Annotated in this window: 57 protein-coding genes, 1 tRNA gene and 1 pseudogene (1 of these 59 cut by a window edge); 12 read left to right on the top strand and 47 right to left on the bottom strand. The window is 59.0% G+C overall.

Annotated features, from left to right (window positions below; all coding sequences use genetic code 11):
- The 3 genes from AC1ROI_RS13595 to AC1ROI_RS13585 form a co-directional block, all read right to left on the bottom strand.
- Positions 1 to 1417 carry the 5' portion of an ABC transporter ATP-binding protein gene (locus tag AC1ROI_RS13595; RefSeq protein ID WP_102595834.1) on the bottom strand. The gene continues 398 nt to the left of window position 1, outside the view, so only the first 1417 of its 1815 coding nucleotides appear in the window; it begins with the start codon at positions 1415 to 1417; its stop codon lies beyond the left edge, outside the window.
- Positions 1418 to 1604: 187 nt separating this feature from the next.
- Positions 1605 to 1964 carry a DUF6124 family protein gene (locus AC1ROI_RS13590; protein ID WP_102595833.1) on the bottom strand — a complete coding sequence of 120 codons (360 nt, stop codon included), beginning with the start codon at positions 1962 to 1964 and terminating at the stop codon, positions 1605 to 1607.
- 403 nt (positions 1965 to 2367) lie between these two features.
- Complete coding sequence (locus tag AC1ROI_RS13585; RefSeq protein ID WP_102595832.1) at positions 2368 to 3381, bottom strand: AraC family transcriptional regulator; 1014 nt, start codon at positions 3379 to 3381, stop codon at positions 2368 to 2370.
- Positions 3382 to 3546: 165 nt separating this feature from the next.
- On the opposite strand from AC1ROI_RS13585, the gene AC1ROI_RS13580 reads away from it, so the two are divergent.
- The 3 genes from AC1ROI_RS13580 (at position 3547) to AC1ROI_RS13570 (ending at position 5546) form a co-directional block, all read left to right on the top strand.
- A complete protein-coding gene (locus tag AC1ROI_RS13580; protein ID WP_010455783.1) occupies positions 3547 to 4398 on the top strand; it encodes a 3-hydroxybutyryl-CoA dehydrogenase in 852 nt (283 codons plus the stop codon).
- A complete protein-coding gene (locus AC1ROI_RS13575; RefSeq protein ID WP_077748131.1) occupies positions 4385 to 4990 on the top strand; it encodes a TetR/AcrR family transcriptional regulator in 606 nt (201 codons plus the stop codon). Before AC1ROI_RS13580 ends, AC1ROI_RS13575 begins: the two co-directional genes overlap by 14 nt.
- A 142-nt stretch (positions 4991 to 5132) precedes the next feature.
- The gene (locus AC1ROI_RS13570; RefSeq protein WP_010455786.1) at positions 5133 to 5546 is read left to right on the top strand and encodes a VOC family protein; all 414 of its coding nucleotides are present in this window, start codon (positions 5133 to 5135) and stop codon (positions 5544 to 5546) included.
- Positions 5547 to 5602: 56 nt separating this feature from the next.
- Here AC1ROI_RS13570 and AC1ROI_RS13565 read toward each other — a convergent pair whose 3' ends face one another.
- On the bottom strand, positions 5603 to 6829 hold the full coding sequence (locus AC1ROI_RS13565; RefSeq protein ID WP_102595836.1) for an RtcB family protein: 1227 nt from the start codon (positions 6827 to 6829) through the stop codon (positions 5603 to 5605).
- Positions 6830 to 7429: 600 nt separating this feature from the next.
- On the opposite strand from AC1ROI_RS13565, the gene AC1ROI_RS13560 reads away from it, so the two are divergent.
- The 3 genes from AC1ROI_RS13560 to AC1ROI_RS13550 all read left to right on the top strand — a co-directional run bounded on the left by AC1ROI_RS13560 (position 7430) and on the right by AC1ROI_RS13550 (position 8844).
- A complete protein-coding gene (locus AC1ROI_RS13560) occupies positions 7430 to 7630 on the top strand; it encodes a hypothetical protein (protein WP_077748130.1) in 201 nt (66 codons plus the stop codon).
- Positions 7631 to 7772: 142 nt separating this feature from the next.
- Positions 7773 to 8480 carry a metallophosphoesterase gene (locus tag AC1ROI_RS13555; RefSeq protein ID WP_102595414.1) on the top strand — a complete coding sequence of 236 codons (708 nt, stop codon included), beginning with the start codon at positions 7773 to 7775 and terminating at the stop codon, positions 8478 to 8480.
- An 88-nt stretch (positions 8481 to 8568) separates the two neighbouring features.
- Positions 8569 to 8844: a hypothetical protein gene (locus AC1ROI_RS13550; RefSeq protein WP_010455793.1), complete on the top strand. Its 276-nt coding sequence runs from the start codon at positions 8569 to 8571 to the stop codon at positions 8842 to 8844.
- Positions 8845 to 9120: 276 nt separating this feature from the next.
- On the opposite strand, the gene AC1ROI_RS13545 is transcribed toward AC1ROI_RS13550, so the two are convergent.
- From AC1ROI_RS13545 to AC1ROI_RS13515, 7 genes are all read right to left on the bottom strand, one after another.
- The gene (locus AC1ROI_RS13545; RefSeq protein ID WP_102595413.1) at positions 9121 to 10764 is read right to left on the bottom strand and encodes a fatty acid--CoA ligase; all 1644 of its coding nucleotides are present in this window, start codon (positions 10762 to 10764) and stop codon (positions 9121 to 9123) included.
- Between the two features lie 31 nt (positions 10765 to 10795).
- Positions 10796 to 12574, bottom strand: coding sequence for an acyl-CoA dehydrogenase C-terminal domain-containing protein (locus tag AC1ROI_RS13540; protein ID WP_083376326.1), 1779 nt, complete (start codon positions 12572 to 12574; stop codon positions 10796 to 10798).
- A gap of 7 nt (positions 12575 to 12581) precedes the next feature.
- On the bottom strand, positions 12582 to 15101 hold the full coding sequence (locus tag AC1ROI_RS13535) for an efflux RND transporter permease subunit (protein WP_083376325.1): 2520 nt from the start codon (positions 15099 to 15101) through the stop codon (positions 12582 to 12584).
- A 31-nt stretch (positions 15102 to 15132) separates the two neighbouring features.
- Positions 15133 to 16206, bottom strand: a complete 1074-nt coding sequence (locus AC1ROI_RS13530) for a WD40/YVTN/BNR-like repeat-containing protein (RefSeq protein ID WP_102595412.1) — start codon at positions 16204 to 16206, stop codon at positions 15133 to 15135.
- Between the two features lie 149 nt (positions 16207 to 16355).
- Entirely contained in the window at positions 16356 to 17714 is a 1359-nt protein-coding gene (locus AC1ROI_RS13525) for a DUF1329 domain-containing protein (RefSeq protein ID WP_010455826.1), read from the bottom strand.
- 41 nt (positions 17715 to 17755) lie between these two features.
- On the bottom strand, positions 17756 to 19759 hold the full coding sequence (locus tag AC1ROI_RS13520) for a DUF1302 domain-containing protein (RefSeq protein ID WP_010455827.1): 2004 nt from the start codon (positions 19757 to 19759) through the stop codon (positions 17756 to 17758).
- Positions 19760 to 19885: 126 nt separating this feature from the next.
- Positions 19886 to 20452: an RBBP9/YdeN family alpha/beta hydrolase gene (locus AC1ROI_RS13515; RefSeq protein WP_010455828.1), complete on the bottom strand. Its 567-nt coding sequence runs from the start codon at positions 20450 to 20452 to the stop codon at positions 19886 to 19888.
- Between the two features lie 355 nt (positions 20453 to 20807).
- Between AC1ROI_RS13515 and AC1ROI_RS13510 the strand changes: the two genes are divergently transcribed.
- Positions 20808 to 21860: an AraC family transcriptional regulator gene (locus tag AC1ROI_RS13510; RefSeq protein ID WP_010455830.1), complete on the top strand. Its 1053-nt coding sequence runs from the start codon at positions 20808 to 20810 to the stop codon at positions 21858 to 21860.
- 242 nt (positions 21861 to 22102) lie between these two features.
- On the opposite strand, the gene AC1ROI_RS13505 is transcribed toward AC1ROI_RS13510, so the two are convergent.
- The 9 genes from AC1ROI_RS13505 to AC1ROI_RS13465 all read right to left on the bottom strand — a co-directional run bounded on the left by AC1ROI_RS13505 (position 22103) and on the right by AC1ROI_RS13465 (position 29538).
- The gene (locus AC1ROI_RS13505) at positions 22103 to 23113 is read right to left on the bottom strand and encodes a YeiH family protein (protein WP_083376323.1); all 1011 of its coding nucleotides are present in this window, start codon (positions 23111 to 23113) and stop codon (positions 22103 to 22105) included.
- A complete protein-coding gene (locus AC1ROI_RS13500) occupies positions 23110 to 23436 on the bottom strand; it encodes a Rieske (2Fe-2S) protein (RefSeq protein WP_102595411.1) in 327 nt (108 codons plus the stop codon). The genes AC1ROI_RS13505 and AC1ROI_RS13500 overlap by 4 nt, the downstream gene beginning before the upstream one ends.
- The gene (locus AC1ROI_RS13495) at positions 23433 to 24098 is read right to left on the bottom strand and encodes a DsbA family oxidoreductase (RefSeq protein WP_077748122.1); all 666 of its coding nucleotides are present in this window, start codon (positions 24096 to 24098) and stop codon (positions 23433 to 23435) included. Before AC1ROI_RS13495 ends, AC1ROI_RS13500 begins: the two co-directional genes overlap by 4 nt.
- The gene (locus AC1ROI_RS13490; RefSeq protein WP_077748121.1) at positions 24095 to 25423 is read right to left on the bottom strand and encodes an MFS transporter; all 1329 of its coding nucleotides are present in this window, start codon (positions 25421 to 25423) and stop codon (positions 24095 to 24097) included. Before AC1ROI_RS13490 ends, AC1ROI_RS13495 begins: the two co-directional genes overlap by 4 nt.
- 90 nt (positions 25424 to 25513) lie before the next feature.
- On the bottom strand, positions 25514 to 26566 hold the full coding sequence (locus tag AC1ROI_RS13485; protein ID WP_077748120.1) for a beta-keto acid cleavage family enzyme: 1053 nt from the start codon (positions 26564 to 26566) through the stop codon (positions 25514 to 25516).
- Between the two features lie 87 nt (positions 26567 to 26653).
- On the bottom strand, positions 26654 to 27502 hold the full coding sequence (locus AC1ROI_RS13480) for a TauD/TfdA dioxygenase family protein (RefSeq protein ID WP_102595410.1): 849 nt from the start codon (positions 27500 to 27502) through the stop codon (positions 26654 to 26656).
- Positions 27503 to 27515: 13 nt separating this feature from the next.
- Positions 27516 to 28496: a quinone oxidoreductase family protein gene (locus AC1ROI_RS13475; protein ID WP_010455841.1), complete on the bottom strand. Its 981-nt coding sequence runs from the start codon at positions 28494 to 28496 to the stop codon at positions 27516 to 27518.
- Positions 28497 to 28757: 261 nt separating this feature from the next.
- Positions 28758 to 29210 (bottom strand): YfjT/YkfB family phage-associated protein, encoded by a 453-nt coding sequence (locus tag AC1ROI_RS13470; RefSeq protein ID WP_077748117.1) that lies wholly within the window; start codon positions 29208 to 29210, stop codon positions 28758 to 28760.
- Positions 29211 to 29340: 130 nt separating this feature from the next.
- On the bottom strand, positions 29341 to 29538 hold the full coding sequence (locus AC1ROI_RS13465) for a hypothetical protein (RefSeq protein WP_010455843.1): 198 nt from the start codon (positions 29536 to 29538) through the stop codon (positions 29341 to 29343).
- A 443-nt stretch (positions 29539 to 29981) separates the two neighbouring features.
- On the opposite strand from AC1ROI_RS13465, the gene AC1ROI_RS13460 reads away from it, so the two are divergent.
- Complete coding sequence (locus tag AC1ROI_RS13460; protein ID WP_042932728.1) at positions 29982 to 31424, top strand: permease; 1443 nt, start codon at positions 29982 to 29984, stop codon at positions 31422 to 31424.
- A gap of 22 nt (positions 31425 to 31446) precedes the next feature.
- On the top strand, positions 31447 to 31689 hold the full coding sequence (locus AC1ROI_RS13455) for a thioredoxin family protein (RefSeq protein WP_010455847.1): 243 nt from the start codon (positions 31447 to 31449) through the stop codon (positions 31687 to 31689).
- Positions 31690 to 31957: 268 nt separating this feature from the next.
- On the opposite strand, the gene arsJ is transcribed toward AC1ROI_RS13455, so the two are convergent.
- The 17 genes and pseudogenes from arsJ to thrS form a co-directional block, all read right to left on the bottom strand.
- Entirely contained in the window at positions 31958 to 33178 is a 1221-nt protein-coding gene (arsJ, locus tag AC1ROI_RS13450) for an organoarsenical effux MFS transporter ArsJ (protein ID WP_077748115.1), read from the bottom strand.
- A gap of 9 nt (positions 33179 to 33187) precedes the next feature.
- Positions 33188 to 34192: an ArsJ-associated glyceraldehyde-3-phosphate dehydrogenase gene (locus AC1ROI_RS13445; RefSeq protein ID WP_102595409.1), complete on the bottom strand. Its 1005-nt coding sequence runs from the start codon at positions 34190 to 34192 to the stop codon at positions 33188 to 33190.
- 23 nt (positions 34193 to 34215) lie between these two features.
- Positions 34216 to 34410 (bottom strand): annotated as a pseudogene (locus tag AC1ROI_RS13440) (protein phosphatase); the annotation flags it as partial.
- A gap of 93 nt (positions 34411 to 34503) precedes the next feature.
- Positions 34504 to 35220: an arsenical resistance protein ArsH gene (gene arsH / locus AC1ROI_RS13435; protein ID WP_010455860.1), complete on the bottom strand. Its 717-nt coding sequence runs from the start codon at positions 35218 to 35220 to the stop codon at positions 34504 to 34506.
- 112 nt (positions 35221 to 35332) lie between these two features.
- Positions 35333 to 35803: an arsenate reductase ArsC gene (locus AC1ROI_RS13430; RefSeq protein ID WP_102595407.1), complete on the bottom strand. Its 471-nt coding sequence runs from the start codon at positions 35801 to 35803 to the stop codon at positions 35333 to 35335.
- Positions 35804 to 35830: 27 nt separating this feature from the next.
- Positions 35831 to 36202 (bottom strand): metalloregulator ArsR/SmtB family transcription factor, encoded by a 372-nt coding sequence (locus AC1ROI_RS13425; RefSeq protein WP_010455862.1) that lies wholly within the window; start codon positions 36200 to 36202, stop codon positions 35831 to 35833.
- A gap of 9 nt (positions 36203 to 36211) precedes the next feature.
- Positions 36212 to 36625, bottom strand: a complete 414-nt coding sequence (locus tag AC1ROI_RS13420; protein ID WP_010455863.1) for an arsenate reductase ArsC — start codon at positions 36623 to 36625, stop codon at positions 36212 to 36214.
- A gap of 276 nt (positions 36626 to 36901) precedes the next feature.
- Entirely contained in the window at positions 36902 to 37414 is a 513-nt protein-coding gene (locus AC1ROI_RS13415; protein ID WP_256580117.1) for an NAD(P)-binding domain-containing protein, read from the bottom strand.
- A gap of 625 nt (positions 37415 to 38039) precedes the next feature.
- Positions 38040 to 38116, bottom strand: a tRNA-Pro gene (locus AC1ROI_RS13410).
- 89 nt (positions 38117 to 38205) lie between these two features.
- Positions 38206 to 38562 (bottom strand): MerR family transcriptional regulator, encoded by a 357-nt coding sequence (locus tag AC1ROI_RS13405; RefSeq protein ID WP_003179985.1) that lies wholly within the window; start codon positions 38560 to 38562, stop codon positions 38206 to 38208.
- Complete coding sequence (ihfA, locus tag AC1ROI_RS13400) at positions 38543 to 38845, bottom strand: integration host factor subunit alpha (protein ID WP_002553164.1); 303 nt, start codon at positions 38843 to 38845, stop codon at positions 38543 to 38545. Before ihfA ends, AC1ROI_RS13405 begins: the two co-directional genes overlap by 20 nt.
- A 3-nt stretch (positions 38846 to 38848) precedes the next feature.
- On the bottom strand, positions 38849 to 41230 hold the full coding sequence (gene pheT / locus AC1ROI_RS13395; protein WP_102595449.1) for a phenylalanine--tRNA ligase subunit beta: 2382 nt from the start codon (positions 41228 to 41230) through the stop codon (positions 38849 to 38851).
- Positions 41231 to 41256: 26 nt separating this feature from the next.
- Positions 41257 to 42273 (bottom strand): phenylalanine--tRNA ligase subunit alpha, encoded by a 1017-nt coding sequence (gene pheS / locus AC1ROI_RS13390; protein WP_007905876.1) that lies wholly within the window; start codon positions 42271 to 42273, stop codon positions 41257 to 41259.
- 109 nt (positions 42274 to 42382) lie between these two features.
- Entirely contained in the window at positions 42383 to 42739 is a 357-nt protein-coding gene (gene rplT, locus AC1ROI_RS13385) for a 50S ribosomal protein L20 (RefSeq protein ID WP_007905879.1), read from the bottom strand.
- A 28-nt stretch (positions 42740 to 42767) separates the two neighbouring features.
- Complete coding sequence (gene rpmI, locus AC1ROI_RS13380) at positions 42768 to 42962, bottom strand: 50S ribosomal protein L35 (RefSeq protein ID WP_002553160.1); 195 nt, start codon at positions 42960 to 42962, stop codon at positions 42768 to 42770.
- Between the two features lie 60 nt (positions 42963 to 43022).
- Positions 43023 to 43574, bottom strand: a complete 552-nt coding sequence (infC, locus tag AC1ROI_RS13375) for a translation initiation factor IF-3 (RefSeq protein WP_169857083.1) — start codon at positions 43572 to 43574, stop codon at positions 43023 to 43025.
- Positions 43574 to 45496, bottom strand: coding sequence for a threonine--tRNA ligase (gene thrS / locus AC1ROI_RS13370; protein ID WP_010455934.1), 1923 nt, complete (start codon positions 45494 to 45496; stop codon positions 43574 to 43576). The genes infC and thrS overlap by 1 nt, the downstream gene beginning before the upstream one ends.
- A gap of 372 nt (positions 45497 to 45868) precedes the next feature.
- On the opposite strand from thrS, the gene AC1ROI_RS13365 reads away from it, so the two are divergent.
- Entirely contained in the window at positions 45869 to 46171 is a 303-nt protein-coding gene (locus tag AC1ROI_RS13365) for a hypothetical protein (RefSeq protein WP_010455935.1), read from the top strand.
- Positions 46172 to 46461: 290 nt separating this feature from the next.
- Entirely contained in the window at positions 46462 to 46674 is a 213-nt protein-coding gene (locus AC1ROI_RS13360; RefSeq protein ID WP_007905882.1) for a cold-shock protein, read from the top strand.
- A 72-nt stretch (positions 46675 to 46746) separates the two neighbouring features.
- Here AC1ROI_RS13360 and AC1ROI_RS13355 read toward each other — a convergent pair whose 3' ends face one another.
- Together AC1ROI_RS13355 and AC1ROI_RS13350 are read right to left on the bottom strand one after the other, a co-directional pair.
- Positions 46747 to 47067 (bottom strand): I78 family peptidase inhibitor, encoded by a 321-nt coding sequence (locus AC1ROI_RS13355; protein ID WP_010455938.1) that lies wholly within the window; start codon positions 47065 to 47067, stop codon positions 46747 to 46749.
- A gap of 167 nt (positions 47068 to 47234) precedes the next feature.
- Positions 47235 to 47540: a hypothetical protein gene (locus tag AC1ROI_RS13350; RefSeq protein WP_102595448.1), complete on the bottom strand. Its 306-nt coding sequence runs from the start codon at positions 47538 to 47540 to the stop codon at positions 47235 to 47237.
- A 132-nt stretch (positions 47541 to 47672) separates the two neighbouring features.
- On the opposite strand from AC1ROI_RS13350, the gene AC1ROI_RS13345 reads away from it, so the two are divergent.
- On the top strand, positions 47673 to 47885 hold the full coding sequence (locus AC1ROI_RS13345; RefSeq protein WP_010455943.1) for a hypothetical protein: 213 nt from the start codon (positions 47673 to 47675) through the stop codon (positions 47883 to 47885).
- Between the two features lie 32 nt (positions 47886 to 47917).
- On the opposite strand, the gene AC1ROI_RS13340 is transcribed toward AC1ROI_RS13345, so the two are convergent.
- The 8 genes from AC1ROI_RS13340 to AC1ROI_RS13305 form a co-directional block, all read right to left on the bottom strand.
- The gene (locus tag AC1ROI_RS13340) at positions 47918 to 48946 is read right to left on the bottom strand and encodes a nucleoside hydrolase (RefSeq protein WP_102595447.1); all 1029 of its coding nucleotides are present in this window, start codon (positions 48944 to 48946) and stop codon (positions 47918 to 47920) included.
- A gap of 43 nt (positions 48947 to 48989) precedes the next feature.
- Positions 48990 to 49394 carry a D-ribose pyranase gene (gene rbsD, locus AC1ROI_RS13335; RefSeq protein WP_102595446.1) on the bottom strand — a complete coding sequence of 135 codons (405 nt, stop codon included), beginning with the start codon at positions 49392 to 49394 and terminating at the stop codon, positions 48990 to 48992.
- Positions 49391 to 50308: a ribokinase gene (gene rbsK, locus AC1ROI_RS13330; RefSeq protein ID WP_010455949.1), complete on the bottom strand. Its 918-nt coding sequence runs from the start codon at positions 50306 to 50308 to the stop codon at positions 49391 to 49393. Before rbsK ends, rbsD begins: the two co-directional genes overlap by 4 nt.
- Before the next feature lie 24 nt (positions 50309 to 50332).
- Positions 50333 to 51352 (bottom strand): LacI family DNA-binding transcriptional regulator, encoded by a 1020-nt coding sequence (locus tag AC1ROI_RS13325; protein ID WP_010455951.1) that lies wholly within the window; start codon positions 51350 to 51352, stop codon positions 50333 to 50335.
- Between the two features lie 3 nt (positions 51353 to 51355).
- Positions 51356 to 52333, bottom strand: coding sequence for an ABC transporter permease (locus AC1ROI_RS13320; protein WP_102595445.1), 978 nt, complete (start codon positions 52331 to 52333; stop codon positions 51356 to 51358).
- Entirely contained in the window at positions 52330 to 53883 is a 1554-nt protein-coding gene (locus tag AC1ROI_RS13315) for a sugar ABC transporter ATP-binding protein (RefSeq protein ID WP_102595444.1), read from the bottom strand. The genes AC1ROI_RS13320 and AC1ROI_RS13315 overlap by 4 nt, the downstream gene beginning before the upstream one ends.
- 55 nt (positions 53884 to 53938) lie before the next feature.
- Positions 53939 to 54895 carry a sugar ABC transporter substrate-binding protein gene (locus AC1ROI_RS13310; protein WP_010455958.1) on the bottom strand — a complete coding sequence of 319 codons (957 nt, stop codon included), beginning with the start codon at positions 54893 to 54895 and terminating at the stop codon, positions 53939 to 53941.
- 188 nt (positions 54896 to 55083) lie between these two features.
- Entirely contained in the window at positions 55084 to 55533 is a 450-nt protein-coding gene (locus tag AC1ROI_RS13305) for a hypothetical protein (protein WP_102595442.1), read from the bottom strand.
- Between the last annotated feature and the right edge of the window lie 98 nt (positions 55534 to 55631).

Raw genomic sequence — 55631 nt, 5'->3', positions numbered from 1 at the left:
CTTCGGTGGCCGCTTCTTTCCAGCGTTGCTCATCGTTGAACGCCAGCGTGTCGCCGACGCCGATGTTCTCGCCGACGGAAAACTGATAGCGGATGTAATCCTGAAAAATCACGCCGATGCGCCGGCGCAGCGCGTCTTCTTCCCAGGCCTGCAAATCGCTGCCGTCGAGCAGAATGCGCCCGTGATTGGGGCGATACAGACGGGTCAGCAACTTGATCAGCGTGGTCTTGCCCGAACCGTTCTCCCCCACCAGCGCCAGGCTGCGCCCCGGCACCAGGTGCAAGTCGATGCCTTCAAGGGCCGCGCGGCTCGCCCCCGGATAACGAAAACCAACGTTCTCGAATCGCAAACCATCGCCGGGCACGGCGCCCACCGTGAGATGCCCGGCATCGGCCACCACCGGCTCGGCGAGGTATTCGTAGAGGCTCGACAGGTAAAGTCCATCCTCGTAGAGGCCGCTGATGGCGCTCAAACTGTTGCTCACCGCCGTTTGCCCCTGCTTGAACAGCACCAGGTACATGGTCATCTGCCCGAGGCTGATCTGGCCGTGGACGGTATCGACCACCACCCACGCATAGGCGAGGTAAAACGCCCCCGTGCCGAGCAACCCCAGCACAAATCCCCAGCCATCGCGGCGCAAGGTCAGCCGCCGGTCTTCGGCATACAGGCGAGCAAACGTCTCGCGATAGCGCTTCAATAGCAGCGGCGCGAAGCCGAACAGTTTGACCTCTTTGATGTAGCCCTCGTGGGAGAGCAGCGTCTCGATGTAGTTCTGCTGCCGACTTTCCGGCGCCCGCCGCGTGAACAGCCGGAACGCATCCCCGGAAAAATGCGCCTCGGCGAAAAACACCGGCAACGCACCCACCACCAGCAACACCAGTGCCCAAGGCGAAAAATGCACCAGCAATACGCCGAAGCTGATCAACACGATCAGGTTCTGGACCAGCCCCAGCGACTTCATCACCAACGCCAAAGGCCGGGTCGACGCCTCGCGCCGCACCCGCACCAACTTGTCGTAAAATTCGGAATTCTCGAACTGCACCAGCGACAACGTCTGGGCCTTCTCCAGAATCATCGTGTTGACCTTCTGCCCCAACTGCACCCGCAACAACGACTGCTGAACCGACAACGCCCGCTGCGTCCCGGACAACAACGCCAGCACGCCCGCCTCGAACAACACGTAACGCACCACCGGCCACAACGGCGCACTGCCCTGTTGCGCGTGCAATTGCATGGCGAAAACCACTGCGTCAACGATGCGCTGGCCCAGCCACGCGGCCAGCGCCGGGAGGACACCGGCGATCAGGGTCGCCAGCACGAGGCCGAGAAACAGCCCGCGAGAAGTGCCCCAGACCAGCAGCAAGGCGCGCCGGGCCTGGTCGAGTAATGAGGTGAAACGGGAAAGTGCCGCAGGCATGGATTGATGAACTCGGCAAAGGAAGTCGCTGAACACTACAAAGACGTCATGGTACTTCAGCCAGAAATCCCACAGGCGAGAAACAACTGTGGCGAGGGAGCTTGCTCCCGCTGGGTGGCGCAGCGGCCCCAAAAAAGGCACCGCTGCATACCAAACATCAGTTACCACTCACCCCGGCAAACCGCACCTACTTGGACAGATCAATCCTATCCAATACCCGGTTCGCCGTGATCTCCGCCGTCATGATGCTGTTGGAAATACCCAGCAGCGCATAACGCGACTCCCCCTCCAGATGATCCACCAACTGATGGACCATCACATCGACCGAGGCCAGCGTCTCGACCAGATACACCGCCAGCGTTTCGGCCGTGGCTTCGGGGTCCACGGAAAACAGGCTGCTGCGTATTCGCGGGGTGGCTTTGATGTCGGCATTCGACGGGAAGTGGAAATCGAGTGCCCGCTCGGCGGCTTCGTTGAGCTTCTTTGAATCAGGTTCGTAGGGAGAGACCGGATCGGTGTCCGGTGGGTTGGGTGTTACCTTGAACATTGGCTCTAACCTCATCTAAGAGTGAGGCTGCAACCCGTTCGCGACTAAACGAAATGGAGGCAGCTGTGCACAGGTTAGTCGACCGATGAGCCAAGAAATCGGCGCGCCCGAAGGCGCCCTGCGCACAGCCACCATCAGGAGCAGGGATGGGGACTCCCGACTGATAGAGACATCGTGCGACTTGACTACAACGGGCGACTAAACCCGACCACTGATGAGCAGTGGCAGGGAAACGATAGAGTCCGGGGTCAAACCGCACAAGCCGGCGGATTCTGGCGCAGCCGTAGGCAACGGCGCAAGGTTTTGTAGCTTTCAGGACGTAACCTTGACGGGTTTTAAACAAGCCCCGTTTCATGGTTAAACAACCGAGTCAGATGGCTCACAAAATGCCCGTTCAAAACGCTCACTGGGAATCCTGAAACCGCGCCCGATACCGTCCAGGACTCTCCCCCGTCCACTTCTTGAACGCCCGATGAAACGCGCTCGGTTCCTGAAACCCCAGCTGCTCAGCAATGTCACTGATACTCGCCCGGCTCTCACGCAGCTGCTCAAACGCCACCCCGCGCCGCACTTCATCCTTGATCTCCTGATACGAACAGCCTTCCCGCTCCAGTTTGCGGCGGAAGGTGCTGGGGCTCAGGTGTTGTTCCAGGGCGAACGCCTGCAAGGTCGGCCATTGGCTGTAATGGCTGTTGCGCAGGCGCTGATGGACTTGTGATGCCAGGCCATGCTGGTTGCGGAAGCGGATCACCAGCCATTGCGGTGCCGTGCGCAGGAACACTTTCAGTGAGGCCAGGTCCTGGACCACCGGCAGGCGCAGGTAGTGGCTGGCGAATTCGATTTCGGTGCGTTCGGCGCCGAAGGTCAGGTTGGGGCCCCAGAGCAATCGGTCGTCGCTGAGGGACACGCGCTCGTGGCGAAAGTCTGCGCGGTCGATGGGGATGCGCCGCCCGCCCAGCCAGCACAGCAGGCTGATCATCAACACCAGGAACGTCTCTTCACCGAAACGGCTGGCATCTTCGTTTTGCGCGTGGCTGTCCAGGCTGATGATCGCGCGTTTGCCGCGCACGGTCAGGGTGCCGCGAAAGTCGCGCAGGAACAGCGCGAAGTTGGCCAGGCACTGGCGCATGGCTTTGTGCAGGTCAGGTTCCTGGATCAAGGCGCGGCAGATCAGCGCGAAGCTGCCGGGTGGCATGCCGTGGGAGTCGAGTCGGAAGAACTCATCGTTCAATTCGCGGATCTGAATCAGCCATAGCGCAGCAAACGCGCTCGCCGGCACGCGGGCGGTCGGCTGCTCGATCAATGCCGGGTCGATGCCCGCCTCTTCCAGCGCAGCTCGCGAACGCTGCGGATTGTCCCCCTGCCCATGGATCATCGCCTGCACGAAGTAGGCCGCCACTGAGTCCTTTTCCCGCATTTGAACGCTTCTCTCCCCATCGCCCGACTGGCAAAAAACACCAGCACCGTTGAACAGTTGCGGCATAGGACAACCGCCCTGCCGGTTCTAGACTCGCGGCCAATAGTACGCCTTCGGCCGTTACGTCGGCCAAGGTATCGCAGGGTTTGATCGGAAGGACGGAACATGAATCTGCAAAACATCGGCGTGATCGGCGCGGGCACCATGGGCAACGGCATTGCGCAAGTCTGCGCAGTGGCCGGCTTCAACGTGACCTTGATCGACATCTCCGAGAGCGCGCTGCAAAAAGCCCTGGCCACCGTTGGCAAAAACCTCGACCGGCAGATTGCCAAGGAAACCCTGACCGAAGCGCAAAAGCTCGACGCCCTCGCCAGGATCCGCACCAGCACCGATTACAGCAGCCTGCACAACGTGCAGCTGGTGATCGAAGCCGCCACCGAAAACCTCGACCTGAAACTGCGCGTGCTGCAACAGATCGCCGCGCAGGTCAGCGCCGAGTGCGTGATTGCCTCCAACACCTCGTCGCTGTCGATTACTCAACTGGCCGCCAGCGTCAGCCAGCCTGAGCGTTTCATCGGCCTGCACTTCTTCAACCCGGTGCCGGTGATGGGCCTGATCGAAGTGATTCGTGGCCTGCAAACCAGCGACGCGACCCACGCCCTGGCGTTGGATATGGCCACCACCCTCGGCAAAACCGCGATCACCGCCGGCAACCGTCCGGGGTTCGTGGTCAACCGGATTCTGGTGCCGATGATCAACGAAGCGATTCTGGTGTTCCAGGAAGGCCTGGCCAGCGCCGACGACATCGACGCCGGCATGCGCCTGGGCTGCAACCAGCCGATCGGTCCGCTGGCGTTGGCCGACCTGATCGGCCTGGACACCGTGCTGGCCATTCTCGAAGCGTTCTACGACGGTTTCAACGACAGCAAATACCGCCCCGCGCCACTGCTCAAGGAAATGGTCGCCGCCGGCTACCTGGGACGCAAGACAGGACGTGGCTTCCATGCCTATGCCTGAGCGTTGCTCGCGCTTCGCCGAGTACCGGGACATCGTGCTGGAGTTGTTCGCCAGCAAGGGTTTCGGGCAGGTCGGCATGCGTGAGCTGGCAACGTGCCTGGGGCTGTCCCCGGGCTCGTTGTATCACCATTACCCGAGCAAGCAGCACTTGCTGCTCGACCTGATCGAGGAGTTCTACGAAGAACTGCTGTCGACCCTGGGGCGCATCGACCAAAAAGGCTCGGCGAAACGCGACAAACTGCCCAACCTGATCCGCGCGCATTTGAATCTGCACCGGGAAATGCCCTGGCATTTTCGCCTGGCGGAGCGCGACAGTGGCTGCCTGAACGCCGAGCAGCAAGCGCGTGTTCGACAGTTGCGCGAGCAATACGAGCGCACGCTATTGAAGATGCTCGGCGCCCCGTCCCGCCTCGGCGAACAGGGTTTGATCGCCGCCGGACACGCCATCGCCAACTTGCTCAACAGCGCCCCCGGCTGGCTGGCACATCATCCGCTGGAGGAAGCGCAGCGCGATGAGTTGCTGGAAAGCCTGGTGATCGGCGCCGTCGAGCGTCTGCTGCGCCCATCGCCCGCCACGCGTGCGGCGGCCTGAGTGTTCAAGCAATAAGCCTCGCTTCTTCCATAGAAAAAACGTCTAAACAAACCCGGCACGATTCCACGTCTAACGCTTTGCTACTTGGAGTCCATTCAAAGGCCATGTGGGTCTCCAGACCCACGGTTACCGGGAGCAAAACATGAAAATCAATCCCTACCTCATCTTCAACGGCGACTGCAAAGCCGCCTTCACCTTCTATGAGCAAGCCCTGCCAGGCCAGATCGAAATGATGATGACCTTCGGCGAAAGCCCGGCGCGCGAACACTTCCCCGCCGACTTGCACAACCTGATCATTCATACCCGTCTGGCCGTGGGTGATCAGGCGATCATGGGTTCGGACACCACACCGGATCGCCCCACGGATGACATGAGCGGTTGCTCGGTCTCGCTGAACGTCGACAGCATTGCCGAAGCGCAACGTGTGTTCGACGCGTTATCAGAAGACGGCAAGGTGCAAATGCCACTGGAAGAGACTTTCTGGGCGGCACGCTTCGGGATGCTGGTGGACCGGTTCGGTGTGTCGTGGATGGTGAATTGCGAAAAGGATCAGTGACGAGTTCCAGACATCCAACAGCCCGATCAGGAAAGGTTGGGCTGGCGCAGTAGCGCCTATCCCTTCACGCACACCACCTGACGCAAGGTGTGCAGCACTTCCACCAGTTCGCGCTGGGCGTGCATGACGTGGTCGATGTTTTTGTAGGCCATGGGGATTTCATCGATCACCGATGCATCTTTGCGGCACTCGACGTGGGCGGTGGCGCGGACCTGATCTTCGACGGTGAACAGGCTTTTCGCTTTGGTGCGGCTCATGACGCGGCCGGCGCCGTGGCTGCAGGAACAGAACGATTGCTCGTTGCCGAGCCCGCGAACGATGAAACTTTTCGCGCCCATCGAGCCTGGGATGATCCCCAACTCGCCCTTCTGCGCCGACACCGCGCCCTTGCGGGTGACCAGAATATCCTGGCCAAAGTGCCGTTCTTTCTGCACATAGTTGTGGTGGCAGTTGACCGCTTCCAGAGCGACTTCAAACGGTTTGCTGATCACTTTACGTGTGGCCTGAATCACCGCGTGCATCATCAAGGCCCGGTTCTGTCTGGCGAAATCCTGGGCCCAACCGACGGCTTCGACGTAATCATCAAAATGCCGGCTGCCTTCTTCGAAATAGGCCAGATCACGGTCCGGCAGGTTGGCGAGGTGCTGGCGCATGTCGGCCTGAGCCAGTTGAATGAACAGGTTGCCGATGGCGTTGCCAACCCCGCGTGAACCGCTGTGCAGCATGAACCAGACGCGGTTGGTTTCATCCAGGCACACCTCGATGAAGTGGTTACCGCTGCCCAGCGTGCCCAGGTGCCCGCGATTGTTGGTGTTGGCGAGTTTCGGGTATTTGTCGGTGATCGACTTGAACCGCGGGTTCAGTGCGGCCCAGGCCTGATCAGCCTGTTTCGGAACGCTATTCCAAGCCCCTTTGTCCCGCACGCCACGCCCGACTGTGCGGCCATGGGGCACGGCTTTTTCGATTGCGCAGCGCAATCCATGCAGGTTATCCGGCAAGTCAGCGGCGGTCAGCGATGTGCGCGCGGCGATCATGCCGCAGCCAATGTCCACGCCGACAGCGGCGGGAATGATCGCACCCACCGTCGGAATCACACTGCCAATGGTCGAGCCTTTGCCCAGGTGCACGTCAGGCATCACCGCCAGGTGTTTGAAGATAAACGGCATCTTTGCGGTGTTGATCAGTTGTTGCCTGGCTTCGTTTTCGACCGGGACGCCTTCGGTCCAGAGCTTGATCGGTTTACCGTTGGCGACTTCCAGCAGTTGGTAGTTAGGTGCTTGCATGTTTTCGAACAAGTGGCGCCTCGGCCCCTTGAGTTCCTTGGTTATTTCCTGGTTTCCAGGATCTTGTCAGCGAGCGCTTTGGCCCGCTTGATCGACAGGTTGTGCGTGGGCACCGTCTGATGAAAGAAGCGCCTCTATCTTACGCCCGAATATTCCCCTGAAAACCTCAACGTGATCACAGAACCAGTGGGAGCATGGCTTGCCCGCGAAGAACGATGACACGCAATACCTGAAAAACCGCGGTGCGTGCTTCGCGGGCAAGCCTCGCTCCCACTGGATTTTCGTCGCTCGTGGACTTAACGGCATCCGCCGAGGCCGCAGATATTGAATGTCGAACGCGCTCTTCAGAGCTTGGCGATGGAGACCTCGGTGGATTTGACGAAGGCAATCACCTCGCTGCCCACGCGTTTAAACCGTCGCGCTGAAGCCGACAACCCAGCAGCACGACAACCATTCGTCGCCTATGAAAACCTGGCGTACAACAGGCGGCCCTCTCTGGCTTAGGGATTGCACAAGCCGGTCTTGGCAGCCCCGGAACGACGTAATTCTGACGCGGCGGCCCTCTAATCAATGCTTGGTCAGTCCCCCCGGAGATGTAACGTGTCAACTCTCAATGAAATCGCAGCGAACCACGCGAGAATGGCTATGGCAAAGGCGCAAGAGTCGACCGGACTGAGTGAGCGACATCTTCAAATCGTCGGCAGCGTCGAAATCCGCACCAGCGATGAACAACCGCACGTTCCACTGCACTTCATCACCGTGACGCCGGAAAACCACCTCGCCCAGGCGGCTGGCTACTAACGCCGTCCCCTGACGATAAAACCCGGCGCAATGGCCGGGTTTTTCTGTTAATCAACCCAAGCCCTTGCCCACGATTGGCGCCGACGCGCCTAAACTCAACTGACAACGAACTCGCCCTGCGATTGGAGGATGAGGCACTGTCATGTTTGAAATCTCAGCGGTGGCGCGGGTGAAGCGCTTCGCCGCAAACACGGCCGGCCGAGATTTCGCAGTTGGCGACATCCATGGCCACTTCACTCGACTGCAGGCTGCGCTGGATTCCGCCAGGTTCACCCCTTCGGTCGATCGCCTGTTCAGTGTTGGCGATCTGATTGACCGCGGGCCGGAATGCCGCGCCGCGCTCGATTGGCTGGACAAGCCGTGGTTCCACGCCGTGTGCGGCAACCATGATGACTACGTGGTTCACTTCGATACCTGTGCCGTCGATAGCTGGATCTTCAACGGCGGCTTATGGTTCACGCACCTGTCGCTGCCCGAACAGAAAACATTCGCCGCGACGTTCGCCGAGTTGCCAATCGCAATCGAAGTCGAAACCGCCCAGGGCCTGATCGGCATCGTGCACGCCGATTGTCCGTTTCCATCATGGGCTCAACTGCGAAACGAACTGCAATCGCCCAAGAGCAGCCAGCGCCTGATGCAAGTCCAGAACCGCTGCCTATGGTCCCGCAGCCGCCTCGAACAGCGGGAAACACAGGGCGTTGCGGGCCTGCGTGCGCTGGTGGTCGGGCATAGCCCCATTCCCGTGCCCGTCAGGCTTGGCAATGTGATTCATATCGACACGGCGGGATGGAGGCCGGCGGAGGGCTATTTCACCCTACTGAATCTCGAAACGCTTGAGCCGGTGCCTTGAGCATCCTGTACCGCTCGTCCTGACCTCGGCACGTTCACCTTCCATGCTTTTCCAATGGGTACATCCACTCGCACAGCAGGTGCAAACGATGAACAGCAAAATTGCCCCTCTCATGCTCGCCGGACTTGTCTCGATCTGCCCGCTCTACTCGCTCGCAACCGAGAAAACCACCGAAGACGCCACCCTCCCACCCAGCGCACTTCCCGGGCTCAACCAAGGCGAGTCGAATGCAGAAAAGGCTGACAAAAAGGGTGAGGAAGCATCGGGTTCCAATTCCGGCGCGGAATCGCATGAGATAGAAAAAGACGCCGCTGGTTCGAGTGGTTCAGGGAATGAAGGAGCCAAGTCGAAGCCGCAACAGTAAGCCTGCAGGCGCGTGGTGCACGGGCGTGAGTACGATAAAGGGCATCCCCCACGGCGCGAGCTCATCCCGGCACTGACGGTGATTGCCCCAAAACCCGTCACTTTTTGTGGCGGGCTTTTTTGCGTACGGCGCGTCGGATCGACGTTGGTCAGCCTCCAGTTCCAGGCAAGGCGCGGGCCGCCTGGTCAGGGTGCTTATATCCCAAAAACACAGGCCTGGTGACAGGACGAATAACCCTGAAATCAAGGCGCTGACCTGTTGCACCCGCCACGCCTTTCAACTCGATACGCTTTTCCGGATGAGTTTCTTGTCAATCTTCCCGACGCTGGTTTTGGGGATTTCGGCGACGAACTTGAACTGCTTGGGGATCGCCCATTTGTTGATGCGGCCGCGCTCGACAAACCCTTGCAGGTGCGTCTCCAGGATCTTGCGGTCGAGGTACTGCCCCGGTTCGGACACCACCAGCGCCATGGGCCGTTCGCCCCATTGCTCATCGGCGATGCCCACGACCGCGACCGACATCACGGCGGCGTGCTCGCTGATCAGGCTCTCCAGCTCCAGGGAGCTGATCCACTCCCCGCCTGTCTTGATCACGTCCTTGATTCGATCCTTGATTTCCACACCGCCCAACCCGTCGATGGAAGCCATGTCGCCGGTGTGCAGCCAGCCATCGCGCCAAAGTTCTGCACCCTTTTGCGGTTCCTTCAAATAGCCCTGGGTCAGCCACGGCGCGCGCACCACGATCTCTCCCAGCGACTCGCCGTCATGGGCAACGTCTTTGCCACTGGCGTCGATGATTTTCAGGTCGACCATCGGCACCGGCGTGCCCGTCTTGATACGAGCAGTCAGTTGGGCTAACGGGGATTGTTCGAGGTCTTCGTCACGCAGGTACGTCAGGCACAGCAATGGACAGGTTTCCGACATGCCGTAACCGCTGTGCACCTGCATACCTTTGGCGTTCGCTTCGCTGGCAATGCCCAAGGTCAGCGCGCTGCCGCCCAGGAGCATTTTCCAGCCATCAAAACGGGTGTGTGCCGCTTCCTCACAGCCCAGAATCATTTGCAGAAGGGTCGGCACACAATGGGAGAACGTGACTTTCTCCTCCCGATACAGCCTGACCAGGCTGTTGGGTTCGTAGCGACCGGGGTACACCTGCTTGATTCCCATCAGGGTGGCAACATAGGGCACACCCCAGGCATGCACGTGAAACATCGGCGTGATCGGCATGTAGACATCATCCGAGCGCAGCAGCGGCAAGCCCTGATAGACGCCCAAAGTGCCCACGGCATTCAAGGTGTGCAGGACCAGTTGGCGATGGGTGAAATACACGCCTTTAGGGTCGCCAGTGGTGCCCGTGGTGTAGAAAAGGGTCGCCACCGAGTGTTCATCGAAATCGGGAAAGTCGTATTGGTCTGGGGCCCCGGACAACAGGTTTTCATATTCCCCCAGCACCGGTAGCGACGTGTCGGTTGCTGTGTCGTCCGTGAGCTGCAGGTAACCTTTGACGGTTTCAAGCCGCCCGTGAATCTGTTCAACCAGCGGCAGGAAATCATCATGCACCAGCACCAGGTCATCCTCGGCATGGTTCATGGTGAAGAGCACCTGATCCGGCGAAAGACGGATGTTCACGGTGTGCAGCACCGCGCCGATCATCGGTATGGCAAAGAAGCACTCCAGGTAGCGATGGCTGTCCCAGTCGAGCAGGGCCACCGTATCCCCGGCCTTGACGCCGGCAGCGGTCAAGGCGTTGGCCAGTCGGCGGATCCGCTGGTTGAGGGTCTGGTAGCTGTAGCGCAGTTTGTCGGCATACACGATTTCCCGGCCCGGCTCGTAGCGCACGCCGGACAGCAACAATTGCTTGATCAGCAAGGGATAGGCATAAGCGCCGTCGGCGGGCGGAATTATTTTTGTCGCCATCATGGTTGTGGTTCCCGGTCCTTTTTACGTGGGCTCAGAACTGCTCTGCATCCAATTGATAGAGGCATTCGCTGCCCGCCTTGGCCGACGCGCTCAACGAGTGGATACGTGGCAGCAGGCGGGCGAAGTAGAAGCGTGCGGTGGCCAGTTTGCTGGCGTAGAAATCGTCTTTGGAATGCGTGCTCATGGCAGCCTTGGCCATTCGCGCCCACATGTAGGCGTACGCGGTGTAGCCGAATACATGCAGGTACTCGACCGACGCCGCACCGATTTCATTCGGGTTGCTCTGGGCTCGGTCCAACAGCCATGCGGTCAGTTCGTCGAGGGTGTCGAGGGCGGCGTTCAACGGTTGGGTGAACTCGGCGAGGTCAGCGCAGGCGTTGGCGGTAAAGTTGCGGATTTCCGAAGCGAACAGCCGGTAGAGCGCCCCGTCGCTGCCGACGATTTTGCGCCCGACCAGGTCCAGGGACTGGATACCATTGGTGCCTTCGTAGATCTGGGTGATGCGCACATCGCGCACCAATTGCTCCTGGCCCCACTCGCGAATATAGCCGTGGCCGCCGAGGATCTGCTGACCGTGGAGGGTGGTTTCCAGGCCCATGTCGGTGAGGAATGCCTTGGCCACCGGGGTCAGCAGCGACACCCGTTCCTGGGCGCGACTGCGGATCGCTGCGTCATCACTGTACTTGGCGATATCGAGTTGCAGCGCCACGTAGCTGGAGAACGCCCGCCCGCCTTCGTTCAAGGCCTTCATGGTCAACAGCATGCGGCGTACATCCGGGTGAACGATGATCGGATCGGCCGCTTTGTCCTTGTTCTGCGCGCCCGTCGGCGAACGGCTTTGCAGACGGTCACGGGCGTATTCGACGGCGTTCTGGTACGAACGCTCACCCAACGCCAGCCCCTGGATACCCACGCCCAGACGTTCGTAGTTCATCATGGTGAACATCGCCGCCAGGCCCTTGTTCGGCGCATCGATGATCCAGCCGGTCGCCCCGTCAAAGTTCATCACGCACGTGGCCGAGGCCTTGATGCCCATCTTGTGCTCGATGGAACCGCAGGACAGCGCGTTGCGTTCGCCCAGCGACCCGTCGGTATTGACCAGCACCTTGGGCACCAGAAACAGCGAAATCCCCTTGGGACCGGCGGGTGCATCCGGTAACCGGGCCAGTACCAGATGAATGATGTTTTCGGTCAGGTCGTGCTCGCCGCCGGTGATGAAGATCTTGCTGCCGCTGATCTTGAAACTGCCGTCGGCCTGAGGTTCGGCACGGGTGCGAATCAGGCCCAGGTCCGTGCCGGCATGTGCCTCGGTCAGGCACATGGAACCAGTCCAGGTGCCGGCGTACATGTTCGGCAGATAGCGTTCCTTGAGCTCCCGACTGGCGTGGGCATTGATCGACAGGCACGCACCGGCGGTCAGCATCGGGTACAGGCCGAACGACAGACTGGCCGAGTTGACCATCTCCTCGACCTGAGCCGAAATGGCCTTGGGCATGCCCATGCCACCGAACTGCGGATCACCACCAACACCCACCCAACCGCCGTCGGCGAATGCCTGGTACGCCGCGACAAAACCGTCCGGCGCCGTGACCGTGCCGTTGCTCCAGGTGCAGCCCTGCTCGTCGCTGCTGCGGTTCAGCGGTGCGATAACCTCACCACTGATTTTGCCAGCCTCTTCAAGGATCGCAGCGGCCGTTTCTTCATCGATCACCTCGCCAAGGCCAGGCAATTTGGCCCACAACCGGGACACCTGGAAGACCTCGTTGAGTACGAAGCGCATGTCGCGCAAAGGAGCTTTGTAATCAGACATCGTTGGCTTACTCGGAAGTGGTCAGGGCATGTGGCATGCCTGGACGTTGAGAGATCGGGGTGTTGTCGGCCTGCGTAACAGGCCCGGGTTCCAGCGCTCGTTCGCGAAGGAGGAAATAAGACAGGGCAGGAATCAACACCAACGCGCCCAGCATGTTCCACAGGAACATGAAGGTCAGCAGGATGCCCATGTCAGCCTGGAACTTGATCGGCGACCAGACCCAGCACACCACGCCAGCCGCCAGGGTGATGCCCACCAGGCCCACGACCCGTCCGGTAAACGACACGGCGTTGCGGTAAGCCTGAGACAGCGGCAGGCCCTGGCGCTGGTAATGCAGTTGCACGCTGAGCAGATACAACGCGTAGTCCACGCCGATTCCCACGCCCAATGCGATCACCGGCAGGGTCGCGACCTTCACGCCAATGCCCATGGCCACCATCAACGCCTCGCAGAGGATCGACGTCAGCACCAGTGGCAACAGGGCAACCAGGGTCGCGCGCCAACTGCGGAAGGTGATCAGACAGAACAGCGTCACCGCCGCATAGACGTACAACAGCATGGTGCGATTGGCCTCGCGCACCACAATGTTGGTGGCCGCCTCAATCCCGGCCGACCCGGCCGCCAACAGGAACTGTCGATCTTCGCTGTTGTTCTCCCGGGCGAATTTTTCCGCGATGCCGACCACGGCATCGAGCGTCTCGGCCTTGTGGTCCTTGAGGAAGGTGATCACCGGCATCAGCGAACAATCGGTGTTGAACAACTCCGGCGAGTTGACCGAGGCTTGCTGCGCAGCGTAATTGAGCACGTCCTGATTGCGCTGGATGCTGTTGAGCTTGGGGTTGCCTTCATAGGTGCCAGCGGTGATTTGGCGCACCGCGTTCACTAGCGAAGCCGTCGCCTGCACGCCCGGATACTGCTGCAGCTCCCAGGCCAGTCGGTCGGCGAGAATCAACGTCTTGTAGTTCAGACAGCCTTCCGGTGCGGTCTTGATCATCACTGCGAACAGGTCGCTGGACAGCGCGTAGTGGCGGGTGATGTAGGCGTTGTCACGGTTGTAGCGCGAGTCGGCACGCAACTCCGGTGCGCCACTTTGCAGATCGCCGATTTTCAGTTGCAGGCTGACCATGAAGCCGCCGATGCCCATCAGCACCGCGACTAATACCGCCCCCGTGGCCCATTTGCGCGTGGTGAAGCGGTCGAGCACGTCCCACAGTTTGCCGAAGCCTTTGTGCCCTTCTGCGCGCGTGTCGATGTTCAGCGCACGCTCGGCCGCCTTGGCGCCGACGCCGACATAAGACAGCGCCACCGGCATCAACAATAGCGAGGTGAAAATCAGCACCGCCACACCGATACTGGCGGTGATCGCCAGGTCCCGGATCACCGGAATATCGATCAGCATCAGCACCGCGAATCCGACGGCGTCGGCCAGCAGCGCCGTGACGCCGGCAATAAACAGACGGCGGAAGGTGTAGCGTGCGGCGATCAGTTTGTGGGTGCCACGGGCGATGTCTTGCATGATCCCGTTCATCTTCTGCGCCGCATGGGACACACCGATGGCGAAGATCAGAAAAGGCACCAGCACCGAATACGGGTCGATGGCATAGCCGAGCCAGGCGACGATGCCGAGTTGCCAGACCACAGCGATCAACGAGCAGCCGACCACCAGCAGGGTGCTGCGCACGCATCGTGTATAGGCGTAAATGATGACCAGCGAAGTGACCACGGCCAGGCCGAAGAACATCATCACTTGAATCAGTCCGTCGATCAGGTCGCCCATCAGTTTGGCGAAACCGATCACCCGGACTTTGTACGGGCCCTTGCCCTCCTCCCCGGCCTTGCGTGCAGCGCTGTCGCCGGCAAACTCGATCTTGTCGCGCAACTGCTCCTCAAGCATCTGCGAAAAGGCGTGGTAGTCGATGCGCTGACCGCTGGCCGTGGCCTTGTCCAGCAGCGGCACGATCAGCATGCTCGACTTGTAGTCGCTGGCCACCAGACTGCCGACGATACCGGCGCGGGAAATGTTCTGGCGCAGTTGTTCTATTTCTTCAGGCTTGCCCTGGTAGGTATCGGGCATCACCGGACCACCCTGGAAACCTTCCTCCGTCACTTCGGTCCAGCGCACCGCCGGGCTCCACAACGACTTCATCCAGGCGCGGTCGACGCCTTCGGTGAGAAACAATTGATCGTTGACCTGTTTGAGCACGTCCAGGTAAGCAGGGTCGAAGACATCGCCCTGAGTGGTCTCCACCACCACCCGCACCGAGTTGCCCAAACCTCGCAGTGACTGGCGGTTTTCCAGGAAGTTCTGGATGTAGGGCTGGCTCTGCGGAATCATTTTCTCGAAACTTGGACGCAGCTCCAGCCGAGTCGCGGCCATGTAACCGAAGACCAGAGTGGCCAGCGCCATCAACAGCATGAACAGCGGACGGTAGTTGAACACCAGCCGCTCCAGCCGATTGCCGGAATCGCGGTCGAAATCATGCAGATCGCGGATCACCGGCATGGCGTCTTGTTTGATATTGCCCATGTCTGGGTTCTCGCTTTAAGGGTTCGAGGACTTATTCAACGGACAGCGTCCGCGCACCACGGCTGCCGACCACCACCAGCGCATCGGTGATGGCGCGCGTGACGCCCGTCACTGGCACCGGCTGGGCTTGCTGCACCCAGCGCTGTTGCGCACCGGTGCCCTGGCTCGCCAGCATCTGCCCGCCCTGGGTAAACAAGCGGTAATCACCATGGGCATCGACGAGGCCGGCGGTGATGCTGACGTGCAGGCCAGTGTCCAGCGAGGTCCAACTCAGGCCTGCATCGGTGCTGCGCAGCACATTGCCGCGCAAGCCGTAGACGAGCACTTCGCCGGGTTTGCCGACGACGCCGAAAAAGCTGCCCTGATAAGGTGTTTGCAGGGCGGCGAATCGCTGCTGGGCGTCATCCCACTTCAGCAACAGGCCCTGCTCGCCGACGATGTAAAGCGCATCGCCGGTGGCGGCGATGGCGTTGAGGTGAAAGCCCTGCGGGTTGTCGGTGCGATCCTGGAACGGCGTCCAGCTCTGGCCGCCATCCTCGGTGCGCAGGATCAGGTTGAACACCCCGACCACATAGCCGAGGCGGTCGTTGGCGAACCAGACATCGAGCAAGGGTTTGTCGGCACCCTGCGCCTCCAGCCGCTGACCTTCGGCGACCCGCAGCGGCCATTGTTCATTGCCAGGTTCGGCACGGGCCATCGCCTGGTAATGCTTGACCAGCAAGGCACCGATCTCGCGGCCGTCGAGTTGCTTGCTCCAGGTTGCACCCGCGTCACTGCTGTGCAACACCACGCCGTCGCCGCCCACCGCCCAGCCCTGAGTGGCGGAAGGAAAACTCACGGCATTGAGGTCGGCACTGACCGGCACAGCGGCCTGCTGCCAGTGCTGGCCGGAATCATCGGAATACAGAATGTGGCCACGCTGGCCGACGGCGACCAAGCGGTCGCCCGCGCGGGCCATGTCGGATAACGGGCTGTTGACGGCCAAGGCGCTGACCCTGGCCGGCAGATCCAGCACGTCGACATAAGCGGACGCCTGGCTCAGGCCCTGCAACATTGCAAGCAGAGCGCCGAGCGCCAGCTGCAGGTAACTTTTGTACGAACACATACCGCGTCCTCTTCGGAAAACTGCGCCGGGACACACGTCCGTGTGCCTGACGTTCCAACCTGGCGTCCGAAACGGTCGGTATGCGCCGACCGTCGCGCGATCCCCTGCCTTGCAGGCAGCGGACCGAATGGACGCTTGTCACGGTTTGCTTAACGAATCCCGCTACCTGCCAGAGACTCCGACGACCATTGCGCCTTGGAAAGCGGATCGGTGTACTTGATGCCGCCATAAGGCCCGACCACACCGTTGATGTTGTAGGAACCACCCACCAGGTCGTAGATCATGAAGGGCGTGGAATCCGGGATCTGCTTGTCGTAGCTCTGGCTGAGGAACGCGAAGGAGCCACGGTACAACTGACCACGTGCGTCGTATTGATCAGAGGCCAGCGCGGTCCAGCTGTCTTCATCGAGGTAGAAGCGACGCTTCTGATAGATGTGTCGGGCGCCGGACTTGAGGTTGCCTTCCACCACCCAGACGCGGTGTTTTTCCCAACGCACATAGTCGGGTGCCAGGTGATTGGCCGTGGTCAGCGATTTGGGATCCTGGGCGTAGGTCAGCTTGTAAGTGTTGTAGGGCACGATCATTTCCTGTTTGCCCACCAGCTTCCAGTCGTAGCGATCCAGCGCACCGTTGAACACGAAGACATCGTCGTAAGTGCCCGCGCCAGCGGTGCCAGGGTTAGGCGTGTCGTAGGCCAGGTTCGGTGCCAGCTTGACCCGACGCTGGCCCGGCAGGTACTGCCAGGCACGGCGCGGTTGTTGCAGCGGGTTGGCGGCGTCCTTGAGCATCACCGCTTCGCCGGCCCGGCGCGCAGGGCCGGTGTAGGACAGCTTCATCTGGTAATACACGTCGGCGCTGCTGATCGGCTGCGCGAGGTTTTCGTAGATCGGGTAGGAAATGAACGCCTGCCCAGTGGTCGCCAGGCTTGGCACCCCAGCGGAATCGACGTTCCAGGAGTCGTACTTGGAGCTGATGCTCACGCCCTGATATCGCAGCAGGAAGTTCCACATCGCTTCGTTGCCCGACTGCGGGATCGGGAACGGCACGCCCGGCAGTACGTTGTCGATGGCCAGCCCGTTTTCGAGGGATTTGGCGCCGCTGGCGTTTTTCACGCCGTTATCCAGAATGGCCTGGGGCAGCGAAACGGTGCGGTGGGTCGGGAACACATCGACACGGAAAGTCGGGAAACGCTTGGCCAGTTCAACAGTGGTAGCGCTGAGCATGCCCTTGTACTGCTCGACGTTTTTGCCGTCGATCTGCAGCAACGGTTTTTCACTGGCAAACGGATCCGGACGCATGCTGTCACCGGATTTGAAGCTGGCCGGCGGCGTGGTCAGGCCACCGTTGTAGGCGGGGATGGAACCATCAGCGTTCCCGGCTTTTTCAGCGCCCACCAGGGTCAGGCTGGTGCCCAACCGGGCAGCGTCCTGAGTTGAAACAGCGGCCTGTGCCTGAGCGGCAAGGACCATGGCCAGCGAAGCGGCCAACACGGTTTTTGCGAATGTCATCTTGTTATTCTCCTGCTTGCATTGAGCAAATCAGTGGTGAATCAAAAAGTGGTTTTCATCGTCAGGTAAACGGCGCCACGGTCCTCAGTCGTGGCCCCGCCACCGGAGAAGGCGGAGTAGCCACCGGCGTAACAGGCGTAGTTTTCGTTACCGCTAAAGGCATTCGGCGCAGCGCCGTCGCCTCCGGTCGGGCCGGTACTCACGCCGCTGACGTTGCACTTGTCGGCCTTGCCGAATGAGTCCACGTACTTCAGGTCGACAAAGTATTTGTTGTACACAACGGCCCCGAGGCCGATGGCGTAGTTACCGGTGTCTTTGGCGCCGCCACCGGAGACCGGTGAAACACCATCGAGACCGACGTTGATGGACATCGGTGCGTTGAGGTCGACGCCGGGAAACACCTGGTACCAGGTCGGGGTGAAGTTGACCGCGATGCCCCAGTTGTCCCGGGTCGGCTGGTCGATACCGCGATAGGTGTCCTTGCCCTTGTAGAGCGCTTCGTTGTTGCTATCGAGCTTGAGCAGGTTGCTGTAATACAGCTCGCCCAGCAGAGTGGCCGAATCGAACACAGGCGTTTTAGCAATGGTCATCAGGCCGTTGAGCGTCCAGTGCAAGGTGTCGCCGGTGGCGGCCATGCTGTCGCCCTTCTGCGGGGTGTCATAAACCACACCGGTGGCAGCCGTGCGCGCAGGCAACAGGCCAAGACCTGCGCCCAGGCCCAGCGGACTGTTAGTGCTGACAACCGCCGGAATACTGGCCAACGGCATATTGTGACGAATGTTCAGGTCCGAACCGACGCTGATCCCGCCCACGTCCTTGGACAGGCTCAGGCCAACGATCTTGATGTTGTCGGCATAGGCCATTTGATAGGTGGCGGTGCTCAGCGAGTTGAGGGTGTTGACCACCGCAGGCACTTGCCCTGCCGGCCGGGTGCCGTTGGGATTGGCCGAACTCAGGCCTCTGGCATCCAGCCAGGCCTGCGGCAGGATTTCCGAGGTTTCGCGGTAGTAAACGCCGAGGGTCCCGTCCAGCCAGGCTGGCGACCACTTGGCCATAATCCCCCAGTCTCCGCGCTTGTCCGGCGTCAGGTCGTGACCGCGACGCACATTGGTCAAACCGTTGCAGGGTGCCAGACCACACCCCAGCGGACTGCCCGGCACCACGCCATTGGTGTTGCCCAGCAGGAAGGATTGCGCACCGAAACCGACCAAGTCGGAACCGCCGTAATAAGTTCCGGCTTCCGGCAGGCGCGCGGCGTCCCAATCCAGGAAATACTGAGCGCCTACGGTCAACTCGGGATTGACGGTGAACGACATCGACAACTGGTTACGCGGAACGAACAGTTCCTTGGCTTCGGTACCGGGCGAGGCAGCCAGTTTGGCCAGGTCCAGGCCCGATTGGCCGTAACTGTTCGAGTGCACCGGGTTGAGAATAGTCTCGCCCCAGAACACGTTATGCTGACCGGCCTTGACGCTTAACAGCGACTCCTCGCCCACTTCGGTGCTGTAGAACACGAAGGCGTCGAGGATTTCGCCGGAAGGACCGGTGTAATAACGCTGGGCGTAGTTGCTCAGGTGCGGGCTGCCATTGCCGACGTTGTCACGGGTGACCGCGGCCAGACGTGGGTCGTTGGCGACCAGCCCCGACCTTGCGTCGTTGCCGTTGACGAACGGATTGGAATTGGAACCGGTGTTCTCGTAGGCCTTGTCGTACCAACTGGCAGCGCTCACACGGAAACCCATGTGGTTCTGGTAGACCACATCCATCTCGGTCAACAGGTCGACACGGTGGGTGATGTTGGTCCCGGCCTTGCGGAAGTTGTAGTCGCCGTCGTTGTTGTTCGGCGTTGCCAGCATGCGCTTGTCGGCGCTTTCGGTGCGTACGCCGTAGTTGTACTTCACAGTGTTATCAAAACGCACGGTCCAGTCCGGGTTCCCGGTGTCGAGCTCGATCGCCTGCGCGACCGGCACGCCTGCGGCCAGAATGGCCGAGGCCAACAAGGTGTAACGCGAGGGTGCGAACCCGTGACTCTTATTGTTGTGCATTGCGTTGTCTCCGCCTTTTTGTATTTGTTTTAAGCGCAGCCGCCCTCGCGCAACCCCTTGTTCCAGGGGTTTACGTTTTCAGGAGTGAGGGCAATGCCGGATGGCGCGGGCCAACCGGCGCCTGAATCAGCGGTCCAGTTCGAGGATGAGAGCTTCGGCTTGTGGCCAGCGCCCATACCCGGCGGCAGGATTGAGATGACCGACTTCGCCGAGATTGAGCAGCTCGCTGCCCCAGCCTTCGGCCATGCGCGTGGCGGCGTCCAGACTGGCGAGGTGGTCGTTGGTACTGGCGGCCAGCAGACTGCGGAACGGCAACCGGCCTTTGGGTAGAGGGTCCCAACCCTGGGTACGCAGGGTTTCAGCGCAGGGGTAGCCCTGCGGCCATTGGGCATCAAGGTCCGGCGGAGCGGCCAGCAGCGCGCCCTTGATCGGACGACTGTGACGCGCAGCCCAGTGCGCAACCATCAGCACGCCGGCGCTGTGAGCGACCAGAATCACCGGCCCGTCGATCTGCGCAAGTGTGTGCTGAATGGCTTCGACCCGCTTGCTGCAATCAAGCTTGTCGGTTTCAAGCGGCGGCACACTGCGCACCTTGCACAGCCTGGATTCAAGCAACGTTTGCCAATGCTCGGCAACGTGCTCACGCAGACCCGGTACGATCACAACGGTTGCGGCAGTTTGCAGTTTGTCCACGTCAACACCTTCGCTTTCTCGATGACTCGACTGGCTCTATTGGCCAGGGGCTTTTTGTAGGAGTGACATTAAAGAGCGCCCGACCGAGGCGCTTTTCATTGGACGTCAGGCACTTTTCTTTTCATGACAAAATTCCGCGTGTTGTCGCGCAGCGACCATTGGTCGAATATCCCCGCAGCTTCTCTCCAGCTCACTGTAATCAATGGGTGCGTGTCGATTTTTACACTGCAACGATGTGATTCCGGCCAGCACCGGGCGAGCGCCCTCGACGTTGTCACAACTGTTCAATTGCTGAAGTGCTGGATATAGTCGCCACGCTCATTTGAATCGCAACCGGCCCAGGAAAGACCTTCGCATGCCCAAGCTTGTTCGCGCCGCCGTCTTGACCAACTACCTGGAGGTCACCCAGTACCTGGGGTTCAACCCCCGAGACGTACTGGCCGGCGTCGGTTTGAGTAAAGCCATATTGCAAGCTCCTGAACATCGCATCCCCATCGACGCCGCCGTGCGGTTGCTGGAGGATTCAGCCGCCGCCAGCGGCTGCCAGAGCTTCGGCTTGAGCATGGCCGAGTCGCGCCAGCTCTCGGACTTCGGCGTGGTCAGCCTGTTGCTCTCTCATCAGCGAACGCTGCGTGATGCGTTGCAAGTGTTGGTGCACTACCGTCATCTGATGAACGATTCGCTGGCCCTCTTCATCGAGGAGGCAGGCAAGATGGTGATCATTCGCGAAGAGGTCGTCACCGAATCGCCGATGCCCTGCCGACAAGCCAATGAACTGGCCATCGGGGTGATGTTCCGCCTGTGCGCCGCCCTGCTCGGTGCACACTGGCATCCCTACAGCGTCAACTTCACGCACCAGCCTCCCGACAACCTGCAACTGCATCGCCGCCTGTTCGGCTGCAAACTGGAGTTCGGCAGCGAGTTCAATGGCATCGTCTGCCCCAATGCCAGCCTCGACATGACCAACCCCCATGCCGACCCGGCCATGGCGCGCTACGCCCAGAGTTACCTTGACTCGCTGCTCAGCCACGAAGGCCCTTCGATGCTGTTCGAGGTGCGCAAAGCCATCTACCTGTTGTTGCCGATGGGGCGCGCCACCATCGAGCAGATCGCCCAGACCCAGGGCATGAACGTTCGGACCCTGCAGCGCCGCCTCAAAGACGACGGCTGCGCCTTCAACGACCTGATCAACGACGTGCGCCGCGACCTGGTGTTGCGCTACCTGGAAAACCCGAATTACTCGTTGGGGCGCATTGCCGACATGCTCGGCTATTCGATGGCGAGTTCCTTTACACGCTGGTTCATCACCCAGTTCGGCATGCCGCCCGCGGCATGGCGCAGTGCGCAAAAGCACACCGTCAAAGCACCGCCGGAGCTGACCACCCGGCCCGGCTCCAGCGAACCCTGAACCGAACGCAACAGACCCGGCGTTTTGCAAAAAAAAAAGCGGCGACTGCTGGTACAGTCGCCGCAAAAGAACCGGTGTCTGTGACACCGGCCGAGGAGTCCTGTGGCGAGGGAGCTTGCTCCCGCTGGGGTGCGCAGCGGCCCCAAAAAAGACGCCGAGTAGTTTCTGAAAAAGCGCGGTGGTCTTTGTGGGGCGCTTCGCTCCCCAGCGGGAGCAAGCTCCCTCGCCACAAGTTTGTGTACCTACATTCCCCAACGCAGCAACAACAGCACCAGCACGACGAGGAACACCGTCTCCCCCACCATCAACAAAATCGGCTTGATGCCCACCGCCGCCAGCTCCTTGAGTTGGGTTTTCATACCCAGGGCGCTGATGGAAACCACCAGGCACCAGCGCGACAACTCGTTGACCGACCCTTGCACCACCGGGGCCACCCAGCCGGTGCTGTTGATACAGGCCAACAACAGAAACCCGACGGCGAACCAAGGTAGCAGCGGAGGTCGTTTGCCGGTCGGGTCGGCGCCCTGCATGCGGGTGATCATGGCGGCACACACGATCACCGGCAGCAACATGGCAACCCGCATCAACTTGACCACCGTGGCCGTATCGCCGGTCTCGGTCGACATGCTGTAACCGGCACCGACGACCTGGGCGACATCGTGAATGGTCGCCCCCAGAAACACGCCCGCCACTTGTGGCGACAACGACAGCCAGTTGGCAATCATCGGATACACGATCATCGCCAGGGTCGACAGCGCCGACACCCCGATCACCGTGAATAAAGTCGCGCGTTCTTTCTGCGGATGATTGGGCAATGCCGCCGCCAGCGCCAACGCGGCCGATGCCCCACAAATTGCAGTGGCGCCGCCGGTGAGCATGCCGAACAAACGCTGAAAGCCCAGCGCCTTGGCTGCGATCACTGAAACGCCGATGGTCACCACCACCAGGATCACCACCAGCGCCACAGGCTTCCAGCCCAGCGCTGCCATCTGTTCGAGGGTGATGCGCATGCCCAGCAGCGCCACACCAATGCGCAACACGGTGCGTGCGGTGAACTCGATGCCCGGCTTGCAAACACCGTCACCGGCCAGGAAGTTCAGCGCCATGCCCAGCAACAAAGCGAACAGCATCACCGGCGCGCCGTAGTGCTCGGACAAAAAGGACGCAGCCGCTGCAACGATCAGACTGACGATAAAGCCCGGCGCCAGTTCGCGCGTTCGGCTGTGGATACGGGTGAGAGCGATGGCGCTCATGGCGCGGCCTCCTCGGGAACGATAACGATGAAAGCCTGGCCGTCGATGATCTCAACCGGGTAGTTGGCAACTTTGACTGCTGTGGAATTGAGCAAGTAACCGCTGCGCAAATCGAAGCGCAGGCCATGGGCGCAGCACTGAATTACCCACCCCTCAAGGCGCCCGCCACACAGCGAGGCGCCTTGATGGGGGCAACTGTCGTCGACGGCGAATACGTCACCTTTGACGTTGAATAACGCCAGGCTTTTGTCATCGAATTCGAACAGTGCACGACCGCCCGCCTGCGGGAGCTTTCCGGCAGGCACGGGGATACGTCGGTTCATGCAGGTTGCCGCTCGTGATCACTTTCTTTCAGTGCCTGGTTCATGGCCCCGAGCAGCGCCTGAGCAGGTTGTGCACCGACCATCGTCATGCGACGGTCGAACTGAAAGCCCGGCACCCCACTGGTCGCGCCGGGAAAGCCGTCAAATGGCGTGGCGTCGCCCTTCAGGCAATCGAGCACCACCTGCGCATCAACGCCGCAGGAGCGGGCGATGGCGAGCAAGGTCTCGCGGCACCCCAGGTTTTCGCGTTTGCGGAAATAAGCGGCGAACAGCCGTTCGAGCAACATTTCACGCTGAGTAGCATTGCCCAGTACGCTGACGCGTTCGAACAAACGGTGCGCGTCTGCGGTGTTGGGCATTGTCTCGATGCGGCTGAAGTCGATGGTCAGCCCAACCGCCGCCGCAGCCTGCTGTACCTGGGCCTGGCGCATGGTCATAGCCTCGGCATTGCCCAGGCGTTTGCGGTAGAAATCGGCGAAGGGCTCCCCTTGTACCGGCAACTGAGGCAGCAACTGCACGCCATGCCACACCGTGGTGACCTGCACATCCGGGTGACGACTGCGAAACTGTACTTGCGCATGCTCCAATTGGCGTTTGCCGATCAGGCACCAGGGGCAGATGAAATCGAAGAACACATCAATACGTAAACGACGACTACTCACAACTTCACCTCTAACACTGCTTTGCTAACCGAATCGTGGACTTGCTCGCCCTTAAGCCGGGCAATGTCCTTGTGGTAATGACACTTGGCATAAAAGAACACGGCCGCAGCCGCGATGCTGACCAGCGGCACCCATTGAAAGGCAGCCTGCAAGCCAATGAGGTCGGAGACCCTGCCGGTAATGAACGGCCCAGGCGCCAGCCCCAGCATGTTGTTGGCCAGGGTCAGCGTGGCGAAGGCCGTGCCATGGACCGAGTAATGGGTCAGGTTGGCAACCATCGCTCCGCAAGGGCCAGTCGTGCCGGCGGCAATCAACATGCCCAGGCAGATCAGCGCCAGCTGCACAGGCCCTGCCGGCAGGGCAAATGCCGCCGACAACAGCAGGCAACTGCCCAGGCAATAGGCGATGGCCAAAGTGACTTTGCGTTCCGGCGAATGGCGCGACAGTCGATCGCTGAGCATGCCGCACAGGATCATCCCGGCCCCGCTGCACAGCACGATAATGGCCGCGACGCCGCCCGCCTTGTCCGTGGCCATGTCGTAATAGCGATTGAGGTAACTGGGCATCCACACAATCACCGTGCCGCCGACGAACAGTTGCAAGCCACTGCCGATGTAGGCAGCGATCACCGAACGGCTGGAAAACAGCGTACGCAACGGACGCTTGACCGCTGCCACCGCCTTGTTCGCCGCCTGGGCGGCACGTTGCGGCGCAATGCGCGCCTCCTTGACGATGACCGGGTAAAGCACGGCCAGCAGCAGACCGAACAACGCCATGCCGGCAAACGACCAGCGCCAGCCAAGTTTGGCGGCGATTGCACCGCCCAGCGCCATCCCTAATACCGAACCGAACATGCCGCCCGCCATGAAGGCACTGGCCAGCGTTGCACGCAGGTGCTTGGGAAACACCGAAATGACGACTGCTATGCCGACGCTGCCGTACGCCGCTTCGCCAACGCCGACCATGAATCGTGCAATGAACATCTGCTGATAGTCCTGCGCCACGGCGCAACCCAGCGTCGCCAGACTCCACAGCAAGGCCATCAGCGCCAGGCTCTTGACCCGGCCAAAGCGATCTGCCAGCAATGACAGGGGAAATGTCAGCAGCCCCACCATCAGCGCGACAATGCCACTGAGCAAGCCAAGCTGGCCGTCGCTCAGAGCCCATTCGCCCTTGAGCATCGGGAACACCGCGTTCAAGACCTGGCGCGACATGTAATCGGATATCAACAGCCCGAACGTCAGTGCGAAGACGATCCAGGCATACGGTCGCGCAACACCGACAGCACTGTCGTCATCGTCTGCGGCGATTGGGTGAAAGGCCATGCAGCCTCCTCAAAGCTTTGTTTTATTGTTGTTATCAAGCGTGTTGCAGTGCAGCGAGCGGGAGGCCTGACCGCCCGCTGCGTCTGCCGATCAGCCGCGTTGCGGCACACCTTTCTGCCCAGCCTTGCGGTTGGGGGCCATGCCGTTGGCCAACAGCGTTTCTTCGATGCTCTGGTACTGCACGCCGATGCGGTAGATCTCACGGGCTTCTTTGCCGGTGGCGATTTCGCGACCCAGTTCATGGGCGATACGCACGGTCTGCCTGATCTGCGCAACTGAGCCGAAACGATCGCCCTTGTGATCAATGATAGTGTCTTCATTGCCCACTCGCGGGTGCAGACCCATGGCCATCGACATGGTGTTGAACGGCATGACGTTCTTGAGCAGCGACTCGGAGGTCAGGGTGCAACCGTCCGGCGCGCGGTGGATGAAGTTGAAGAAGTTGAACGGATTGGGGCCATCGAAACCGCCGCCAATGCCGATCCAGGTCAGGTTCAACGGGCCCTTGTAGACGCCCCTGCGCACCAGACGCTCGAGGGTTTCCATCGCGTGCATGCCGGTCAGCTGGAAGTGCGGCTGGATGCCGTTGTCCATCAGACGCTTGAGGTGTTCGGCGACCCAGGCCGGACCTGCCGGAACGGTCATTTCGCTGTAGGCGGCCTGAAACAGGGGATTGGCCAGGGACGTGCCTTCCAGGTATTGCGGATACAGCAGCTCCATGATGTTCATCTGGGTGGTGTTGATAGCCACCGTGACCTGATCCGGTTTTGGCGTCAGCTCGGCCAGCATGTGTCGCGTATCGTCAGACAGCCACTTGGCGGCTTCGCCATCGCTTTCCGGCGCGAAGGAAATCGAACCACCGACCTGGATGATCATGTCCGGCACGGCTTCACGCACACCGGCGATCAATTCGTTGAATTTGGACAGGCGCTTGGAACCCTTGCCGTCCAGCTCGCGCACGTGCAAGTGCAAGACGGTGGCCCCGGCCTCATAACATTCGACCGCTTTTTGCACCTGTTCATCCATGGTCAGCGGGATGTCTTCGGGGAAGTCTTCCGGCATCCATTCCGGGCCGTACGGGGCCACGGTGATGACCACCTTTTCCATGTTTTCCGGGTGCAGGGAATCGTCAAAAAATTGCATGAGTTACTCCTGTTCTTATGATTGTCGCGCCCACCCGGGATCATGCCGGGCAGACGCGTTTACGAGTGCGAATGCAGAAGGGGTTGATCAGTAGGTCTTGTCGCCGATGATTCCGGCACGCTCCATCTTGCGATGGCACGGCGGATAATCCATGACGGCGTAGTGCTGGGTGCTGCGGTTGTCCCAGATGGCGATGCTGTTGGGCTTCCAGCGCCAGCGCACCTGATACTCGGGGATGTAGGCCTGGCTGATCAGGTAGCGCAGCAACTCGCTCGCGCCAGGGTTGGCGTCCTGGCCGAAGCGCACCCGCTCGGGGGTGTGGTAGTTGCTCAAGTGCGTCGTGAAGGCGTTGACGAACAGCACCTTTTCCCCGGTTTCCGGGTGGGTGCGAACCACCGGGTGTTCGGCATCGGGATACATCGCCTTGAGCGCCAGACGCTTTTCGATTGGCATGGCAGCACCGAAACTCGCTTCGATGCTGTGGCGGGCGCGCAGGTCGGCAATTTTCACCTTCACGTCCTCCGGCAAACGCGCGTAAGCCTCGACCATGTTGGCCCACATGGTGTCGCCGCCCACCGGCGGGCACTCTACGCAGCGCAACACGCAGCCCATCGGCGGCGCCTCGCGCCAGGTCGCGTCGGTGTGCCAGGCGTTTTCGTAGCGGTCCATCGGCTGGTCCGGATTCTTGTAGATGCGCACCAGCCCGGGATAATCCGGATCGCTGCCGGCCACCGGATGGTCCTCCAACTCACCGAAGCGGCGGGCGAAGGCCACGTGCTCGGCGCGAGTGATGTCCTGATCGCGCAGGAACACCACCCGATGCTTGAGCAACTGAGCACGAATCTCGCAAAAAAGACCGTCGTCATGGACCGCGTCGGCAAGATTGACGCCGATCAGTTCGGCGCCAATGCTGCAGGTCAATTGTTCGACTTTCATGGCAGATCGCTCCTTAGATGACGAAAATCGACGAGCCCGTCGTTTTGCGTGACTCAAGGTCGCGATGGGCCTGTACGGCGTCCTCCAACGCATAATGCTGGTTGATCTCGATCTTGATCCGACCACTGCCGACATGGTCGAACAGCTCGCCGGCCAGGGCAGCTTTCTCTGCCGGATCGGCGATGTAGTCGGCCAGCGCCGGACGGGTCAGGAACAGTGAGCCCTTCATCGCCAGCATCACCGGGTCGAAAGCCGGAATCGGACCGGATGCGGTGCCAACGCAGACCATCAGGCCCCGACGCTTGAGCGAATCCAGTGATCCCATGAAGGTGTTTTTGCCAACGCTGTCGAACACCACGTTGACTCCCACGCCGGCAGTCAGCTCGCGCACGCGCTGGGCGACATTTTCGTGGCTGTAATTGATGACATGGTCGCAGCCATGGGCCAGGGCAATTTCACCCTTGACCTCGGTGGACACAGTGCCGATGACGGTCAGGCCGAGCAGCTTGGCCCACTGTGAAACGATCAGCCCCACGCCACCGGCAGCGGCGTGCAGCAGAATGCTGTCGCCGGCCTTGAAATCATAAATGCGCCGCATCAGGTACGACGACGTCAGGCCACGCATGGTCATGGCGGCGGCCGTCTCGAAACTGATGGTTTCCGGCAGCTTGATCAGCGGCGCGGCAGCAATCAGTCGTTCGGTACTGTAGGCGCCCAAGGTATTGAGAAATCCGGTGTAGGTGACGCGATCCCCCACCTGAACGTTAGTCACACCCTCGCCGATGGCCTGGACCACACCGGACGCTTCAACCCCCATGCCGTTGGGCATCGGGATCGGGTAAGTGCCATTACGAAAATAGGTGTCGGCATAGTTCAGGCCGACCGCCACATGACGAAGACGGACCTGGCCCGGACCGGGTTCGCCGACATCGACCTCTTCATAACAAAGAACGTCGGGACCACCGGTTTCGTAGAAGCGTACGGCTTTGGCCATTTTTTCTTATTCTCCAGTCTGTGCAGCGTCGATTTACGCTGATTGGACTGTAGGACGCCGCCTGGCCAGCTGCTTTTCATCAGACGACAATGGCTTTTCATTTCATGACAATTGGCCCCTGGCGCGCCCTTCTTCGCAAACCCGGTCAGCGCCATAGCGCAATTCAATTGACGCGCCACGGCCGGCTGTATGGGCTCTCACACTCAAAACCCGGACACAAAAAACCCCGCACTCTGGCGGGGTTCGCAAACAGCAGGTGACTTACCAGGTACCCGTGCCACAAGGATTTTCTTTTGAAGCATAAGGCTTGGTCAATTTGCTGAATCCTTTGGCCGGGATTGAACTAGTCAAGCCTTCAGCCCTCAATTCAATCGTTTTTGCCTTGCGCATTGCAGCCCAGAACGCAGGAAAGTTACTGGAACAGGCGTTGCACTCAACGTAAAACGGATTGCTGTACTCGACGCCGTCAACGATGACGTCGAAACCGCCTTTATCGTTGTGCGAGTAGAACGGCTTGCCCGAAATAGTGGCCGAACCACTTACCGGACTCATCTCGTCATTTTCGTCACAGGCGAAGTTCAGATAACTCTTAGCTTCATCGCCGGCAAAAAACTCAGTCTTCCCTTGGCCCCAGCCAGATTGCCACTCGTTGGTCGCGGCTGTCGCTGAAGCGCACGCCATAGAAAGCACAATCGCAAATGCAGCTTTGTTCATATCCATATCCCTATCACGCCATGATGGCCAAATAATGCCAAAGCGATGGTACACGGATATCTGGATAAAACTGAATTACACAAACCAAAAAGCCCGACGCAGTGGCCGGGCTTATCAACTTTCAATCGACTTAAGGCTTGGGATGCTCGCTCGATACTGAATTATTGGCATCCACATCGGCCATTTCTTCATCGACAGGCGCCTCGTCGCCCCCTGGCAGCGGAACCTCAGGTTCATTCTCCTTTGGATCATGGCCTGTTTCGTTATCAGTCCCGCCCGTGACGCCCTGTTGGGATTTGTTTCCTGGGGCATTTTCATCAATGTCCATGCTGGCTCTCCGTTCTGATGCACGGGATGTCGGTGCATGAACATCAGAGAGAAGCCAAGCCTTGCTAGTGCCGGGCACTGGACGAACGGCAGTGTGAACTCGGATACAAAAGCAGACCGCCGGCATAACAAGCCCGAAAAGTCATAACCCGACCTTTTCACCTGCGTCTCACGCTATAGAGGCAGAGGTCGACCTTGCACAACGCGTTTCATGACAAGCGTTGAGGTTAACCGTTGAACGGTGGGCCCTGACTCCCATTTCGGAGGCTATGCGCAGCGTTTCCGGTTGATCGAGATAGCCACCCTGGAGGCGCCCCTGAATCGGTCTTTCAGCACCACATCCTTGAAAAATTTTTCTGCGTGCAACTGATCGAAGTCAAACCCGGTCAACGCACAGCGGATACCATAAAACCTGACCTTAACGCTAAGGATTGAGGGCTCTCCATGGACCTCGTACTGAAGCTATTCAATGGCGGAGCCGGCAGTCTGGCTTCCTACTTGGCAGCCCACGTCCTTCTTTGCCTGTTGCCGGCGTTTTTTATCGCCGGGGCCATGACAGCACTTATTCCTAAAGCCAGCATCACTCACTGGCTAGGTCGACATGCACCTGTTTACGTTTCCTACCCTGCGGCGGCACTAGCCGGGTCACTGATTGCCGTCTGCTCATGCACAATTGTTCCTTTGTTCGCGGGCGTTTACCGCAAAGGAGCAGGTATCGGCCCGGCGATCACCTTCCTGTTTTTTGCTCCCGCAGGAAACATCATGGCCTTGGCCTATACCGGCAATATTCTGGGAGCGGAGTTTGCAATCGCCCGTCTGATCCTCTGCCTGATCTTCGGCATCGGTATTGGCTTGCTGATGGCTACCCTATTCTGGAAAGACGACCTGACCCACGACGCACAGGCGGATGCCCTGTTCGCAGAGAAGGCCAGCGTTTCCGGGCCTGCACTGGGCGTACTGCTATCTTTGGTGGCCTTGCTGATTGCGGGCACCTTGAAACTGTGGCCCCTGACCGCAGATCTGATCAGTTTCAAAGTCCCGCTTTTCTGGCCCCAGGCGTGGCAGGACACCTTGTTTGACTGGGTTCCATACGACGCCAGTAAAGGAGAAGAAGGCGTGAGCTTCCAAGGGTCTGTTCTCATCGCCCTACTCCTGATGATTGCCGCCACGGCCAAACGTGGTCTGGATAACATCACTGAAGGTGCCAACAACTGGACATGGGTTGCGCTGGGTCTGACCGCTAGTACCTTGCTGATCGCGTCAATGCGACTGACGCCAGAACCTGGCACATTAGCCTTTACCTTCACGGGTCGTGTATTCGGTGTCGCATTGACCATGCTGTCTGTTGGGTACTTTGCCCGAAAACTGCCAGCCGAAGACTGGCAAGGCTGGCTATGGGAAGCCTGGCGCTTCGTCAAGCAGATATTTGTTGTGCTGGTGGTGGGTGTATTCATTGTCGGCATGGTTCGCCAGGTGATTCAACCCGAGTGGATTGAAAGCCTTGCAGGCAGCAACACAGTGATCGCCAATGCCATAGCGGTAGGGTTCGGCGTGTTCATGTACTTCCCAACCCTGGTAGAAGTGCCCGTCGCCCGCATGTTCCTTGATCTCGGCATGCATCCTGGTCCGCTCTTGGCCTACTTGATGGCGGATCCTGAACTTAGCTTGCAGAGCATGCTCATGGTGGCGGCGGTGATTGGTCGCAAGAAGACCGCAGCCTATGTTGGGTTAGTCGCTTCGTTCAGCATCGTGGCAGGCCTGCTATTTGGTGCCTGGGTCGACGGCACCGGCTGGCTTACCCTTGGTGCAGGAATGGCGGCCTCACTGGCCATAACCGCTGCAATTTACCAGTTGATACGTTATCAGCGTAAACAAACAGCAAGCTGACTTACACACTAAGGAGCTTCCAATGCTGAACATCAAAATCCTCGGTTCAGGGTGCGCCAACTGCAAGAAGCTTGAGGCTGTAGCCCGTCAAGCCACGCAGAATCTAAATATCCAGGCCGAATTCGAAAAGATCACCGACATGGGCAAGATGATGACTTATGACATCCTCGCCACGCCGGCTCTGGTGATCAACGAGAAGGTTGTAAGCAGCGGGAAGATTCCGACTGTTGCGGATATCCAGGGCTGGATTTCGACTGCGCAATGATGCGCTGAAGGAGGATATCCCTCATCCCCCTGGTTATTGCGCCACTCACCTGTAAATCATGTCCCTTCAATCGTCTTGTCCATACCGGACGGACGCTTGGAGGGTGTCTCGCCTTTATCACAAGCGCTCAATGCGAACGCTGCAATCACCACGAAAGACAGTGCGGGGATGTGGATAAATTGCCCATGGCGTACCTCCGACAGCTGCTGATTCAGGCTCTACCCCCCCAAACGCACATAGCGCGAAGAGGCTCATCGGCCTGACAGTTTCATATCGCCTCGGCATGCCTTGGCAGCCCGATAGAAATCAGTGCTGCGAGCAGAACGAATGCGCTCGATATCCACAAGCACGCTTGCAGCCCATACACCTGATAAACCCACCCGGACAGTACTGTACCTATCAGCCTTCCCATCGCATTCGACATGTAATAAAACCCCACATCCAGCGACACGCCATCTTCCTTGGCATAGGACACGATCAAGTAGCTGTGCAGCGACGAATTCACCGCGAACAGCGCACCAAAGACCATCAATCCGCCGAGTAGCATCATCTGCTGCGACAAAGCCGTGTTAAGCCCGAGAGCAATTGCCGCAGGCAAGCCTGCCAGTGCAAGGGCCCACAGAAATGCCGCACGACCATCCGGTACGTGGCCGCGTTTCTTGCCAGTGATGTTGGGCGCAAACGACTGCACGATGCCGTAGCCGATCACCCACGCCGCAAGGAAGCCGCCAACTTTCCAGAAGTCCCAGCCGAACACGCTGCTCAGGTACACCGGCAAGGCCACCACAAACCAGACATCACGGGCTCCGAACAAGAACATCCGCGCCGCTGAGAGGATATTGATCGCCCGGCTCTTGGACAGGATGTCGCGAAACTTGGGCTTGGCTTTGGCTTTGCCCAGGTCCTTCTTCAGCAGTATCAAGCTGCTGATCCAGATCAGCGCCAGAACACCCGCCATGGCCAGCAATGCACCTTTGAAGCCGATCAGTGCCAGCAAGGCTCCGCCGAGAAAGAAGCCGACCCCCTTGAGTGCGTTCTTCGAGCCGGTGAGGATTGCCACCCACTGGTAGAGCTTTCCCTGTTGCCCATCCGGAACAAGAAGCTTGATGGAGCTTTTGGCACTCATCTTGTTCAGGTCTTTGGCAATCCCCGACAGCGCCTGTGCGCCCATCACCCATGGGATGGTTAGCCAAGCGACAGGAACCGTCAGCATCAACAGCGCCACGACTTGGATACCCAGGCCGATGTTCATGGTTCGGTTCAGGCCCAGCCGGGCGCCGAGGTAGCCACCCACCAGGTTGGTGATCACGCCAAAGATTTCGTAGAACAGAAACAACGCCGCGATTTGCAATGGGCTGTAGCCCAACGCGTGAAAGTGCAACACCACCAACATGCGCAAGGCACCGTCGGTGAGGGTGAAGGCCCAATAGTTGCCCGTGACGAGCAAGTACTGCCGCACTTCCGGAGCGAGGGCTGACAACGCTTTCATGACCGCTCCTTAGTCCGCCAGACTGGCCAGTCTGGCCAGTTCGACGGCGCGATTGGCATAGCCCCATTCGTTGTCGTACCAGGCATAGATCTTCACTTGAGTACCATTGATCACCATCGTCGACAGTGCATCGATGATCGATGAACGCGGGTCGGTGCGGTAGTCGATGGACACCAACGGACGCTCCTCAAAACCGAGGATGTCTTTCAGCTCGTTCTCGGAGGCGTCCTTGAGGAGTTGATTCACCTCCTCAACAGTGGTGGCACGCTCGACTTCAAAGACGCAGTCGGTCAGCGACGCGTTGGCCAGCGGCACGCGTACGGCGTGGCCGTTTAGGCGCCCACGCAGCTCTGGGAAGATTTCGGCAATCGCGGTGGCCGAGCCGGTGCTGGTTGGAATCAGGCTCATGCCCGAAGCACGCGCACGACGCAGATCCTTGTGCGGTTGATCGAGAATGCTTTGGGTGTTCGTCAGGTCGTGGATAGTGGTGATCGAGCCATGACGAATGCCCAGTTTCTCGTGGATGACTTTCACCACGGGCGCTAGACAGTTTGTGGTGCACGAGGCGGCGGTAACGATGCGATGTTCAGCCGGTTTGAACAACTGATGGTTGACGCCCATGACGACGTTCAACGCCCCTTTTTCCTTCACCGGAGCGCAAACCACCACACGCTTGACGCCCTGATCCAGGTAGGCTTGCAACACCGCCACGGTTTTCATCTTGCCGCTGGCCTCGATCACCAGATCGCAACCCGACCAGTCGGTGTCGGCAATCGCTTTGTTAGCGGTCACCTTGATGCGCTTGCCGCCAATCACCACCTGATCGCCTTCCGCGCTGGCTTCGTGGTGCCAACGACCATGCACCGAGTCGAAGTTCAGCAAGTGTGCATGCGTCGCCGCGTCACCCGCTGGATCGTTGATCTGCACGAATTCGAATTCTGGCCAGCCCCAGGCTGCTCGCAGCGCGAGGCGACCGATCCGACCGAAACCATTGATGCCAACTTTGATAGTCATGTTGTTGTGCTCTGTATCTGTTGTCAGTGGGAGTTCGACTGGGTGTCGAACTGGCCGATGTATTCGATATGGGCAGGATGTTGAATGGCGCGTGGACGCAACGACTGAACATCGCGGATGGCATCGCTAAAGGGCACACCGCTCTCGATCAACCGTTGAGCGGCGACCAAACCGGTACGGCCCGAGCCGCCCTTGCAATGGATGGCGATGGTTTTCCCTTCGGTCAGCCGCTGCGGGGTGAAGATCAATTGGCCATTGAACTGTGCCAAGGGAAGTACGGAATAAGGGTGTTGTTGCACGGTGAAAAATCCTCAGATGGAGCGCTGATTGACACGTTTCATGAGTTCTTCCGCCGACTCTTTGCGCTCGGAATAACGATCAACCAGATAGTCCTGACGGTCGCGAAGCAGCAGCGTGAATTTCACCAACTCTTCCATCACATCCACGATGCGGTCGTAGAACGGAGAAGGTTTCATCCGGCCGTTATCGTCGAACTCCATATAGGCCTTTGGCACGGAGGATTGGTTGGGGATGGTGAACATGCGCATCCAACGTCCCAGCACTCGCAGCTGATTGACCACGTTGAACGACTGCGAGCCACCACACACCTGCATGACGGCGAGGGTTTTGCCCTGGGTCGGGCGTACCGCACCCATTGCGAGTGGCACCCAGTCGATCTGCGCCTTGAAGACCGCGCTCATGGAACCGTGACGCTCCGGGGAACACCAGACCTGCCCTTCCGACCACAACATCAGCTCGCGTAACTCCTTCACGCGCGGATGGTTGTCGGGGGCGTCATCTGGCAGCGGCAAACCGGACGGATTGAAAATCCGCGCCTCGGCGCCGAAGTGCTCCAGCAGTCGAGCGGCCTCCTCTACCATCAGGCGACTGAAGGAGCGCTCACGGGTCGATCCGTACAGCAGCAAAATGCGCGGCTTGTGGATGGAGGTCTTCTCGATGCCCAGCTTGTCAGCCGATGGAAGATCAACCAGGTCGGTATCAAGTTGGGGGATGTCGTCTTCAAACATAGTCTTTGTCCTGCGCAACAGCGCTCTTGGAGTCATCGAACCAACGGCACTTCAACCAGATATCGGTCCAGGAAGGAAAGTCGGTTTTTACTCATGGTCATTGTTCCTGTGGTTACAGCCTGCCAATCAGGTCCAGTTCTGCCTTGAGCTGTTCGGCACTCAGTCGGGCAAGCGGTAAAGCCAAGAAAGCTTCAATACGGGTTTTGATCTGCTCCAAGGTGGCTTCAAAAGCCGCCCCGATCTCTTCTTGCGTCCCGTGGTATTCCGAAGGGTCAGCCAACCCCCAGTGCGCCTTGGTGGCCGGTCCGAAAAATACCGGACACGCCTCACCGGCAGCCTTGTCGCACACCGTGATGACGAAATCAGGTGCCAAATTCACATGGACATCGCTGGACTTACTGAACAGCCCGAGCGTCGACATACCAGCGTTTTCCAAAGTTTTGAGACTCAGCGGATGCACGTCGCCTTTGGGTTGACTGCCCGCGCTGTAGGCTTTCATGCCTTGCGGTGCCAAGTGATTGAAAACCGCCTCACAAAGGATGCTGCGACAGCTATTGGCCGTGCAGAGGAACAGGATTTTCATCGAGTGATCTCATAGTCAAAGACGGAATCAGGCGATTTTGCTTTCACAGCACACGGCTGCCCGTTCAGGACGGTCACCCATTTCATCAAGGCGTTTGGCATCAGGGCTCAACCAGTGTTTGTTGCTTTCCAGCACGGTGGTCAGCACTTGATGAACCCAATCAGGGAGATTCGGGTGAAGTCGGTAATACACCCATTGGCCTTGCCGACGGTCCGACAACAGCCCGCAAGTACGCAGTTGCGCCAGGTGCCTGGAGATTTTTGGCTGACTCTCGTTCAACGCGCAGGTCAGCTCGCAAACACAAAGCTCTCCTTCACGGGTGATGAGCATCATCGTGCGGACCCGAGTGTCGTCAGCAAGGCATTTGAAAACAGTGGTCGGTGTCAGATGGTCAGCCATATCGTTTTCTCAGTGCTTGTTTTTGACCAAGACGAACATCTTGATGCGCTCATGAATTTCGTGAAGGGTGTGACGGAAGGCATCGGGTTTGGTGCTGGTGACCGGGTCTTCAAAACTCCAGGCCAATGCCTCACCCGCTCCAGGTAAAGACCGGCATTGCGCAGCGGATTTATCACACAAGGTGATGACGTAATCGAAACGCTCACCACGGAACTCGTCTATCGACTTGCTACGTAATCCTTCGGTGCTCACACCGATGTGTGAAAGCACCTCGAAGGTGCGCGGATCTACCTGAGTTGGAGTTGTGCCGGCGCTGAACGCCTCGAAATGCTCCGAATCGGTATGCCTCAGCAACGCCTGGGCCAACTGGGAGCGTGCAGCGTTGGCAGTACAGACAAACAGAACACGGGCTTTGCTGGTCATTGTGAAGCCTCAGCTCATATGCGGTTTAACAAATATATGTTTTCCCGTATGTAAGGTAAAGAGCCAACGAACATTAATCCATCAAAACGATAGGACGCCGCCGAGCACCTTCAATGAAAGCTTTGTATCAAGGCGCTAGCCAGCCTTCCGTGCCTCTTAAAATATCTGCGACGATGTATATATGGTTTCTGTAATGAATCTGTCACTCACGCAGAAATAGGTCGCCCTTGGTTCAAGGACTACCTGGACGTGCAAAAGAAAATAGGAAGGTCGCCCCTATGCCGCCCCGGTCATCGAGGGCGGGTCAGGTTGATGCGCACTAGCCTTTGCAGCAAACCGGCGAGGTACGCTTTGAGTTGCGGGATCAAGTGCGATACGCAACTCGGCGAGCAGGCTCCTGCCAGGTCGGAATCCAGTCGCCACAATGATTGGGTCCACAGGTGGAAGTATCTGGCCTCCCGCCTTCACAACCAACCCTTGGCCATTGCCTACAACCTGATCGATAGCGATGTTTTTAAACAGCTCGATCACGCCGCCATTCAGCAATTGGCGAGTCTTCAGGCCGAGCTTTCCGCGCTCTTCCAATTGATCATTCGCACCACCACCCAGAATGCGCTCAAGAGAATGTGAGTTAGCAGCGGATTTGGCACCGACCAGGACCTTGCAAGAGATTCCGAACTGACCGCTAGAAGCCGCGGCCGACGGATCTTTCGAGGGTTCAGCGGCACTCAATCGGTGCCAACTACCTGCAAAATGGTTTGTCACCAAACCAGCAAGAAATCGGGTCAATTTGAGGTCTGTTTGGCACTGCGGTTTGGGCCCAAAAACGTCGAATTTGGAGGTATGAGTCAGGCTCTCGGAAGCGATGGTTTGATTCCAAATCGGCCCCTGGGCCTTGTGATCAAAGGGCTCGGCCGGCGACTAGAGACCTTCCACAGACCTGGCGATTGCCCAACCACCCTCCCCGCCCCCCCCGCGCTCTGTTCCGTTTCCCTAGCGCACAATCGAAAGTCCGGCTTTCGCTGCTTCCGCTTGTCTTCAAAGGCACGGCCCGCGTGACGTACGGCCGGTTTCGATGATTTGGGATGGTGACCTTTAAGAACGAAGAATCGGAACTGAGCTTCCAGGGTTTAGCGTCGCGGAGCGGGTGAGGGAAAACGCCCTAATTGCCCGGAAACAAGGCGTTAGGCAAGACCATCTGGCATGCGAAAAAGCTGAGAAAGGAAGAGAAATATCAAACAGTATTGGTGCCAAAGGCAGCGCGAAAAAGGGCCAAAAACGGCGTGAACTCACAGTATCCTGCTTCGAAATCCTCAGTGGGGCAAAAAGTGGGGCAAAAATCAGCTCCGTGAAAAAACGATGAAGCATAAAAAAATCCAGTCACCGCTAAGTGACTGGATTTCTTAAAAATAAATGGTCGGGACGGAGTGATTCGAACACTCGACCCCTAGCACCCCATGCTAGTGCGCTACCGGACTGCGCTACGCCCCGACTAGGCGTGAAACTCGTTCCTCTTCTCGAAGAACGCTCAAGAATATATCGCAAGCTTTTGAAAACTGGAAGTATTCAAATGCAGGAAATTATTTCTTGAGGACAACCAACACATCTTCCAACTCAGCAATCATCTGCCGAATCATCTGTTTGTATTGGGTGGTGTCGTCTTTGGCTTCATCGCCGGACAAACGCAAGCGCGCGCCGCCGATGGTGAACCCTTGATCATAAAGAAGCGCGCGGATCTGCCGGATCATCAGCACGTCTTGTCGCTGATAATACCGGCGGTTTCCGCGGCGTTTGACGGGGTTGAGTTGAGGAAACTCCTGCTCCCAATAGCGCAGCACGTGCGGTTTTACCGCACACAGCTCGCTGACTTCACCAATGGTGAAGTAGCGTTTGCCTGGGATGACGGGTAGCTCGTCGTTATGACTTGGTTCCAGCATAAGCCTCAACTCGGGCCTTCAACTTCTGCCCTGGACGAAAGGTGACCACACGGCGAGCCGTGATCGGGATTTCTTCACCCGTTTTCGGATTGCGGCCAGGCCGCTGGCGTTTGTCCCGAAGGTCGAAATTGCCGAAACCGGACAATTTGACTTGTTCGTTGTCTTCAAGAGCGTGCCTGATTTCTTCAAAAAACAGTTCGACCAATTCCTTGGCCTCCCGTTTATTCAGGCCCAGCTCTTCATACAGACGTTCCGCCATCTCAGCTTTCGTCAGAGCCCCCATACGTCACTTCCTTAACGTGGCGTTCAACCTTTGTTCGAGCGAGGTGAGGATGTTTTGCGTCGTGGTATTCACCTCATCGTCATTAAGAGTGCGCGATGGATGCTGCCAGGTCAAGCCGACTGCAAGGCTTTTTCTATCAGGATCAATGCCTTTACCCTGATACACGTCAAATAGCCTGAGGTCTGTGAGCCATTCGCCTGCATTTTCACGGATTACATCCAGTACGGCACTGGCCGCAACGTCTGTGGACGCAATCAGTGCCAGGTCACGACGCACTTCAGGAAAGCGTGATAACTCCTGGAATTTTGGCATTTTTCCCAATGCCACTTCGGCCAGAACCAGCTCGAAGACGAAAACCGGACGGTCGAGACCGAGGGTTTTTGACAATTCAGGGTGGATAGCGCCGACGAACCCAACCAGGCGACCTTCTCGTTCGATGCGTGCGGTTTGACCCGGGTGCAACGCAGGGTGTTTGCCCGGCACGAAAGTGAACGAATCCAGTGCACCGGCAAAGCCCAGCACCGCTTCCACGTCGGCTTTGACGTCGAAGAAATCCACGACATCGCGACCCTGAGCCCAGCCTTCGGGCAGACGGCTACCGCAAACAACACCCGCAATCATCGGCTCTTGCTTCAGGCCTTCCAGCTGACCGACAAAACGCAGGCCGCTTTCGAACAGACGGACGCGATCCTGTTGACGGTTCAGGTTGTGCTGAAGTGCCTTGACCAGACCGGGCCACAAGGACGAGCGCATGGCCGCCATGTCGTTCGAGATCGGGTTGGCCAGCAGCAGCGGCTCGACACCCGGATTAAACAACTCGAATTGTTTCGGATCGATGAAACTGTAGGTGATCGCTTCCTGATAACCACGCGCCACCAGCAGGCGACGCAGTTCAGGCAGATCGCTACGCGCTTCGGCTTTGGCTTGCGGTGCCAGGCGAGCTTGCGGGTAGCGAACCGGCAGACGGTTGTAGCCGTACAGACGGGCCAGCTCTTCGATCAGATCGACTTCCAGGCTGATGTCGAAGCGGTGGCTTGGCACTTCAACGCGCCACTGCCCTGCTCCATCTGAAGCAATCTTCAGGCCCAGGCCGCTGAGCAGACGCTCGACTTCGGCCGACTCCATTTCCATGCCCAGCATCTGAGTGATGCGCTGCGCACGCAGGGTGACCGGAGCAATCTTCGGCAGGTGCTGTTCGCTGACGGTTTCGATGATCGGGCCAGCTTCGCCGCCAGTGATTTCCAACAGCAGGCCAGTGGCGCGCTCCATGGCTTCACGGGCCAATTGCCAATCCACGCCACGCTCGTAGCGGTGCGAAGCATCAGTGTGCAGGCCGTAAGAACGAGCCTTGCCAGCGACGGCAATCTGATCGAAGAACGCACTTTCCAGGAATACATCACGCGTGGTCGCGGTGTTGACGCCACTGTGCTCGCCCCCCATGACGCCGGCGATGGCCAAGGCGCGGGTATGGTCGGCAATCACCAGCGTATCGCTACGCAGGCTGACTTCCTGGCCGTCGAGCAGTACCAGCTTCTCGCCTTCTTCGGCCATGCGCACGCGGATGCCGCCATTGATTTCAGCGAGATCGAACGCGTGCAGCGGCTGACCCAGCTCAAGCATCACGTAGTTGGTGATGTCCACGGCAGCGTCGATGCTGCGCACGTCGCCACGACGCAAGCGCTCGACCATCCACAGCGGCGTAGGCTTGGACAGATCGACGTTACGGATCACACGACCCAGGTAACGCGGGCAAGCGGCTGGCGCCAGTACTTCGATCGAACGCACTTCGTCATGCACGGCGGGCACAACAGCCACCACCGGACGGGTGACTTCAGCGTCATACAGCGCGCCGACTTCACGGGCCAGACCGGCCAGGGACAGGCAATCGCCGCGGTTCGGGGTCAGGTCAACCTCGATGCTGGCATCGTCCAGGCTCAGGTACTCGCGAATATCCAGACCGACCGGCGCATCCGCCGGCAATTCCATCAGGCCATCGTTGCCTTCGCCGACTTGCAGCTCGGCTTGCGAGCACAGCATGCCGTTGGACTCAACGCCACGCAGCTTGGCTTTCTTGATTTTGAAGTCGCCTGGCAGTTCGGCACCGATCATGGCGAACGGGATCTTCAGGCCAGGGCGCACGTTTGGCGCACCGCACACTACCTGGAAGGTCTCCGAGCCATTGCTGACCTGGCAAACGCGCAACTTGTCGGCGTCCGGGTGCTGCTCGGTGCTCAGCACCTCACCCACGACCACGCCACTGAATTCACCGGCGGCCAGCGTAACGCTATCGACCTCAAGACCGGCCATCGACAGACGGGCAACCAGCTCGTCGCGACTTACCTGCGGGCTTACCCAGCCACGCAGCCATTGTTCACTGAATTTCATCCTGCTCTCCTAAGAATTCGTTACGACTAGCGAAATTGCGCGAGGAACCGCAAGTCGTTGTCGAAGAACAGACGCAAGTCATTCACGCCGTAACGCAGCATGGCCAGACGCTCAACGCCCATGCCGAAGGCAAAGCCCGAAAACTCTTCCGGGTCGATTCCGGACATGCGCAGCACGTTCGGGTGAACCATCCCGCAGCCCATGACTTCCAGCCAGCCCGTCTGTTTGCAGACGCGGCAGCCTTTGCCGCTGCACATCACGCATTCCATGTCGACTTCAGCGGACGGCTCGGTGAACGGGAAGTACGAAGGACGGAAACGCACGGCCAGCTCTTTTTCGAAGAACACGCGCAGGAACTCTTCGATGGTCCCTTTGAGGTCGGCGAAGTTGATGTCGCGGTCGACCAGCAGGCCTTCGACCTGGTGGAACATCGGCGAGTGGGTGATATCGGAGTCGCTACGGTACACACGGCCTGGGCAGACGATGCGGATCGGTGGTTGTTTCGATTCCATGGTGCGGACCTGTACCGGCGAGGTATGGGTGCGCAGCAACATGTTGGCATTGAAATAGAAAGTGTCATGCATCGACCGGGCCGGGTGATGGCCTGGGATGTTGAGCGCTTCGAAGTTGTGGTAGTCGTCTTCGACCTCAGGACCTTCGGCGATGCCGTAGCCGATGTGGGTGAAGAACTGTTCGATACGTTCCAGAGTACGAGTAACCGGATGCAGACCACCCGAGGTCTGGCCGCGGCCAGGCAGGGTCACGTCAATGGACTCGGCAGACAGTTTGGCGGCCAGATCGGCCTCTTCAAACAGCGCCTTGCGGGCATTGAGAACCTCTGTGACACGCTCCTTGGCAACGTTGATCAGGGCGCCGACTTGCGGACGCTCTTCTGCCGGCAAATTCCCCAGGGTCTTCATCACCTGAGTCAATTCACCCTTCTTGCCAAGGTAGTGAACCCGGATTTGCTCCAGGGCATTGATATCTTCAGCGCTTTGCACAGCCTCTAGTGCTTGAGAGACGAGCGCGTCCAGGTTTTCCATGTACAGACTCCAGATACAAAATAGGGGAAGAGCTTGAAGGCTCTTCCCCTATTTATGACGTTTAACACCTGGCCCCACAGAGGTGAGACCGGGTGACTGTCGGGGGTACTTAAGCCAAGGTGGCTTTAGCTTTCTCGACAATCGCAGCAAACGCCGCTTTTTCGTTCACTGCCAGATCAGCCAGAACCTTACGGTCGATCTCGATGGACGCTTTTTTCAGGCCGGCGATGAAACGGCTGTAGGACAGACCGTTGATACGTGCACCAGCGTTGATACGAGCGATCCACAGAGCGCGGAACTGACGTTTTTTCTGACGACGGTCACGGTAGGCGTATTGGCCTGCCTTGATTACCGCTTGCTTGGCAACACGGAATACGCGCGAGCGAGCGCCGTAGTAGCCTTTAGCAAGTTTCAGAATTTTTTTGTGACGTTTACGGGCAATGACGCCACGCTTTACACGAGCCATGAGTTACTTCCTCTATTCTTGACTAAAATTAACGAAGGCGCAGCATGCGCTCGACTTTTGCCACGTCAGACGGATGCAGCAAGCTGCTACCGCGCAGTTGACGCTTACGCTTGGTCGACATTTTAGTCAGGATGTGGCTCTTGAAAGCGTGCTTGTGCTTGATACCGTTAGCAGTTTTCAGAAACCGCTTAGCAGCACCACTTTTCGTTTTCATTTTTGGCATGTTCGGATACTCCGCATTCAGTTGATAAACATAATCAGAAGGCCTGCCGTGCCCTGATGATTACTTCTTCTTTTTCGGGGCGATGACCATGATCAGCTGGCGTCCTTCCATCTTAGGATGCTGTTCGACCGAACCGTACTCGAGCAAGTCACCTTCAACTCGCTTGAGGAGTTCCATCCCCAGCTCCTGGTGGGCCATCTCACGGCCGCGGAATCGCAAGGATACCTTGGCCCTGTCCCCATCACTCAGGAAACGTACCAGGTTGCGCAGTTTTACCTGGTAATCCCCTTCCTCCGTCCCTGGACGAAACTTGATTTCTTTAACCTGAATCTGCTTCTGGTTTTTCTTGGCCGCGGCAATCTGCTTCTTCTTCTCGAAGATCGATTTGCCGTAGTCCATCAGTTTGCAAACAGGGGGTACTGCATCGGCGGAAATTTCCACCAAATCCAGTTTGGCCTCTTCAGCCTTAAGAAGCGCGTCTTCAATTGACACAATCCCAAGCTGTTCACCTTCAGCCCCAATTAACCGAACCTCGCGTGCCGAGATATTCTCGTTGATCGGGGCTTTCGGTGCAGCTCGTTTATCTTGTCTCATTTCACGCTTAATAGTAATTACTCCGAATCTGGGCGACCACGCCGGGAAACCGCTTGCGCGAGAAACTCAGCGAACTGGGCGACGGGCATCGAGCCCAGGTCAGCACCTTCACGAGTACGCACAGCGACAGTCTGCATCTCGACTTCCCGATCTCCGATAACCAAGAGATAAGGAACCTTGAGCAAAGTATGCTCGCGGATTTTAAAGCCGATCTTTTCATTTCTCAAGTCAGACTTGGCACGAAATCCGCTTTCGTTGAGGGTTTTTTCGACCTCGGCGGCAAAATCGGCCTGTTTGTCAGTGATATTCATGATCACTGCCTGGGTCGGAGCCAGCCACGCAGGGAATGCACCCTCGTAGTGCTCGATCAGGATTCCGACGAAACGTTCGAAGGATCCGAGGATCGCCCGGTGCAACATCACCGGGTGCTTTCGACTGTTGTCTTCGGAGACGTATTCGGCTCCCAGACGGACAGGCAGGTTAAAATCGAGCTGAAGGGTACCACACTGCCAGACACGGCCGAGGCAATCTTTCAGCGAGAACTCGATTTTCGGACCGTAGAACGCACCCTCGCCCGGCTGCAGATCGTACGGCAAGCCAGCGCTATCAAGGGCTGCAGCCAGTGCAGCTTCGGCGCGATCCCACAGTTCGTCGGAACCAACACGTTTTTCCGGACGAGTGGACAGCTTCATTTCGACGTCTTTGAAGCCGAAGTCGGCATAAACGTCCATGGTCAGCTTGATAAAAGCGGCGGATTCGGCCTGCATCTGCTCTTCAGTGCAGAAGATGTGGGCATCGTCCTGAGTGAAGGCGCGAACGCGCATGATGCCGTGCAGTGCACCCGACGGCTCGTTACGGTGACAGGCACCGAACTCGGCCAGACGCATCGGCAGTTCGCGGTAGCTCTTCAGGCCTTGATTGAACACTTGCACATGGCAAGGGCAGTTCATCGGCTTGATCGCGTAGTCGCGGTTTTCCGACTGCGTGGTGAACATGTTGTCGGCGTAGTTGGCCCAGTGCCCGGATTTCTCCCACAGGCTGCGGTCAACGACTTGTGGAGTTTTGATCTCCAGATAGCCGTTGTCGCGCTGAACCTTGCGCATGTACTGCTCGAGCACCTGGTACAGAGTCCAGCCGTTCGGGTGCCAGAACACCATGCCCGGCGACTCTTCCTGGGTATGAAACAGGCCCAGGCGCTTGCCGATCTTGCGGTGATCGCGCTTTTCAGCTTCTTCGATGCGCTGGATGTAAGCCGCCAGCTGCTTCTTGTCCGCCCAAGCGGTGCCGTAAACGCGCTGCAACTGCTCGTTCTTGGCATCGCCACGCCAGTAGGCGCCGGACAACTTGGTCAGCTTGAAGGATTTCAGGAAGCGCGTATTCGGCACGTGCGGACCACGGCACATGTCGACGTATTCTTCGTGATAGTACAGGCCCATGGCCTGTTCGTTCGGCATGTCCTCGACCAGACGCAGCTTGTAGTCTTCGCCGCGGGCCTTGAACACTTCGATCACTTCGGCGCGCGGAGTGACTTTCTTGATCACGTCGTAATCTTTCTCGATCAGCTGCTGCATGCGCTGTTCGATGGCTGCCAGGTCGTCCGGAGTGAAAGGACGTTCGAAGGCGATGTCGTAATAGAAGCCTTCGTCGATGACCGGACCGATGACCATCTTGGCGGTCGGGTACAGCTGCTTGACCGCGTGGCCAACCAGGTGGGCGCAAGAGTGGCGAATGATCTCCAGCCCCTCTTCATCCTTTGGCGTAATGATTTGCAGCGTGGAATCGCTGTCGATGATGTCGCTGGCGTCGACCAGCTTGCCATTGACCTTGCCGGCCACGGTGGCCTTGGCCAGACCTGCACCAATGGATGCGGCGACCTCGGCTACGGAAACCGGGTGATCGAATGAACGTTGACTGCCGTCGGGAAGAGTAATAGTTGGCATGGCGCCTCCTCTCCTAGTGGTGACCCCTACCAAAGGTCACGTGGGTTGGGATGAGCCAGTACAAGATCCGATCCAGGCCATTCAATGACGAACGCCTGCCTTACAGCGGCAGGAGCCTTGCGGCCAACCGGAAAACCGAACCAGAGTGACTGGGATTCAAATCAGGGTTATTCGCGCCGTTGCCGCCACCGGGACTGAAGGTCATCCGGAGCCCGCAAAAGCCCGAGCGAGGCATGCTAGCACAGATGAACGGTCATCGATGCAACGACGCTTATGCCGGGGCAAATCTCGCAATTTATGCCAGAGTGCTGAACTTGAACCCCGCTTTACCCCTCAGATAACAAGACATTGACCCACAAGGAGCATCCCAGCATGCGTCTGAATCGTTTGTTCGCAGTAGTCGCCCCCCTTGTTCTGCTGCTGCCATTGGCCGCCCATGCCGATTGGCCAAAGGGCGAGCGCGAAAAATACATGGCTCAGTGCACAGATGCGGCCACTCCGCAGATTGGTGCGGCCGCAGCGAAGGCCCACTGCGCTTGCGGTGCTGATGCGATCAAATCGTATCCGGCTGGCGATATCCAGGCATTGATGGACAATAAGGCCAGCCCGGAATTGCAGCAGAAAGCTCTGGGTCAGATAGCCAAATGCAAGGCCAATACACCGGCGAAGAAGTGACAAAAAAGTCCTTTTGACTCGGCTTATCGCTGATAAAAACCGCTGCATTTGAGCTTTTTCGTACAATTTATGCAGGTTTTACAGGTTTTTTTATCGTCTTTACTTTCGGCTGAAAGCCTTGTAAAACGGGGCTTTCAGCTACATCAAGCAGCAAACGGAACGCGACTGCACGGCAAACAGCACGTCCGGGGGGCTCCCAAAGCGAACATTTCGACTATGATACCCCGGTGTGCCCAGTTGGCCTGAGCAGCACAGCACTACTGAAAATATATGTTTCTTGGAGATACACCATGTCTAATCGCCAAACCGGCACCGTTAAATGGTTCAACGATGAAAAAGGCTTCGGCTTCATCACTCCTCAAGGTGGCGGTGACGACCTGTTCGTACACTTCAAAGCTATCGAAAGCGACGGTTTCAAAAGCCTGAAAGAAGGCCAAACCGTTTCCTTCGTGGCTGAGAAAGGCCAAAAGGGTATGCAAGCTGCACAAGTCCGCGCTGAGTAATTTTCAGCCGCACTAAAAAAACCCCGTCCATGTGACGGGGTTTTTTATGGGTGAAGCAAAAGCCTGAAGCGATCAGCCGCAGTTGACGCGGGTGACCACCCGGCTGGCATCGGTGTTGAGGTTCAGACGATCGGAGCGGTATTCCAGCGTCACCATATCGCTAGGCGACAGGAACCGTGCGTTCTGTGCGCCTGCGCGGGTACGTGCCTGCTCCAACAGTGCGGGCGAAGCCGGTTTGCCGATGGCGAATTCGGCTGCCTTTGCCTCACAACGGCTGTGACCTGTGTCAGACGTCGCTACAGGGTCTGCCGCCGACTCGGAGGACGTGCTACTGCAACCAGCCAGCAAAGTGACGGCGAACAAAGTACCCAATGACGCGAGCTTCCAAGGCATGAAGCCTCCTTTTTTCCAATAGTTAAGCTGAGATCTTGCGACCGCCAATCCGGCATTTGGTTTCAAGGTGAGTGCCATCACTCTGCCCTGGAACCGCACGAGCGGCGAGTTTGCCTGAGCATCGCCGCGCCGTTCATCACTCAATCGTGACTGAATATGAACAGCCCTCAATAGACGTCGATGTAATCATACGGCGGGTTCGGCCAGTTCTCTTTCAGCGCATTGAAGATCTGCATGACCCAGACCTCATCGCTTGCTGCGACCAAGCCTACGTAACCGGAGCCCTTGGCCCACGTCTCCAGCCGAAACAATAGTCCGTTGATATCGGTGCCGCCCACAACACCCGATGAAATATAGGCAACGCCAGCCTTGGTCACCCGCAGTTGCGTATGCTCGTCATCACTGGCAGAAGCCAGTAACTGGCGCACCGCCTTGAGGGTCAAGCCGTCGGGCGTGTTCAAATCGATCTGCACAGCACGGTCCTTGAAAATTCGTCAAAGACCAAGTGTCGCATAGCCCTCCTCTCATGCCTAAGTCGGAGTGCCAAACGCCGCGCAAAATGGTTAACTCGACACTCAGACTTTCCCGACTTCACGAGCGCCATCATGTCCACCATAAGCATCGACGCCAACATCACCGTCAAGTGGCCGCAGGGTCACAGCTCTTACAGCCCGGGCAGCCCGGAAGAGTTCGCAATCATTGGCATCGATCTATTGGTCAAGGAACTGGGAACTGAAGCGGCCAGGAAATTCATCGCGCAGATATTCGAAAAATACCCCGCCGGCTATATGGGCTTGACAGAGAACGAGCGGGCGTAAAACCCGCAGGCTGGCACCTGCGGGTGTGAAAGTTACTTCAGACGAGCCAGACGCTGGGTCAGCAAGTCGAAGAATCCCTGGGCGTCGCCGCTTTCTACCCAGAATGCATTCTTCGGCGCTTTCAGGCCGTCATACCAGTCGACGATGGTTTGGCCGAAGGTCGGGCCTTCGCGGCTATCAACGACCACATTGACCGAGCGACCGGTGAACAATTCAGGCTTGAGCAGGTAGGCGATGACGGTGGCGTCATGCACCGGGCCACCCGGAATGCCGTAGTGTTCCATGTCGCCTTTGACGTACTCATTGAGAATGTCGCCCACCAGCTTGCTGGCGTTGTTGTTGATCGCTGCGATCTGCTTCAGGCGCGCCTCACTGGTGAGGATCTTGTGGGTCACGTCCAGCGGCAGATAGGTCAGCTTCACGCCACTCTTGAGCACCACTTCCGCAGCCTGCGGATCGGCGAACAGGTTGAACTCGGCCACCGGGGTGATGTTGCCGCCGTTGAAATGCGCTCCCCCCATGATCACCACTTCCTTGATGCCCTGAACGATTTCAGGTTCCTGGATCAGCGCCAGGGCCAGGTTGGTCTGTGGACCGAGCATGGCGATGGTGATGCTGTGAGGCTTGGCGGCCTTCAAAGTGTCGATCAGGTACTCGACCGCATTGCCTTCGGCCAGGCCTTTCTTCGGCTCGTGCACGGTGACGCCCGACAAGCCCTCCTTGCCATGGATGTTCTCGGCATAAATCGGTGTGCGCATCAACGGTTTCGGTGCGCCTGCGTAGACCGGCACCTCCTCGCGCCCCGCCCACTCACGGGCCAGTCGCGCATTTCGCGAAGTCTTGTCCAGTCGCACGTTGCCCGCGACGGTGGTCAGCGCACGGATATTCAATTCTTCCGGCGACGCCAACGCAAACAGCAAAGCGACTACGTCGTCGGCACCCGGGTCGGTGTCGATGATCAAATCGATCTTTTCCGCAGCCTGGACGCTTGTTGCAGTAATCAGGGACAAAAGCAGCAAACTCCGGAGCAGGTGGTGCAGTTTCTGAGCATAGCGGTGCATATCGCACTCCTTGTGCGTGGGGAAACAGATTGTGTACAGCGGGTCAGAAGGTCACCCCCGAGACCAGCACGATGTTGCAGTACGGCGCACATTCGCCGGTACGAACAATCGCTCGCGCCTGTCGACTGAGGACTTTGAATTGTTCATGGCTGAGCAGCTCACGCTGGCCCAGCGCGCCTTTGGCATTCAGCTCATCCAGAGAGCGCAAGGCGGGTGGTTGTTTGTCCAGAATTTCCTCGGCCAGCACATGGCGCTCAACCTGCATTTCGCTGAGCACGACGTTCAAGGTGCTGACGAAATCCGGAATACCCTGGGTCAGGGCCAGGTCGATCAGTTCGACGCCCGGCGGTACGGGCAGGCCGGCATCGCCGATCACGACCATGTCGCCGTGACCCAGGGAAGCGATCAGCCGAGACAGCGCGACGTTGAGCAAAGGTGTCTTTTTCATGGTGCTTTGTACGCCTGTACTTCGGACAAGGTGGGAATCGAGGGTTGCGCGCCGGCACGGGTGACTGAAAGCGCCGCGGCTACCTGGCCGAAACGGATCGCTTCAGCTTCGGTTTTGCCGGACGCCAGCGCGGCAGCAAAACCGCCGACGAAGGTATCGCCAGCCGCCGTGGTATCGACAGCCTTCACCGTCGGTGCCGGGAAATGTTCGAAGCCTGTACCGTTGGCGAACATTGACCCTTGAGCACCCAGGGTGATGATGACCTTACCGGCACCCAGTGCGATCAATCGGGTTGCGGCGGTTTCGGCGGACGCAAGGGAGTCAACCGGCAAACCGCTCAGCGCCGAGGCCTCGCTTTCATTGGGAATCAGGTAATCGATGGACGCATACCAATCTGCTGGCAGCGGACGACTGGCCGGCGCCGGGTTGAGGATCACGATTTTGCCCAGCTCACGGCCGCGCTTGAGGGCGTGACCCACCGTGGCATCCGGCACTTCCAGCTGACAAATAATCACGTCCGCCGCCTGCAACACGGCATCGAACCGGTCGATCACCTGTGGCGTCAGCGCACCATTGGCACCGGCGACGATCACGATTGCGTTCTGGCTGTTGTCATCGACCACAATCAATGCCACGCCGCTGGAACCCTCGACAGTGCTGACGGCCTGGCAGTCGATCTGCTCGACCATCAGAGCCCCGCGCAGTTCTTCACCGTAAGCATCGCTGCCGACACAACCGACCATCGACACCTGCGCCCCCAGCCGCGCCGCAGCGACCGCCTGGTTCGCGCCCTTGCCGCCGGAAACCGTGGCAAACGACTGCCCGATCAGCGTCTCACCGCCACGGGGCAGCCGTGGAGCCCGGGTCACCAGGTCCATGTTCAGGCTGCCTATCACCACTACTTTTGCTGGCATACATCACTACTCGTCAATTCGGTTTCAGCGGTATTCGTCGAACACACCGGCAAGCGGCGCAGTCGATTCTCGCAGGACAATACTGGGCGTCACGATCCGCTGATCGGTGGCCATGTCGGGTGTTGCGATTCGTCGTAACAGAACCTCGGCCGCCATCTCACCGAGTTGCAGGATCGACTGGCCCACGGTGGTCAGCGCCGGGTAGACATAACGGCTCATCTGGATATCGTCGAAGCCGATCACCGACAGTTCTGTCGGCACACGCACATTGCGCTCGGCAGCCGCTCGCAACACGCCAATGCCAATCATGTCGTTGCCGGCGAAGATCGCGCTGGGCGGGTTCTTTTCCAGCAGAATCGCGGCGGCGTTGTAACCGCCAGTGCTGGTGAAGTCACTTTCCAGCATCCGCTCGCGATGCACTTCCACCCCCGCCTCTTTCAAGGCTCGGCAATAACCGGCCAGACGCATCTGCGCCACACTGGTACCCGCCGGGCCACCGATGGTGGCGATGTCCCGGTGGCCCAGCTCCAGCAGATGCCGGGTGGCCAGGTAGGCACCGTATTCGTGATCGATACGCACCAGGTCGGCATTTACACCTTCCAGCCCGCGGTCGACGATGACCATCGGTGTGCGCACGCCGGCGAGACCTTCTGCCAGCCCCGCGTCGCCACCGGCCGAGGCCACGATCAACCCGTCGATGCGTTTTTCCAGCAGCACGCGCAGGTAACTGCGCTGTTTGTCCGGGTTGTCGTCGGAGTTGCAGAGGATCACGCAATAGCCGTTACGCTCGCAGTAATCCTCAATGCCACGGGCCAGTTCGGCGAAGTACGGGTTGAGGCTGTTAGGCACCAGCAAACCGATGGTCGCCGTGGTCTTGGCTTTCAAAGAACGGGCCACGGCGCTCGGCACGTAGTCCAGGGTCTTGATCGCCGCCTCGACTTTGATCCGTACCTCTTCGCTGACCGGCCGGGTCTTGTTCACCACATGGGACACCGTGGTGTAGGAAATCCCCGCGAGTGCCGCTACATCCTTGATCGTTGCCATGACTCAGGTCCGCCGGCTTGCGCGCTGACTGCGATAAGTATCAAGCACCACCGCCACCACGATCACTGCGCCGGTGATGATGCGTTTGGTCGGCTCGGTCGCGCCGATCTGCGCCAGGCCCGCCGCCAGTACGGAAATGATCAGAACCCCGAAGAAGGTGCTGATTACCGAACCACGGCCGCCCATCAGACTGGTGCCGCCGATCACCACCGCGGCGATCACTTGCAGCTCCAATCCGGAGCCGGCATTCGGGTCCGCCGCTTCCAGACGGGAAATCTGAAACAGCGCGGCAATACCGGCCAACAGCCCCATCAGACTGAATACCAGGATCTTGTAGGGTTTTGGATTGATCCCGGCCAGACGCACCGCTTCTTCGTTGGTGCCGATGCCGATCAGGTAGCGGCCGAACACGGTACGGGTCAGCACGGCCTGGGCGATGATGATGATCAGCAAGGCAATGATGAACGACGGCGAGATGCCAAAGGCAATCGGGTTGGACAGCCAGGCAAAGGCGTCACCGATGTAAGCCGTGCGCGAGCCGGTCATCTGATACGCCACGCCACGGGCCATTTCCAGCACGCCAAGGGACACGATGAACGACGGAATTCGCCACGCCACGGTGATCGATCCGGTGATGGTCCCGGCCAATGCCGCGATCGCCATGCCGAGCAGCGCTGCAGGCAGAACGCTCCAGCCCCAGCCAAGAATCGCCACGCTGACGGCCGACGCTGCGAGCGCCAACACCGAGCCGACCGACAGGTCGATACCGCCGATGATCAGCACGAACGTCATGCCGACCGCCAGCACCATCAAATCGGGAATCTGGTTGGCCAGGGTGCTGAAGGTGTCGTAGGACAGGAAGTGGCTGCTCAATACCGAGAACAGCGCAACCATCGCCAGCAAGGCACCGGCCAGGCCCAGATAGGTGCCCAGGCCGTAGAAATTGCCACTACGTTTGCCGGCAGGAGATGCAGTTTTCATGGAAGATCCCTAGGCGCTGCTTCGTTGAGCAACGCATCACGTTTTTGGTAGCCGGCGAACGCGGCAGCAAGCAAATCATCCTGGGTCCAGCTGTCGCGCTCGAAAGTGTCGATCAGGCGCCCCGCCGACAACACGCCGATCCGGTCGCAGATCAGCATCAGTTCACGCAGGTCGCTGGACACCACCACCAGCGCCTTGCCCTGCCGGGTCAGTTCACCGAGCAGCGCATAGATGTCGAACTTGGCGCCCACATCGATGCCACGGGTCGGTTCATCGAACAGCATCACCGAACAGTCGCGCTCCAACCAACGGCCGATCACGACCTTCTGCTGGTTGCCACCCGACAGCTCGGAAACCAGTTGCGTCGGGCTCGAACTGCGGATGCGCATGGCGTCGACCTGACGTTGGGCCAGGGACATTTCGTCAGCGTTGTTGACGATGCCGCCACTGGAAATCACCGGCATGTTGCCCAGCGCGATGTTGGCACTGATCGACTGGGTCAGCAGCAGGCCTTCGCCTTTGCGGTCCTCGGTGATCAGGGCGATGCCGTGACCGACCGCATCAGCCGGCGAACGGATGCTCACCACCCGAGCCGGCGAACCCAGCGCAACGGTGCCACTGTCTGCGGTGTCGGCACCGAAGATCAGACGCAGCAACTCGGTGCGCCCTGCCCCGATCAATCCGGAAATCCCGTAGATCTCACCGGCGCGGACTTCGAAGGACACGTCGCGAACTTTGTCCGAGCGAGTCAGCCCTCTGACCGTCAAGGCGGGAGCGCCAATGTTGCGCGGCCCCAGGTCGATGTGTTCGCCGAGTTCACGGCCGACCATCAACGTGACCAGTTGCTCGCTGTTGTAATTGGCCATCGGCTCGACGCAGACCAGGTTGCCGTCACGCAACACCGCAATGCGCTGGGCGACCCGCGCCAGCTCTTCGAGGCGGTGGGAGATGTAGATGATCGACACGCCCCGAGCTTGCAGGCGGGTGATCTGCTCGAACAGCATCTCGACTTCACGGGCGGTCAACATGGCCGTCGGTTCGTCGAGGATCAGCACATGGCAATCGCCGATCAGGTTGCGCGCGATCTCGACCATTTGTTGGTGGCCGATGCCGAGTTCGCCGACCAGGGTGTCCGGGTCGATCGCGTCGAGCCCTACCTGGGCCATGGCCTCGATCGCGGCTTTGCGCAGTTGTTTGCGGCTGATCCAGCCGCCATTGCTGGGAAGGTTGTCGAGAAACAGATTTTCCGCCACTGACAGGGTCGGCAACAGATTGAGTTCTTGCATGACCATGCGGATGCCCAGGTCTTCGGCCTGGGTGCGGCTGCCAGGGCGGTATTCCTGCCCCTGAAATTGCATGTGGCCGGTGGTCGGCGTGACCAGCCCGCCAATGATTTTCGACAGTGTGCTTTTGCCGGCACCGTTCTCGCCGGTCAGCGCCAGCACTTCACCGCGCATCAGCGTCAGGTCGATGCCGGTCAGGACAGGTTGGGCGTAGGTCTTGCCGATGCCGCTGACCGAGAGGACAGCGTTCGGGGCGGAAACTGACATAAAACTCTCCATGCGCTCGCCCGGACGGGCGAGCACCGTTGTGTCGCCAGAAGGGTTACTTGGTGACCAGTTCTACCGGCGTTTCGATCACGCCGTTGGCGCCGCTGTCGACCTTCTCGCCCTTGATGATTTTCAGCGCAGTCTCGATACCGAACACGGCTTGCCTGGCGGCAAACTGGTCAGCGGTCGCCAGGACCCGGCCGTCTTTCAACATTGGCTTGATGGCGTTGATGTTGTCGTAACCAACCACTTGCACCTTGCCGGCCTTGCCTGCCGCACGCACGGCGGAAACGGCACCGACGGCCATGCTGTCGTTACCGGCCAGCAGCGCTTTGACGTCCGGGTATTCGCTGAGGATCGAGGCGGCAACCTTGTTGCCCTTGTCGATCTCCCAGTCACCGGATTGCAACGAGACGACCTTGATCTGCGCCGCTTCCATCGCGTCTTTGAAGCCTGCGGTGCGGGCCTGGGCGTTGGTGGTGGTGGACACGCCTTCGATGATGCCGACTTCGTCACCGGCCTTCAGCTGCTTGGCCAGATACTCGCCGACCAGACGAGCGCCTTTGCGGTTATCCGGGCCTACGAACGGGACGGTGATGTTCTTGCTTTTGACCACGGCCGGGTCGAGCTGGTTATCGATGTTGATCACGGTGATACCGGCATCGATGGCTTTCTTGATCACGGGAACCATGGCCTTGGAGTCAGCCGGCGCGATGACCAGCGCATTGACCTTGGCCAGAATCATTTGCTCGACGATGCGCGTCTGGCCCGCAGTATCCGTTTCGTCCTTGATGCCGTTGGAGATCAGCTCGAAATCGCCGGAATGGTCTTTCTGATAAGCCTTGGCACCGTCTTCCATGGTCAGGAAGAACTCGTTGGCCAGGGACTTCATGACCAGTGCGACTTTGGGTTTTTCAGGAGTCTCGGCGAAAGCCGAAGAGACAGGCAGCGCGGCGGATGCGGCGGCCAGCATAGCGACAGCAAGAAGACGTCCAGCGAATGGCAGCTTCATGGGTTCACTCCGATCTTATGATTATTGTGAGCAACGCTTGCGCTGGCGTAAGCTTCATGGCGTCCGACTATGGACAGAGCCATCAAGAACAACGCGCAAACGTTTGCGTAGACCGAACTATGCGAACCCTGCCGGGATTTGTCAACGACCTGTTTGGTGTCTCGGTTGGCAAAAACCAACCCCGGACATCACGCGGTCGTGCTGACCAGCGCGCCAGTGCTGGAGTCCTTGGCCAATTCTTTCACCAGATTGCCCGTGACCTGGGCCAACGCGCCATTGGTCTCGGCGATCTGCCCCTGGATCGACATGACAGCGGTGACTTTGGCTTCCTCGGTTGGATAAGACGCTGCCTGAGCAGCGGCCAATTGCTGCTGTTGTTCGCGCAACTGCTGTTGCAGTTCCTGCATGCGTTTGAGCAGCACTTGCACCGCAATACTTTGAGTGCTTTTGCTCTCGGATTTGCTCCCTGATTTGCTTTCGCCTTGAACAGCACCACCGGTTCTGACCTGATTTTCTTCTTTTCCAGTCAGTTGAGTCGACGCTTCTTCCGTCGCTTCGCTCAAGGCATTGATCGTCGACGGTGTCTTGCCACCAATGGTGATTGCGCCCGCATTTGGAAAACCGACAGAAAAAGACATGTGCACTCCCGAAAAAAAATCCCTTGAAGGGACATCGACCTGTGCGCGGGTTTCTTTAGCACTGATTTTCTATCTGGCAAGGCGAAGAGTTCACCAGA

It is taken from the genome of Pseudomonas sp. GW823-FHT02C02 (assembly GCF_058797635.1).
Note: the sequence above shows the minus strand (reverse complement) of the source record. Positions and strands in the feature narration are given on the sequence as shown.

Bases quoted from the DNA above. Each gene is read 5' to 3' on its own strand.
- AC1ROI_RS13460 (WP_042932728.1), top strand. From the start codon at position 29,982: ATGGACCTCGTACTGAAGCTATTCAATGGCGGAGCCGGCAGTCTGGCT.
- AC1ROI_RS13480 (WP_102595410.1), bottom strand. From the start codon at position 27,502: ATGAAAGTCGAACAATTGACCTGCAGCATTGGCGCCGAACTGATCGGC.
- AC1ROI_RS13570 (WP_010455786.1), top strand. From the start codon at position 5,133: ATGAAAATCAATCCCTACCTCATCTTCAACGGCGACTGCAAAGCCGCC.
- rbsD (WP_102595446.1), bottom strand. From the start codon at position 49,394: ATGAAAAAGACACCTTTGCTCAACGTCGCGCTGTCTCGGCTGATCGCT.
- AC1ROI_RS13340 (WP_102595447.1), bottom strand. From the start codon at position 48,946: ATGCACCGCTATGCTCAGAAACTGCACCACCTGCTCCGGAGTTTGCTG.
- pheT (WP_102595449.1), bottom strand. From the start codon at position 41,230: ATGAAATTCAGTGAACAATGGCTGCGTGGCTGGGTAAGCCCGCAGGTA.
- AC1ROI_RS13455 (WP_010455847.1), top strand. From the start codon at position 31,447: ATGCTGAACATCAAAATCCTCGGTTCAGGGTGCGCCAACTGCAAGAAG.
- AC1ROI_RS13550 (WP_010455793.1), top strand. From the start codon at position 8,569: ATGAACAGCAAAATTGCCCCTCTCATGCTCGCCGGACTTGTCTCGATC.
- AC1ROI_RS13320 (WP_102595445.1), bottom strand. From the start codon at position 52,333: ATGAAAACTGCATCTCCTGCCGGCAAACGTAGTGGCAATTTCTACGGC.
- AC1ROI_RS13345 (WP_010455943.1), top strand. From the start codon at position 47,673: ATGTCCACCATAAGCATCGACGCCAACATCACCGTCAAGTGGCCGCAG.
- AC1ROI_RS13355 (WP_010455938.1), bottom strand. From the start codon at position 47,067: ATGCCTTGGAAGCTCGCGTCATTGGGTACTTTGTTCGCCGTCACTTTG.
- AC1ROI_RS13365 (WP_010455935.1), top strand. From the start codon at position 45,869: ATGCGTCTGAATCGTTTGTTCGCAGTAGTCGCCCCCCTTGTTCTGCTG.
- AC1ROI_RS13465 (WP_010455843.1), bottom strand. From the start codon at position 29,538: ATGGACATTGATGAAAATGCCCCAGGAAACAAATCCCAACAGGGCGTC.
- AC1ROI_RS13360 (WP_007905882.1), top strand. From the start codon at position 46,462: ATGTCTAATCGCCAAACCGGCACCGTTAAATGGTTCAACGATGAAAAA.
- AC1ROI_RS13505 (WP_083376323.1), bottom strand. From the start codon at position 23,113: ATGAGCGCCATCGCTCTCACCCGTATCCACAGCCGAACGCGCGAACTG.
- AC1ROI_RS13430 (WP_102595407.1), bottom strand. From the start codon at position 35,803: ATGAAAATCCTGTTCCTCTGCACGGCCAATAGCTGTCGCAGCATCCTT.
- AC1ROI_RS13475 (WP_010455841.1), bottom strand. From the start codon at position 28,496: ATGGCCAAAGCCGTACGCTTCTACGAAACCGGTGGTCCCGACGTTCTT.
- AC1ROI_RS13405 (WP_003179985.1), bottom strand. From the start codon at position 38,562: ATGCTGGAACCAAGTCATAACGACGAGCTACCCGTCATCCCAGGCAAA.
- AC1ROI_RS13510 (WP_010455830.1), top strand. From the start codon at position 20,808: ATGCCCAAGCTTGTTCGCGCCGCCGTCTTGACCAACTACCTGGAGGTC.
- AC1ROI_RS13420 (WP_010455863.1), bottom strand. From the start codon at position 36,625: ATGACCAGCAAAGCCCGTGTTCTGTTTGTCTGTACTGCCAACGCTGCA.
- AC1ROI_RS13585 (WP_102595832.1), bottom strand. From the start codon at position 3,381: ATGCGGGAAAAGGACTCAGTGGCGGCCTACTTCGTGCAGGCGATGATC.
- AC1ROI_RS13315 (WP_102595444.1), bottom strand. From the start codon at position 53,883: ATGTCAGTTTCCGCCCCGAACGCTGTCCTCTCGGTCAGCGGCATCGGC.
- AC1ROI_RS13540 (WP_083376326.1), bottom strand. From the start codon at position 12,574: ATGTCTGATTACAAAGCTCCTTTGCGCGACATGCGCTTCGTACTCAAC.
- AC1ROI_RS13530 (WP_102595412.1), bottom strand. From the start codon at position 16,206: ATGTGTTCGTACAAAAGTTACCTGCAGCTGGCGCTCGGCGCTCTGCTT.
- AC1ROI_RS13565 (WP_102595836.1), bottom strand. From the start codon at position 6,829: ATGCAAGCACCTAACTACCAACTGCTGGAAGTCGCCAACGGTAAACCG.
- AC1ROI_RS13425 (WP_010455862.1), bottom strand. From the start codon at position 36,202: ATGGCTGACCATCTGACACCGACCACTGTTTTCAAATGCCTTGCTGAC.
- AC1ROI_RS13525 (WP_010455826.1), bottom strand. From the start codon at position 17,714: ATGACATTCGCAAAAACCGTGTTGGCCGCTTCGCTGGCCATGGTCCTT.
- AC1ROI_RS13445 (WP_102595409.1), bottom strand. From the start codon at position 34,192: ATGACTATCAAAGTTGGCATCAATGGTTTCGGTCGGATCGGTCGCCTC.
- pheS (WP_007905876.1), bottom strand. From the start codon at position 42,273: ATGGAAAACCTGGACGCGCTCGTCTCTCAAGCACTAGAGGCTGTGCAA.
- AC1ROI_RS13545 (WP_102595413.1), bottom strand. From the start codon at position 10,764: ATGATGGCGACAAAAATAATTCCGCCCGCCGACGGCGCTTATGCCTAT.
- AC1ROI_RS13470 (WP_077748117.1), bottom strand. From the start codon at position 29,210: ATGAACAAAGCTGCATTTGCGATTGTGCTTTCTATGGCGTGCGCTTCA.
- AC1ROI_RS13500 (WP_102595411.1), bottom strand. From the start codon at position 23,436: ATGAACCGACGTATCCCCGTGCCTGCCGGAAAGCTCCCGCAGGCGGGC.
- AC1ROI_RS13310 (WP_010455958.1), bottom strand. From the start codon at position 54,895: ATGAAGCTGCCATTCGCTGGACGTCTTCTTGCTGTCGCTATGCTGGCC.
- AC1ROI_RS13490 (WP_077748121.1), bottom strand. From the start codon at position 25,423: ATGGCCTTTCACCCAATCGCCGCAGACGATGACGACAGTGCTGTCGGT.
- AC1ROI_RS13590 (WP_102595833.1), bottom strand. From the start codon at position 1,964: ATGTTCAAGGTAACACCCAACCCACCGGACACCGATCCGGTCTCTCCC.
- rbsK (WP_010455949.1), bottom strand. From the start codon at position 50,308: ATGCCAGCAAAAGTAGTGGTGATAGGCAGCCTGAACATGGACCTGGTG.
- AC1ROI_RS13520 (WP_010455827.1), bottom strand. From the start codon at position 19,759: ATGCACAACAATAAGAGTCACGGGTTCGCACCCTCGCGTTACACCTTG.
- AC1ROI_RS13535 (WP_083376325.1), bottom strand. From the start codon at position 15,101: ATGGGCAATATCAAACAAGACGCCATGCCGGTGATCCGCGATCTGCAT.
- arsH (WP_010455860.1), bottom strand. From the start codon at position 35,220: ATGTTTGAAGACGACATCCCCCAACTTGATACCGACCTGGTTGATCTT.
- AC1ROI_RS13555 (WP_102595414.1), top strand. From the start codon at position 7,773: ATGTTTGAAATCTCAGCGGTGGCGCGGGTGAAGCGCTTCGCCGCAAAC.
- thrS (WP_010455934.1), bottom strand. From the start codon at position 45,496: ATGCCAACTATTACTCTTCCCGACGGCAGTCAACGTTCATTCGATCAC.
- rpmI (WP_002553160.1), bottom strand. From the start codon at position 42,962: ATGCCAAAAATGAAAACGAAAAGTGGTGCTGCTAAGCGGTTTCTGAAA.
- AC1ROI_RS13575 (WP_077748131.1), top strand. From the start codon at position 4,385: ATGCCTATGCCTGAGCGTTGCTCGCGCTTCGCCGAGTACCGGGACATC.
- arsJ (WP_077748115.1), bottom strand. From the start codon at position 33,178: ATGAAAGCGTTGTCAGCCCTCGCTCCGGAAGTGCGGCAGTACTTGCTC.
- AC1ROI_RS13485 (WP_077748120.1), bottom strand. From the start codon at position 26,566: ATGCAATTTTTTGACGATTCCCTGCACCCGGAAAACATGGAAAAGGTG.
- ihfA (WP_002553164.1), bottom strand. From the start codon at position 38,845: ATGGGGGCTCTGACGAAAGCTGAGATGGCGGAACGTCTGTATGAAGAG.
- rplT (WP_007905879.1), bottom strand. From the start codon at position 42,739: ATGGCTCGTGTAAAGCGTGGCGTCATTGCCCGTAAACGTCACAAAAAA.
- AC1ROI_RS13580 (WP_010455783.1), top strand. From the start codon at position 3,547: ATGAATCTGCAAAACATCGGCGTGATCGGCGCGGGCACCATGGGCAAC.
- AC1ROI_RS13305 (WP_102595442.1), bottom strand. From the start codon at position 55,533: ATGTCTTTTTCTGTCGGTTTTCCAAATGCGGGCGCAATCACCATTGGT.
- AC1ROI_RS13325 (WP_010455951.1), bottom strand. From the start codon at position 51,352: ATGGCAACGATCAAGGATGTAGCGGCACTCGCGGGGATTTCCTACACC.